General features: G+C 67.4%; 50 protein-coding genes, 2 tRNA genes and 1 pseudogene (1 of these 53 running past the window's edge). 27 read left to right on the forward strand and 26 right to left on the reverse strand.

The features are described from left to right. Positions 1-171: pseudogene (locus FM069_RS18980) on the reverse strand (dioxygenase); the annotation flags it as partial. Positions 172-271: 100 nt separating this feature from the next. Here FM069_RS18980 and FM069_RS18985 point away from each other — a divergent pair. Beyond that, positions 272-940, forward strand: coding sequence for a thiopurine S-methyltransferase (locus tag FM069_RS18985; RefSeq protein ID WP_143489951.1), 669 nt, complete (start codon positions 272-274; stop codon positions 938-940). 48 nt (positions 941-988) lie between these two features. Here FM069_RS18985 and FM069_RS18990 read toward each other — a convergent pair whose 3' ends face one another. From FM069_RS18990 to FM069_RS19005, 4 genes are all read right to left on the reverse strand, one after another. After that, a complete protein-coding gene (locus FM069_RS18990) occupies positions 989-1,636 on the reverse strand; it encodes a DUF2959 domain-containing protein (RefSeq protein WP_143489952.1) in 648 nt (215 codons plus the stop codon). 93 nt (positions 1,637-1,729) lie between these two features. Beyond that, entirely contained in the window at positions 1,730-2,620 is an 891-nt protein-coding gene (gene htpX / locus FM069_RS18995; RefSeq protein WP_143489954.1) for a protease HtpX, read from the reverse strand. Between the two features lie 111 nt (positions 2,621-2,731). Beyond that, entirely contained in the window at positions 2,732-3,214 is a 483-nt protein-coding gene (locus tag FM069_RS19000) for a hypothetical protein (RefSeq protein ID WP_143489955.1), read from the reverse strand. Between the two features lie 97 nt (positions 3,215-3,311). Beyond that, positions 3,312-4,523 carry a pyridoxal phosphate-dependent aminotransferase gene (locus FM069_RS19005; RefSeq protein ID WP_143489957.1) on the reverse strand — a complete coding sequence of 404 codons (1,212 nt, stop codon included), beginning with the start codon at positions 4,521-4,523 and terminating at the stop codon, positions 3,312-3,314. 277 nt (positions 4,524-4,800) lie between these two features. Between FM069_RS19005 and msrB the strand changes: the two genes are divergently transcribed. From msrB to FM069_RS19020, 3 genes are all read left to right on the forward strand, one after another. After that, positions 4,801-5,208 (forward strand): peptide-methionine (R)-S-oxide reductase MsrB, encoded by a 408-nt coding sequence (msrB, locus tag FM069_RS19010; RefSeq protein ID WP_143489958.1) that lies wholly within the window; start codon positions 4,801-4,803, stop codon positions 5,206-5,208. A 107-nt stretch (positions 5,209-5,315) separates the two neighbouring features. Next, positions 5,316-5,801, forward strand: a complete 486-nt coding sequence (locus FM069_RS19015; RefSeq protein WP_143489960.1) for a glutathione peroxidase — start codon at positions 5,316-5,318, stop codon at positions 5,799-5,801. Then, a complete protein-coding gene (locus tag FM069_RS19020; RefSeq protein ID WP_143489962.1) occupies positions 5,798-6,253 on the forward strand; it encodes a MarR family winged helix-turn-helix transcriptional regulator in 456 nt (151 codons plus the stop codon). The genes FM069_RS19015 and FM069_RS19020 overlap by 4 nt, the downstream gene beginning before the upstream one ends. Here FM069_RS19020 and FM069_RS19025 read toward each other — a convergent pair. After that, a complete protein-coding gene (locus FM069_RS19025) occupies positions 6,237-8,561 on the reverse strand; it encodes an ATP-binding protein (RefSeq protein WP_143489963.1) in 2,325 nt (774 codons plus the stop codon). The genes FM069_RS19020 and FM069_RS19025 overlap by 17 nt on opposite strands. Before the next feature lie 118 nt (positions 8,562-8,679). Between FM069_RS19025 and FM069_RS19030 the strand changes: the two genes are divergently transcribed. Further along, positions 8,680-9,570, forward strand: a complete 891-nt coding sequence (locus FM069_RS19030) for an ATP-binding protein (RefSeq protein WP_143489964.1) — start codon at positions 8,680-8,682, stop codon at positions 9,568-9,570. After that, positions 9,567-10,049, forward strand: coding sequence for a GAF domain-containing protein (locus FM069_RS19035; protein WP_143489965.1), 483 nt, complete (start codon positions 9,567-9,569; stop codon positions 10,047-10,049). Before FM069_RS19030 ends, FM069_RS19035 begins: the two co-directional genes overlap by 4 nt. Positions 10,050-10,086: 37 nt before the next feature. Here FM069_RS19035 and FM069_RS19040 read toward each other — a convergent pair whose 3' ends face one another. Further along, on the reverse strand, positions 10,087-10,749 hold the full coding sequence (locus FM069_RS19040) for a glutathione S-transferase family protein (protein WP_143489967.1): 663 nt from the start codon (positions 10,747-10,749) through the stop codon (positions 10,087-10,089). Positions 10,750-10,807: 58 nt separating this feature from the next. Then, entirely contained in the window at positions 10,808-11,584 is a 777-nt protein-coding gene (locus FM069_RS19045; protein ID WP_143489969.1) for a hypothetical protein, read from the reverse strand. 217 nt (positions 11,585-11,801) lie between these two features. Between FM069_RS19045 and FM069_RS19050 the strand changes: the two genes are divergently transcribed. Both FM069_RS19050 and FM069_RS19055 read left to right on the forward strand, forming a co-directional pair. Continuing rightward, positions 11,802-11,877, forward strand: a tRNA-Glu gene (locus FM069_RS19050). Between the two features lie 2 nt (positions 11,878-11,879). Continuing rightward, positions 11,880-11,955 (forward strand) — tRNA-Gly (locus FM069_RS19055). 156 nt (positions 11,956-12,111) lie between these two features. Here FM069_RS19055 and guaD read toward each other — a convergent pair. The 12 genes from guaD to FM069_RS19115 all read right to left on the reverse strand — a co-directional run bounded on the left by guaD (position 12,112) and on the right by FM069_RS19115 (position 29,116). After that, on the reverse strand, positions 12,112-13,413 hold the full coding sequence (guaD, locus tag FM069_RS19060) for a guanine deaminase (protein WP_143489970.1): 1,302 nt from the start codon (positions 13,411-13,413) through the stop codon (positions 12,112-12,114). 51 nt (positions 13,414-13,464) lie between these two features. Further along, the gene (gene xdhC / locus FM069_RS19065; protein ID WP_143489972.1) at positions 13,465-14,310 is read right to left on the reverse strand and encodes a xanthine dehydrogenase accessory protein XdhC; all 846 of its coding nucleotides are present in this window, start codon (positions 14,308-14,310) and stop codon (positions 13,465-13,467) included. 37 nt (positions 14,311-14,347) lie between these two features. Then, positions 14,348-16,738 carry a xanthine dehydrogenase molybdopterin binding subunit gene (gene xdhB, locus FM069_RS19070; RefSeq protein ID WP_143489973.1) on the reverse strand — a complete coding sequence of 797 codons (2,391 nt, stop codon included), beginning with the start codon at positions 16,736-16,738 and terminating at the stop codon, positions 14,348-14,350. Then, a complete protein-coding gene (gene xdhA, locus FM069_RS19075) occupies positions 16,731-18,173 on the reverse strand; it encodes a xanthine dehydrogenase small subunit (RefSeq protein WP_143489975.1) in 1,443 nt (480 codons plus the stop codon). Before xdhA ends, xdhB begins: the two co-directional genes overlap by 8 nt. Positions 18,174-18,406: 233 nt before the next feature. After that, positions 18,407-18,943, reverse strand: coding sequence for an ankyrin repeat domain-containing protein (locus tag FM069_RS19080; protein WP_233282086.1), 537 nt, complete (start codon positions 18,941-18,943; stop codon positions 18,407-18,409). A gap of 166 nt (positions 18,944-19,109) precedes the next feature. Further along, positions 19,110-20,084, reverse strand: a complete 975-nt coding sequence (lipA, locus tag FM069_RS19085; RefSeq protein ID WP_143489976.1) for a lipoyl synthase — start codon at positions 20,082-20,084, stop codon at positions 19,110-19,112. 52 nt (positions 20,085-20,136) lie between these two features. After that, positions 20,137-21,255 carry a glycine cleavage system aminomethyltransferase GcvT gene (gene gcvT / locus FM069_RS19090; protein ID WP_143489978.1) on the reverse strand — a complete coding sequence of 373 codons (1,119 nt, stop codon included), beginning with the start codon at positions 21,253-21,255 and terminating at the stop codon, positions 20,137-20,139. Positions 21,256-21,333: 78 nt separating this feature from the next. Beyond that, complete coding sequence (locus FM069_RS19095; protein WP_143489980.1) at positions 21,334-22,710, reverse strand: L-serine ammonia-lyase; 1,377 nt, start codon at positions 22,708-22,710, stop codon at positions 21,334-21,336. 46 nt (positions 22,711-22,756) lie between these two features. Beyond that, on the reverse strand, positions 22,757-24,010 hold the full coding sequence (gene glyA / locus FM069_RS19100; RefSeq protein WP_143489982.1) for a serine hydroxymethyltransferase: 1,254 nt from the start codon (positions 24,008-24,010) through the stop codon (positions 22,757-22,759). A gap of 103 nt (positions 24,011-24,113) precedes the next feature. Further along, positions 24,114-26,975, reverse strand: a complete 2,862-nt coding sequence (gcvP, locus tag FM069_RS19105; RefSeq protein WP_143489984.1) for an aminomethyl-transferring glycine dehydrogenase — start codon at positions 26,973-26,975, stop codon at positions 24,114-24,116. A gap of 10 nt (positions 26,976-26,985) precedes the next feature. Next, complete coding sequence (gcvH, locus tag FM069_RS19110; protein WP_143489986.1) at positions 26,986-27,369, reverse strand: glycine cleavage system protein GcvH; 384 nt, start codon at positions 27,367-27,369, stop codon at positions 26,986-26,988. A gap of 358 nt (positions 27,370-27,727) precedes the next feature. Continuing rightward, positions 27,728-29,116: a NorM family multidrug efflux MATE transporter gene (locus tag FM069_RS19115; RefSeq protein ID WP_178106854.1), complete on the reverse strand. Its 1,389-nt coding sequence runs from the start codon at positions 29,114-29,116 to the stop codon at positions 27,728-27,730. Positions 29,117-29,714: 598 nt separating this feature from the next. On the opposite strand from FM069_RS19115, the gene FM069_RS19120 reads away from it, so the two are divergent. From FM069_RS19120 to FM069_RS19150, 7 genes are read left to right on the forward strand one after another with little or no spacing between them, the layout of a single operon-like run. Further along, positions 29,715-30,404 carry a 7-carboxy-7-deazaguanine synthase QueE gene (locus FM069_RS19120; protein ID WP_143489990.1) on the forward strand — a complete coding sequence of 230 codons (690 nt, stop codon included), beginning with the start codon at positions 29,715-29,717 and terminating at the stop codon, positions 30,402-30,404. A 10-nt stretch (positions 30,405-30,414) separates the two neighbouring features. Next, positions 30,415-31,023, forward strand: a complete 609-nt coding sequence (gene folE / locus FM069_RS19125) for a GTP cyclohydrolase I FolE (protein WP_143489991.1) — start codon at positions 30,415-30,417, stop codon at positions 31,021-31,023. A 12-nt stretch (positions 31,024-31,035) separates the two neighbouring features. Next, complete coding sequence (locus FM069_RS19130) at positions 31,036-31,563, forward strand: 6-pyruvoyl trahydropterin synthase family protein (protein WP_143489993.1); 528 nt, start codon at positions 31,036-31,038, stop codon at positions 31,561-31,563. Beyond that, the gene (gene guaB, locus FM069_RS19135) at positions 31,556-32,701 is read left to right on the forward strand and encodes an IMP dehydrogenase (RefSeq protein ID WP_143489994.1); all 1,146 of its coding nucleotides are present in this window, start codon (positions 31,556-31,558) and stop codon (positions 32,699-32,701) included. Before FM069_RS19130 ends, guaB begins: the two co-directional genes overlap by 8 nt. Next, positions 32,694-33,167, forward strand: coding sequence for a phosphoribosyltransferase (locus FM069_RS19140; RefSeq protein WP_143489996.1), 474 nt, complete (start codon positions 32,694-32,696; stop codon positions 33,165-33,167). The genes guaB and FM069_RS19140 overlap by 8 nt, the downstream gene beginning before the upstream one ends. Beyond that, positions 33,167-34,366 carry a UbiD family decarboxylase gene (locus FM069_RS19145; protein ID WP_143489998.1) on the forward strand — a complete coding sequence of 400 codons (1,200 nt, stop codon included), beginning with the start codon at positions 33,167-33,169 and terminating at the stop codon, positions 34,364-34,366. Before FM069_RS19140 ends, FM069_RS19145 begins: the two co-directional genes overlap by 1 nt. Further along, positions 34,366-34,866 carry an NUDIX domain-containing protein gene (locus tag FM069_RS19150; RefSeq protein ID WP_143489999.1) on the forward strand — a complete coding sequence of 167 codons (501 nt, stop codon included), beginning with the start codon at positions 34,366-34,368 and terminating at the stop codon, positions 34,864-34,866. The genes FM069_RS19145 and FM069_RS19150 overlap by 1 nt, the downstream gene beginning before the upstream one ends. Positions 34,867-34,955: 89 nt before the next feature. Here FM069_RS19150 and FM069_RS19155 read toward each other — a convergent pair whose 3' ends face one another. Next, positions 34,956-36,491, reverse strand: a complete 1,536-nt coding sequence (locus FM069_RS19155; RefSeq protein ID WP_143490001.1) for a sigma-54-dependent transcriptional regulator — start codon at positions 36,489-36,491, stop codon at positions 34,956-34,958. Between the two features lie 200 nt (positions 36,492-36,691). Here FM069_RS19155 and FM069_RS19160 point away from each other — a divergent pair, with 200 nt between their 5' ends. The 4 genes from FM069_RS19160 (at position 36,692) to ligA (ending at position 44,352) form a co-directional block, all read left to right on the forward strand. After that, on the forward strand, positions 36,692-37,351 hold the full coding sequence (locus FM069_RS19160; protein ID WP_143490003.1) for a GntR family transcriptional regulator: 660 nt from the start codon (positions 36,692-36,694) through the stop codon (positions 37,349-37,351). Positions 37,352-37,362: 11 nt separating this feature from the next. Further along, the gene (gene smc, locus FM069_RS19165; RefSeq protein WP_143490005.1) at positions 37,363-40,851 is read left to right on the forward strand and encodes a chromosome segregation protein SMC; all 3,489 of its coding nucleotides are present in this window, start codon (positions 37,363-37,365) and stop codon (positions 40,849-40,851) included. A gap of 215 nt (positions 40,852-41,066) precedes the next feature. Beyond that, positions 41,067-41,885 carry a cell division protein ZipA gene (gene zipA / locus FM069_RS19170; RefSeq protein ID WP_143490007.1) on the forward strand — a complete coding sequence of 273 codons (819 nt, stop codon included), beginning with the start codon at positions 41,067-41,069 and terminating at the stop codon, positions 41,883-41,885. 76 nt (positions 41,886-41,961) lie between these two features. Next, a complete protein-coding gene (ligA, locus tag FM069_RS19175) occupies positions 41,962-44,352 on the forward strand; it encodes an NAD-dependent DNA ligase LigA (RefSeq protein WP_143490009.1) in 2,391 nt (796 codons plus the stop codon). Here ligA and FM069_RS19180 read toward each other — a convergent pair. Then, on the reverse strand, positions 44,325-46,418 hold the full coding sequence (locus tag FM069_RS19180) for a S9 family peptidase (RefSeq protein WP_143490011.1): 2,094 nt from the start codon (positions 46,416-46,418) through the stop codon (positions 44,325-44,327). The genes ligA and FM069_RS19180 overlap by 28 nt on opposite strands. Before the next feature lie 199 nt (positions 46,419-46,617). Between FM069_RS19180 and FM069_RS19185 the strand changes: the two genes are divergently transcribed. The 4 genes from FM069_RS19185 (at position 46,618) to FM069_RS19200 (ending at position 49,030) form a co-directional block, all read left to right on the forward strand. After that, positions 46,618-47,100, forward strand: a complete 483-nt coding sequence (locus tag FM069_RS19185; protein WP_143490012.1) for an MFS transporter — start codon at positions 46,618-46,620, stop codon at positions 47,098-47,100. 41 nt (positions 47,101-47,141) lie between these two features. Then, positions 47,142-47,915 (forward strand): class II glutamine amidotransferase, encoded by a 774-nt coding sequence (locus tag FM069_RS19190; protein ID WP_143490014.1) that lies wholly within the window; start codon positions 47,142-47,144, stop codon positions 47,913-47,915. A gap of 36 nt (positions 47,916-47,951) precedes the next feature. After that, positions 47,952-48,473, forward strand: a complete 522-nt coding sequence (locus FM069_RS19195) for a DUF2937 family protein (protein ID WP_143490015.1) — start codon at positions 47,952-47,954, stop codon at positions 48,471-48,473. Between the two features lie 155 nt (positions 48,474-48,628). Then, positions 48,629-49,030 carry a RidA family protein gene (locus FM069_RS19200; RefSeq protein WP_143490017.1) on the forward strand — a complete coding sequence of 134 codons (402 nt, stop codon included), beginning with the start codon at positions 48,629-48,631 and terminating at the stop codon, positions 49,028-49,030. 365 nt (positions 49,031-49,395) lie between these two features. Here the strand turns inward: FM069_RS19200 and FM069_RS19205 are convergent, their stop codons facing one another. Genes FM069_RS19205 through FM069_RS19215 form a run of 3 tightly spaced genes read right to left on the reverse strand, consistent with a single transcriptional unit; the run spans position 49,396 to position 51,872 of the window. After that, positions 49,396-50,574: a vWA domain-containing protein gene (locus FM069_RS19205; protein ID WP_143490019.1), complete on the reverse strand. Its 1,179-nt coding sequence runs from the start codon at positions 50,572-50,574 to the stop codon at positions 49,396-49,398. Between the two features lie 15 nt (positions 50,575-50,589). Next, positions 50,590-50,979 (reverse strand): GFA family protein, encoded by a 390-nt coding sequence (locus FM069_RS19210; RefSeq protein ID WP_143490021.1) that lies wholly within the window; start codon positions 50,977-50,979, stop codon positions 50,590-50,592. Positions 50,980-51,026: 47 nt separating this feature from the next. Next, on the reverse strand, positions 51,027-51,872 hold the full coding sequence (locus tag FM069_RS19215; protein WP_143490023.1) for an AAA family ATPase: 846 nt from the start codon (positions 51,870-51,872) through the stop codon (positions 51,027-51,029). Between the two features lie 227 nt (positions 51,873-52,099). On the opposite strand from FM069_RS19215, the gene FM069_RS19220 reads away from it, so the two are divergent. Then, the gene (locus FM069_RS19220; protein WP_143490025.1) at positions 52,100-52,498 is read left to right on the forward strand and encodes a hypothetical protein; all 399 of its coding nucleotides are present in this window, start codon (positions 52,100-52,102) and stop codon (positions 52,496-52,498) included. A gap of 9 nt (positions 52,499-52,507) precedes the next feature. Continuing rightward, positions 52,508-52,708 (forward strand): helix-turn-helix transcriptional regulator, encoded by a 201-nt coding sequence (locus tag FM069_RS19225; protein WP_143490026.1) that lies wholly within the window; start codon positions 52,508-52,510, stop codon positions 52,706-52,708. Here the strand turns inward: FM069_RS19225 and FM069_RS19230 are convergent, their stop codons facing one another. Continuing rightward, the gene (locus tag FM069_RS19230; RefSeq protein WP_143490028.1) at positions 52,709-53,776 is read right to left on the reverse strand and encodes a DUF748 domain-containing protein; all 1,068 of its coding nucleotides are present in this window, start codon (positions 53,774-53,776) and stop codon (positions 52,709-52,711) included. Between the two features lie 170 nt (positions 53,777-53,946). Here FM069_RS19230 and cysK point away from each other — a divergent pair, with 170 nt between their 5' ends. Together cysK and FM069_RS19240 are read left to right on the forward strand one after the other, a co-directional pair. Continuing rightward, a complete protein-coding gene (gene cysK, locus FM069_RS19235; RefSeq protein WP_143490030.1) occupies positions 53,947-54,921 on the forward strand; it encodes a cysteine synthase A in 975 nt (324 codons plus the stop codon). Next, positions 54,918-55,472, forward strand: partial view of a tetratricopeptide repeat protein gene (locus FM069_RS19240; protein ID WP_143490032.1) — the 5' portion only. It continues 18 nt past the right edge of the window; only the first 555 of its 573 coding nucleotides appear in the window; its start codon is at positions 54,918-54,920; its stop codon lies beyond the right edge, outside the window. The genes cysK and FM069_RS19240 overlap by 4 nt, the downstream gene beginning before the upstream one ends.

A 55,472-nucleotide genomic window follows, 5' to 3' on the forward strand; every position in this document is an offset into this window, starting at 1 on the left:
GTGCGGGTGGGCGCTGACCTGCAGGCGGCCGCTTTCCCAGTGGGCCGACACCACCAGGAGCGCCCGCGGGCGCGGTAGCTCGGCCGCGAGGTGGGCCAGGGCGGGACCGCTGTCCCCGGGCTGCAGGGCGAGCAGGGGGGAGCCGTGGGAGATGAACAGGCTGGGAAGCATGACGACGGACCTCGGCGGAAGACGACCGCCATCTTCCCCAGCCATCGGCGGCCAAACCAGTATAAATTCCTGTGTGTTTTCATCGAAACGGTGGTACGGAATGGACCCGGAATTCTGGCAGAAGCGGTGGGACCGCGATCAGATCGGCTTTCACCTGGACCAGGTGAACCCCTACCTGGTGGACTACTGGCCCGGCCTCGGCCTGCCGGACGGGGCGCGGGTGCTGGTGCCGCTGTGCGGCAAGACCCTCGACCTGGTCTGGCTGGCGCGGCAGGGGCACGCGGTACTGGGGGTGGAAAAGGTGGAGAAAGCGGTGAAGGACTTCTTCGCCGAGCAGGACCTGCAGCCAGAGGTAGACACCCTGGGCCGCTTCGCCCGCTACCGGGCGGCTGGCATCGAGTTGCTGTGCGGCGACATATTCGACCTGCGTCCGGAGGACGTGGCCGGGTGCCAGGGGCTGTACGACCGGGCTGCGCTGATCGCCCTGCCGGAAGACTTGCGCGGGCGCTACGTCGAGCACCTGGCGACGATTCTCCCGACCCGCCTCGACGGCTTGCTGATCACCCTCGACTACGACCCAGGCACCCTGCAGGGCCCGCCCTTTGCGGTGGGCGACGGCGAAGTCCGCGCGCGCTTCGCCGCTCCCTTTACCGTGGAACTGCTGGCCAGCCCCGATGTGCTGGCGGACAACTGGAAGTTCCTCGAACGCGGGGTGAAGCGGCTGGACGAGCGGGTCTATCGGCTGAAACGCCAAGCGGCCCCTGCATAGGAGGGTTGCCGCAAGCCGCGTCGCCTGGCCAGGCGCTCGACTATGCGGCTAGTTGCGCGTGGCCTGCAGGCGACGGACGAAGGCATCCGCCTCGTCGATGGAACGCTGCATGTCGCGCACCAGTTGGTCCACGTTGCCCTGCAGGCTGACGTATTCCCCCTGCAGCGCACCGATGGCCCGGGCGTTGAGGTTGTGCTTGAGGAACAGCACCTGGTCGTGGAGCGCCCCCAGCACGGGGTCGATACGTTTTTCCGCGGCCTTCATCCGTTGCAGCAGGGCCTTGTAGGCCTGGCGGGTGCGGGTCAGCTCCTCGGCGCTGATGGCGCGCAGCCGGGTGTCGTGGTACTGGTCCAGCTCATCGTCCCATTCGTCGAACAGCGCGCCCGCCACGTCTTCCACCGCAGCGATTCGGCCGCGCACTTCCCGGGCGCTGGCTTCGCTGGCCTTGTAGTCGGCATCCAGGGCGTCGTAGCGCTTCTCCAGTTCGCCGCCGTTCACCTGGACCACGCTGCGGTAGCGCTCCAGGGCGCTCTGGAACTGCTGCTTGGCGTCGCGCTGGGCATCCCGGGCGTGCTCCACGCGATCGACGAGGATGTCGCGCTTGTGCACGCCCGTCTTTTCCATGGCCGCGTAGTAGGCGCTCTGGCAACCGGTGAGGCCGAGCAGGGCGGTGAGGGCGAGGGCGAATAGGCGCATGGTGGGGCTCTTGAGGGATTGAGGCGCCCACCTTACCCGGATGGTCGCCCATGAAAAAGGCGGCCCGAGGGCCGCCTTCGGTGACGCGTGCGATCAGCCGCGACGACGCATCAGGGTCTCGATGCGCTCTTCCAGCGGCGGGTGGCTCATGAACAGCCCGGCCAGGCCATGCTTGAGGGTGCCGTTGATGCCGAACGCCGCGAGGCTGTCGGGCATCTGCACCGGCACGCCCTGCTCGGCGCGCAGGCGCTGCAGGGCGCCGACCATGGCCGAGGTGCCGGCCAGGCGGGCACCGGCCTCGTCGGCGCGGAATTCGCGGCGGCGGGAGAACCACATGACGATGATGGTGGCGAGGATACCCAGTACCAGCTCGGCGACGATGGTCGCCACGTAGTAGGCGATGCCGTGGCCTTCCTCGTTCTTGAAGATCACCCGGTCGACGAAGTTGCCGAAGATCCGTGCGAAGAACATCACGAAGGTGTTCACCACCCCCTGAATCAGCGCCAGGGTCACCATGTCGCCGTTGGCGACGTGGCCGATCTCGTGGGCCAGCACCGCCTTCACTTCATCCGGGGAGAAACGCTCCAGCAGGCCTTGGCTCACCGCCACCAGGGCGTCGTTCTTGTTCCAGCCGGTGGCGAAGGCGTTGGCTTCGTAGGCGGGGAAGATACCCACCTCGGGCATCTTGATCCCGGCATCCCGGGCCAGTTGCTCGACGGTGTGCAGCAGCCACTGCTCGTGGCGGGTACGCGGCTGGCTGATGATTTCGGTGCCGGTGGTCATCTTCGCCATCCACTTGGAGATGAACAGCGAGAACAGCGACCCGGCGAAGCCGAAGACCGCGCAGAAGATCAGCAGGCTGTTCAGGTTCAGGTCGACCCCGTTGGCCGCCATGATCCCGTTGAAGCCCAACAGGCTCAGGGTGATGCTGGCGATCAGCAGCACCGCCAGGTTGGTGCCCAGGAACAGCAGGATGCGCATCATGGTGGGAACGGTCCTCACGGCAAAAAAGCGAATGTGCGGGTTATATAAGGGGCGCCTGTACGCGATTCAACTTGCAGCTATTTCAAACTGTGTCGTTTCGCCGCGGCCGGGTCACGGCGTGGGCGAAGTGCCACTGTAGCGTTCTTCGCGGGCGTCGCGGCCCTGCAGGGGGCTTTCGAACAGGTGGCGGACCAGCCGCGCGAGGCGCTCGCTGTGGCTGGCCATCAACGCTTCCCGCAACTGGTAGGCCAGCGTCTCGTGGACCCGCCGCACGCTCGGCGGCAGGCTGTCATCGGCCGCCTCGCCACGGGGCAGGGCGCAGGACAGGCGCAGGAAACCCTTCTCGGTGAGCACCGCCTGGTCCAGGGCCTCGTAGCGGATGGTGGTCTCGAAGCGGATGTAGCCTTCTTCGGCCAGCCACAGCAGGGCGCCCAGGCAGCCCTGGTGGCGCTTGCTCGGCAGGCCGAACTCGTCCGGCTCCTCCAGCCCGATCAGGTCCTCGACGTAGAGGGCCGCCTTGCGCGGGAAGACCTGGTACAGGTGCAGCAGGCCGCTGGCGCAGTCCTTGTAGAAATCGTCGATGTGCAGGTCCATGGCGAAGGTCCGGCCTTGAGAGGGGCGAATGGCACCCCGGTTGCCGCCAGTGTCCTCCTGTGGGGAGGGCGACGGAAGGGGGCGCCCGTGCGTCGGCTTACTGGCGGTAGGTGCGGAGGAACTGGCCGATCCGCCCGATGGCCTGCTCCAGGTCGTCTACCCGGGGCAGCGTCACCACCCGGAAATGGTCGGGCCAGGGCCAGTTGAACGCGGTTCCCTGGACGATCAGCAGCTTCTCCGACAGCAGCAGGTCGAGGACGAACTTTTCGTCGTTGTGGATCGGGCAGACCTTCGGGTCGATCCGCGGGAAGGCGTACAGTGCGCCCATGGGTTTGACGCAGCTGACCCCGGGAATGTCGTTGAGCAGTTCCCAGGTGCGGTTGCGCTGCTCCAGCAGCCGGCCGGCGGGCAGCACCAGGTCGTTGATGCTCTGGTAGCCGCCCAGGGCGGTCTGGATCGCGTGCTGGGCCGGCACGTTGGCGCACAGGCGCATGTTGGCGAGGATGTCGAGGCCCTCGATGTAGCTCTTCGCCTGATGCTTCGGGCCGGAGATGGCCACCCAGCCGGAGCGGAAGCCGGCGACCCGGTAGGATTTCGACAGCCCGTTGAACGTCAGGCAGAGCACGTCCGGCGCCAGGGAGGCGGTGGAGATGTGGGTGGCGCCGTCGTAGAGGATCTTGTCGTAGATCTCGTCGGAGAACAGCACCAGGCCGTGCTGCCGTGCCAGCTCGACGATGCCTTCCAGCACCGCCTTGGAGTACACCGCGCCGGTGGGGTTGTTCGGGTTGATCAGCACCAGGGCCTTGGTGTTCGGGGTGATCTTCGCCGCCATGTCGGCGAGGTCGGGGAACCAGTCGGACTGCTCGTCGCACAGGTAGTGCACCGGCTTGCCGCCCGCCAGGCTGACGGCCGCGGTCCACAGGGGGTAGTCCGGCGCCGGGATCAGCACTTCGTCGCCGTTGTTCAGCAACGCCTGCATGGCCATCACGATCAGCTCGGAGACGCCGTTGCCCAGGTAGATGTCCTCGATGCCGACGCCTTCCACCTGCTTCTGCTGGTAGTACTGCATCACCGCCTTGCGGGCGCTGAACAGGCCCTTGGAGTCGCTGTAGCCCTGGGCGGTGGGCAGGTTGCGGATGACGTCCTGGAGGATCTCGTCCGGAGCTTCGAAGCCGAACGGCGCCGGGTTGCCGATGTTCAGCTTGAGGATGCGCTGGCCTTCTTCTTCCAGTCGCTTGGCGTGCTTGAGCACCGGACCGCGGATGTCGTAGCAGACATTGGCGAGCTTGTTCGATTTGCTGACCTGCATGATCCTGATGTCCCCGGACGTGGCGTGGCGGATCGCGGACGGGCGGCGAGGCGGAAACGGGGCGCGGCGAGGCCCGCCTGGTGGCGGACGGCGCGGCCGCTTCGCGGCTCCCGGCGGGCGAGGAACGATCCGGCTGGAATGGCGGCGAATGTCGTTGATCCTTCCGTCCTGCGCGGGCAACCCCGCCGCCTGGCCGAAGGTCCAAGAGCCACGCATCATACGTGCGCCCCCGGGTACCGGAAAGGGTGGCCGGGGCACTTTTATCGTGAGGTGATACATGGAAAAGACGGATAAACCCCTCGAGGCCTGGCGCGAAGAGCTGTCCGAGGCCCAGTACCACGTCTGCCGCCTGGGCGGCACCGAACGCGCCTTCACCGGCGAATACCACGACACCAAGACCCCCGGCATTTACCACTGCGTCTGCTGCGGCACGGCGTTGTTCGATTCCGACGCCAAGTACGACTCCGGCAGCGGCTGGCCCAGCTACTTCCAGCCGGTCTCCGCCGAAGCGGTGAAGGAAAAGGAAGACTTCAGCCATGGCATGCATCGCATCGAAGTCCGCTGCGCCCAGTGCGACGCCCACCTGGGGCACGTATTCCCCGATGGGCCGCGTCCCACCGGCATGCGCTACTGCATCAACTCCGTGGCCCTGAAACTGGTTCCCAAGGACGCCGCTTCTTCATAAGCAACGCGTCAGCGGGCAAATTGGCCCGGCTGATGGAGTGTGAATTGAGTTGTGTGCAATTCAATAGCGCGCTAGCTTTGCGGCTTTTCTCACGAATGGAGGCCGTCATGGCCGATTCGCTGCTGACGATTCCCTGCACCACCGTGACCGGCTCGCGTGCCACCCTCGCGGATTTCCGGGCCCGTGCCCTGCTGGTAGTGAACACCGCCAGCCGCTGCGGATTCACGCCCCAGTACCAGGGCCTGGAATCGCTCTGGCAACGTTATCGGGCGCGCGGGCTGGTGGTCCTGGGGTTCCCGTGCAACCAGTTCGGCCACCAGGAACCGGGGGACGAGGGGGAGATCGCCCAGTTCTGCGAACTGAATTACGGGGTGAGCTTCCCGCTGTTCGCCAAGGTGGAGGTGAACGGGGCGGAGGCCCATCCGCTGTTCGCCGCCCTGAAGCGTCGCGCTCCGGGCCTGCTGGGCAGCCAGGCCATCAAGTGGAATTTCACCAAGTTCCTGCTGGATGGCGACGCCCGCCAGGTCCGCCGTTTCGCCCCCACGACCCGCCCGGAGGCCATGGATGCCTCGGTGGAGGCACTGCTGCGATGAGCGAGGACGCCGCGCTGCGGCTGGACGAGCAGCTGTGCTTCAAGCTGTACGCCGCGTCCCGGGCGGTGATCCGCGGCTACCGACCGATGCTGGAGTCCCTCGGTCTGACCTATCCGCAGTACCTGGCGATGCTGGTGCTCTGGGAATGGCGCGACGCACCGCCTGCGCACCCTACGGTGAAGGCCCTGGGTGAGCGTCTGGCCCTGGATTCCGGCACCCTGACGCCGCTGCTCAAGCGCCTGGAGCACTTGGGGCTGGTGCAGCGGCAGCGGGGGCGCCCTGACGAGCGGGAAGTGCACCTCGCGCTCACCGAGGCCGGGGCAGCCTTGCGCGATCGGGTCGGCCCGTTGCGGGACGCCTTGATGTGCCGGGCGGGGCTGGAGCGGGGCGGGCTGGGTGCGTTGCGTGAACAACTGGACGGGCTGCTGGCGCAGCTCACGGGGTCTGGGTAGCGGGCAGCCAGATGTCCAGCAGGCTGATCAGGTCCTCGCGACGGAACGGCTTGGCCAGGTAATCGTTCATGCCCGCCGCCCGGCAGCGTTCGCGCTCGTCCGGCAGGGCGTTAGCGGTGAGGGCGATGATCGGCAGGTCCGGCCAGCGCCCGCTCTGGCGGATGCGTCGGCTTGCCTCGTAGCCGTCCATCACCGGCATGTTGCAGTCCATCAGGACCAGGTCCACCGACGCCTGCTCCAGGTAGCTCAGGGCCTCGCCGCCATGGCCGGCCACGGTCACCTCGCAGCCCAGCTTGCTCAGCATGCCTTTGGCCACCAGCTGGTTCACCGGGTTGTCTTCCACCAGCAGGATATGGGCGTGGCGCTGGAACGACGTCGAGCGATCCAGCGGCTGCGCGGTGGGCGCCGCCTCCTGGTGCAGGGCGCGGCGCAGGGCCTGGTAAAGGGCCGCCCGCGACAAGGGCCGGGCCAGTTGCTCCAGGGGCGCCAGCGCGCTGCTCTGGGCACTGGGCATGAAGCTGCCATAGGCGGTCACCAGCAGGAACGGGGTGTCCAGCGCCGGGCGCAGGCCCAGCAGCCGGGAGGGATCGTCGCTGAGCACCACGTCGGCGGCCAGGGCGGCGGCGTCCTCATCGTCCTCCTCCAGCAGCCGGTGGGTCATGCCCCAGACCGGCAGCCAGGTCCTCAGCAATTCGGCCAGGCCACTGTTGCCGGCGCACAGCAGCACCAGGCGCCCGGGCAGGGCCGGCCAGCGCGGGGGCGGGGTATGGGCCGGCAGCGGAAGCTCGGCGACGAACTGGCTGCCCACACCCTCGGTGGAGCTGACGTGCAGTTCGCCGTGCATGGCCTCGCAGAGCTTGCGGGTCAGCGCCAGCCCCAGGCCGGTGCCGCCGTACTGGCGGGTGATGCCGACGCCGGCCTGGGCGAACGGCTGGAACAGCCGCGGCAGGCTGTCCGCGGCGATGCCGATGCCGGTATCGCGCACCGTCACCAGGATGCCGTCGGGGCTCTGCGCCACCCGGATGTCCACCCGGCCGAAGCGGGTGAACTTGAGGGCGTTGGACAGCAGGTTGCTGACGACCTGGCGGATGCGCGTGGGGTCGCCGTAGACCATGGCGGGCACGCTCGGGTCTACCAGGCAGATGAGCTCCACCCCTGGCGAGGCGTTCTGCGAGAGCAGGTTGCCGGTGTCCTCCACCAGCGCGCCCAGGTCCATGGGGATGCTTTCCAGCTCCAGTTGCCCGGCCTCGAACTTGGACAGGTCGAGGATATCGTTGAGCAGTTCCACCAGCACCACGCCGGAGTCGTGGGCGATGTTCAGCTGCTGGCGCTGCTCGCCCTCCAGGGGGCCGTCCAGGGCCAGGGCGAGCATGCCCAGCAGGCCGTTGAGCGGGGTGCGGATCTCGTGGCTCATGTTGGCGACGAAGGCCGCCCGTGCCTGGGCCATGTCCAGGGCGTGGCTCCTGGCCACCTCCAGCTCGCGGTTGGACTGGCTCAGGCGGCTGTTGGTGGCCTTGAGCTCGGCGGTGCGCTCCGACACGATGTCTTCCAGCTCGGCGAGGTAGCGGGTCAGGCGGTCCTCGGCCTCGCGGCGCTGCTGGTTTTCCCTGGCGATGCGCGCCAGGTGCTGGTTGGTAGCCTGCACCAGCACGCCGATCTCATCCTGTTCGTGGCCGGGCGGGCAGGGGATGGGGTCGCGGTCGGTGGCGGGGGCGTCGCGGTCGCTGACCGAGCGAATCAGCTCCACCAGCGGCTTGGTCAGCATGAAATAGAACATCACCAGCAGGATCAGCGCCAGCAGCAGGCTGCGGAGGAACCCCATGAACAGGGTCAGCAGCGCACGGTGCAGGAAACTGCTGCCGAAGGCGTAGGTGTCCACCTCCAGGCTCAGTACCCCGAGGTTCTCCAGCGGGGCGTGGGTGATGAACAGGGGATCATTGAACTGGCGGCGCTCGCCGAACAGGAAATCGCTGAACATCCGATCGCCGCTTTCCGCCCGCGGCCTTTCCACCTGAGCCAGAACCATTCCGCTGTTGTCGACTATTTCTGCGCGGATCACCGCCGGCGAACGCAGCAGCCCCTGGACCAGTTCCCGGGCCAGCTCGGCGTCGATGTTGTAGGCGATGCGCGCTGCAGGGTTATGGCTGATTTCCAGTAAGGTATGGATTTCCCGATCGATGGATGCATCTTCGGAAATAAAATCGATGCCTACCTGAAGCAGGCTGAGCAGCATGCCCAACACGAACGCCACCGCTACCGTCAGACTGGCTTGTTTGAACGACAGACGTTGCGTGAGCGAGATATCCATGGGCTGCGAACTTGGCCTTGTTCCCTGCGCAGGCCAAGCATAGCCTATCGCCATTGCGTGAACGCTGTCCCACGTCGGGCGACCTGGTGCCAATTGCGTCGAACTTTAGGAGTATTGCGTGGATTCACGACTTAATGTCTTTCTTGACCGGGCCGACCACATCCTGGCCCGACTCGACCCTCTCCTGCCGGCGATTCCCGTGCCGGTGGACTGGTCCGCCACCCTGGCGGCCCGCTGGCAGCGGGAGGGGCGCAACGGCCACCTGCAGCCGTTGAAAGTGTCCCTCGACCTGAACCTGGACGACCTGATCGGCGTGGACAACCAGCGCGAGCAGCTGGCGCGCAACACCCGCCAGTTCGTCAACGGCCTGCCGGCCAACCATGTCCTGCTGTGGGGCGCCCGGGGGACCGGCAAGTCCTCGATGATCCGCGCGCTGCTGGCCGCCCACGCGGAGCAGGGGCTGCGGCTGATCGAGATCGAGCGCGACCACCTCGCCGACCTGCCGCGGGTGGTGGAGTGCATCGTCGGGCTGCCGCAGCGTTTCGTGGTGTTCTGCGACGACCTTTCCTTCGAATCCGGCGAGGGTGACTACCGGGTGCTGAAGAGCGTGCTGGACGGTTCCCTGGAGCGGGCGCCGGACAACGTGCTGCTGTACGCCACCTCCAACCGCCGGCACCTGGTGCCGGAGCGCGAGAGCGACAACGAGAACTGGAGCCGGGTGGACGGCGAGCTGCACCCCAGCGAGGCGGTGGAGGACAAGATCGCGCTGTCCGACCGCTTCGGCCTGTGGCTGTCCTTCTACCCCTTCACCCAGGACCACTACCTGGCCGTGGTGCGCCACTGGATCGAGGTGCTGGCGCGGGACGCCGGCCTGGAGTGGGAGTGGTCCGACGAGCTGGCCATCCTGGCAGTCCGCTGGGCATCCGGACGCGGCAACCGCAACGGCCGCTGTGCCTACCAGTTCGCCCGGCAGTGGGTCGGCAAGGCGTTGCTGGAGACCGCACCATGATCGACCTGAACCAGGCGGGCGCCGGCCTGCAAGGCTATGCGCTGCTGGCGGCGCAACTGGAAGCGTTGCTGGCCGACGAGCGCGATTTCATCGCCAACGCCTCGCAGTTCGCCGCCTTCCTGTTCCACGAGCTACCGGACCTGAACTGGGCCGGCTTCTACCTCAATCGCGAGGAACAGCTGGTCCTGGGCCCGTTCCAGGGCAAGGTGGCCTGCGTGCGGATTCCGTTCGGAAGGGGCGTCTGCGGCGCGGCGGCCAGCAGCCGGCAGACCCAGCGGGTGGAGGATGTGCATGCGTTTCCCGGTCACATCGCCTGCGACAGCGCCTCCAACAGCGAGCTGGTGGTGCCGTTGGTGAAGCGGGATCGGCTGATCGGTGTGCTGGATCTGGACAGCCCGAAACAGGGGCGTTTCAGCGAGGCGGACCAGGCGGGCATCGAAAGCCTGGCGGCAATCTTCCTGGCCGCCAGCGACTGCTGAGGTGAGTCGTCGCCCGGCCGCTGGCCGGGCGAGCCCATCAGGCGGTGCGGCCCAGCTTGGCGAGCACGTCCCGCTCGCCGGCCAGGACGTGCTGCACCGAAGCGCGCGCCAGCATCCGCTGGTGGTGGGCATCCAGCCGAGGCCAGCGGCCGGCGTCCAGGCGTTCGCCGCCATGCCCCAGGTTGATGAGTTGGCAGGTCACGGCCAGATCGGCCATGGTCAGTCGACCCTCGACGAAGTAGTCGGCGTCGCCCAGGGTCTTCTCCAGGTAGTCGAACAGCGGCGGAAGCTTGTCGTCGAGGATCGCCTGCACCGCCGCCTCGTCGCTGGCCTTGCCCATGATGGGCCGCAGCACCCGGTTGCGGAACACGCCGAAGGTGGTGTGGGGCGCCAGTTCGTAGTCCGCGTATTTCTCCAGCCAGCGCACCCGGGCGCGGCCTTCGGCCGTGGCGCCGTACAGCGGCTGGGCATCGGCATGCTTGTCCTGCAGGTACTGGCAGATCACGCTGGAGTCGGCGAGGGTGAGGTCGCCGTCGCGCAGGGCGGGGATGCGCCCCAGGGGGTTGAGTTCGCGATACCAGTCCGGCACGCCAAAGGGCATCACCACTTCCAGCTGGTACTCGAGGGCCTGTTCGGCAAGGTACAGCCGTACCTTGCGCACGAACGGGGAGAGCGGTGCGCCATACAGGGTCAGGCTCATCGGCGAATCCTTCTAGGGATGATGACGGGGGACGGATGCAGGAGCGCCGTCGCGGCGCTCACTCGTAGAAATTCTTCTTGCGCCAGATATCGTCTTCGTCTTCCAGTTCCTTGAGACCGCCCTGGAGCGGGGCGTCCTCGTCCGCCGGCTGCGCGGCGTCTTCCTCCATCACCAGGGCGGTGGCGCGTTCCAGGTGCGCCTCCAGCTGTTTCAGCTGCTTCTGGTAGAAGGCTGGCTCGGGCTGCTTGCGCAGGTACTGCACGCCCCGCTCGAAGGAGAGCCGGGCCTGGCGCGGCTGCTTCTGCAGCAGCATCTGCTGGCCGAGGTTGGTGAAGAACTCCACGTGCAGGTGCACCAGCATGTGGCGCAGTTCCTTGGCCCAGCTCTTGGCCTCGATGGGTTGCAGGAAGCCATCCTTCACCGCGCGGCCGAGCTGGCCGTGCAGGCTTTCCAGGAGGAAGCGGACTTCCTTGGCCTTGGCCTCGGTGAGGATCGGCTGGACAATGTTGCCCACGGTAATGGCGTCGCCCTTGGCGATCTCTTCCCGCATGGTCTGGGTGCGGCCCTGCAGCGCGGTGTTGCCCTTGTCCACCAGCAGCAGGCGTTCGCTGAGCTGCAGCAGCAGGCGGGTGAGCATCAGCTTGAGGGCGGGGGTCATGAGTTGGCCCGGCATGGACTCGGAAACCTCCGAGCAGCGCCGCAGCCGGTCGTTGAGGTCGGCCTTCTGCCGGGCCTTCTCCAGCTTGTTGGTTTCCAACGTGTGGTTGATGAAACCGATACCGAACAGGGTCGCGACGACTACGACGATCAGGATGGTAATCAGGAGTGGCGACACCTACATTCTCCCGTGAGCGTTTTTGCCCGAGTGTAGTGCCTAAGCCGCACGGCTGATAGATCGTCCGTGCGAATTGCCCCGAACTCGTTGATTTAAAAAATTTTTATCCGAGGGTTGACGAGTGCCCGGAGGCTCCATAAAATGCGCGCCACTTCCAGCGTAAAGCCGAAAGCCAAACGCGGGAAGCCGGAAAAAGCTGTTGTAAGTTCCGGGCCGCGTCCCCTTCGTCTAGTGGCCTAGGACACCGCCCTTTCACGGCGGTAACAGGGGTTCGAGTCCCCTAGGGGACGCCAATGCGGGAATAGCTCAGTTGGTAGAGCACGACCTTGCCAAGGTCGGGGTCGCGAGTTCGAGTCTCGTTTCCCGCTCCAAATTAACGAAAACGCCGCTCATCCGAGCGGCGTTTTCGTTTGCGCGTCATTCAGGCCGGCACGACCGTGCGGCCTCGCTTCTCCTTTCTCTTCATGGCGCTCCTTCCCGGGCGTGGCGCGCCGGGACCCCGTGGTATCCCGGCGCGGGCCATTCCCTCAGGCGCGGCGGTGTACCGAGCGGCCGGCGGCGAAGGTTTCCTTCACCGCGCGGTCGTCGCCCAGCATCATCAGGGCGAACAGCCGTTCCGCCAGGTCCTTGGCCTGGTCCAGGCGGTAGCCCAGCAGCGGTGTGGCGCGGTAGTCCAGCACCACGAAGTCGGCGTCCTTGCCGCTGGCGAAGTTGCCGATGCGGTCGTCCAGGTACAGTGCGCGGGCGCCGCCCAGGGTGGCCAGGTACAGCGACTTGAACGGGTCGAGCTTCTCTCCTTGCAGCTGCATCACCTTGTAGGCCTCGTTGAGGGTCTGCAGCTGCGAGAAGCTGGTGCCGGCGCCGACATCCGTGCCCAGCCCCACCCGTACGCCGTGGCGCTCCAGCTTCGCCAAGTCGAACAGCCCGCTGCCGAGGAACAGGTTCGACGTGGGACAGAAGGCCACCGCCGAGCCGGTTTCCCCCAGCCGGGCGCATTCTTCGTCGCAGACGTGCACGCCGTGGGCGAACACGGAGCGGGGGCCGATCAGCCGGTAATGGTCGTAGACGTCCAGGTAGCCGGTGCGCTCGGGGAACAGCGCCTTCACCCACTCGATCTCCTTGAGGTTCTCCGAGAGGTGGGTGTGCATGTAGAGGCCGGGGTACTCGTGGAACAGCTGGCCGGCCAGGGCCAGTTGCTCCGGGGTGCTGGTGGGGGCGAAGCGCGGGGTCACCGCATAGTGCAGGCGCCCCTTGCCGTGCCAGCGCTCGATCAGCGCCTTGCTGTCGGCATAGCCGCTCTCCGGCGTATCGGTCAGGCCCTCCGGCGCGTTGCGATCCATCAGCACCTTGCCGGCGATCATCCGCAGGTCGAGGGTTTGGGCCGCTTCGAAGAAGGCATCCACCGAGGCCTTGTGCACGCTGCCGAAGACCAGCGCGGTGGTGGTGCCGTTGCGCAGCAGCTCGGCGAGGAAGAATTCCGCCACCTGGCGGGCATGGGCGGGGTCGCCGAAGCGCTGCTCGGTGGGAAAGGTGTAGGTGTTCAGCCAATCCAGCAGTTGCTCACCGTAGGAGGCGATCATGCCGGTCTGCGGGTAATGGATGTGGGTATCGATGAAGCCCGGCACGATCAGGGCGTCCGGGTACTCGGTCACCGGGACGTCGCCCAGGCCGGGCAGCAGCTCGGCGGCGGGACCGACGCGGGCCACCCGGCCGTCCTCGATCACCAGCAGGCCGTCTTCGAAGTATTCATGGGCCTGCCCGGCAGCCGCGTCAGCGGGGTCGGCGAGGCAGTGCAGGATGGCGGCACGGTAGGCGTTCACGGTCGTCATGGCGAGAGTCGTCTGGTTCGGATGAAAGGAAAGCGGAGGCGCGCGCGGGTATCAGCCGGCGCGTTCCGGAGGCGTGCGGCGGGACGCGGGCAGCAGGCGGGCCACCGGCCCGGCGCTGCGTTCCTGCTCGCCGAAGGTGGCGTTATAGGTGGCGATCACTTCGCCGGCAATGGAAATGGCGATCTCCGCCGGCAGTTTGCCCTTCACCTCGGGCAGGCCCATGGGGCAGCGCATGCGCTGGACCACGTCGGCGGCGAAGCCGCGTTCCCGCAGGCGGTGTTCGAACTTGACCCGCTTGGTGCGCGAGCCGATCAGGCCGTAGTAGGCGAAGTCGTTGCGCTGGAGGATCGCCATGCTCAGTTGCAGGTCCAAGGCATGGTCATGGGTCATGACGATGAAGTAGCTGCCCGGCGGCATCCGGTCCACCTCTTCCAGCACGTCGTCGTTGACCACCTTTTCCACACCCTCGGGCAGGGCCGCGGGGAATTCCTCGTCGCGGGAGTCGATCCAGCGGACCTGGCAGGGCAGGCTGGCCAGCAGCGGCGCCAGGGCCCGCCCGACGTGGCCGGCGCCGAACAGCGCGATGCGCGCCTGGGGCAGGCCCATGGGCTCGAACAGCAGCACGGTGGCGCCGCCGCAGCACTGGCCCAGGCTGGCGCCGAGGCTGAAGCGTTCCAGGCGCGTGGCGCGGGCACCGCTGCCCAGCATCTCCCGGGCGATGGCCAGGGCCTTGTACTCAAGATGGCCGCCGCCGATGGTGGCGTAGGCGCGCTCGGCGGCCACCACCATCTTCGAGCCGGCGTCCCGGGGCGTGGAGCCCTGGTCTTCGATGATGGTGACCAGCACGCACGGCTCGCCCCGGGCCTGCAGGTCGGCGAGGGCACTGATCCAGCTCATGGGCGTGCCTTCCGTGGGGTGGTCATGTCCGTCGTCCTCAGGCCGGTTGCGCCGCATCCGCCGGCTCGGCCGTACGCTCGCGGCAGGCGGCTTTCATCTGCTCGATGCCCCAGAGGACCCGTTCCGGCGTCGCCGGTGCGTCGATCCGCGGCTGCAGCCGGTAGTCCGCCAGGCTCGCCACGGCATCCTTGAGGGCGCACCAGACGGCGATGCCCAGCATGAACGGCGGCTCGCCGACGGCCTTGGAGTGAAACACCGTGTCCTCGGGGTTCTTGCGGTTCTCCACCAGCTTGACCCGCAGGTCCGTCGGCACGTCGGCGATGGCTGGGATCTTGTAGCTGGCCGGGCCGCCGGTCATCAGCTTGCCCTTGGCGTTCCACACCAGCTCCTCGGTGGTCAGCCAGCCCATGCCCTGGACGAATCCGCCTTCCACCTGGCCGATGTCGATGGCCGGGTTCAGCGAGGCGCCGACGTCGTGGAGGATGTCGGCGCGCAGCAGACGGTATTCGCCGGTCAGGGTGTCCACCAGCACCTCGGCGCAGGCGGCGCCGAAGGCGAAGTAGTAGAAGGGCCGGCCGCGGGCCTTGTCGCGGTCGTAGTAAATCTTCGGCGTGCGGTAGAAGCCGGTGCTGGACAGCGACACCTGGTTGAAATACGCCTGCTGTACGGTTTCCTCGAAGGACTGGTAGTGCTCGCGGATGCGTACCTGGCCATTGCGGAACTCCACGTCTTCCGGGGTGACCTTGTGCTCCCGAACCAGGAATTCCACCAGCCGGCCCTTGAGGATCTCCGCCGCGTTCTGCGCCGCCTTGCCGTTGAGGTCGGCGCCCGAGGAGGCCGCCGTGGGCGAGGTGTTGGGCACCTTGTCGGTGTTGGTGGCGGTGATGCGGATGCGCGAAATGTCCACCTGGAACACCTCAGCCACCACCTGGGCGACCTTGGTGTTGAGGCCCTGGCCCATTTCCGTGCCGCCGTGGTTCAGGTGGATGCTGCCGTCGGTGTAGATGTGGATCAGTGCGCCGGCCTGGTTGAGGAAGCTGGCGGTGAAGCTGATGCCGAACTTCACCGGCGTCAGGGCCAGGCCTTTCTTCAGCACCGGGTTGGCCGCGTTGAACGCGCGGATGTCCTCGCGCCGGCGGGCGTACTCACTGCTGGCCTCCAGGTCGGCGGTCATCTCGTCCAGCAGGTTGTGCTCGACGGTCTGGTAGTAGTGGGTGACGTTGCGGGTGTCCTTGCCGTAGTAGTTGAGCTTGCGCACCGCCAGCGGGTCCTTGCCCAGGTGGCGGGCCACCGCGTCCATGATCTCCTCGATGGCCACCATGCCCTGGGGGCCGCCGAAGCCGCGGTAGGCGGTGTTGGAGGCGGTGTGGGTCTTGCAGCGATGGCCGTTGATGGTGACGTCCGCCAGGAAGTAGGCGTTGTCGGCGTGGAACATGGCGCGGTCGACGATGGAGCCGGAGAGGTCGGGAGAATAGCCGCAGTTGCCGGCCAGCTCGATCTCGATGCCCTGCAGCAGGCCGTCGTCGTCGAACCCCACGTCGTACTCGACGTAGAACGGGTGGCGCTTGCCGGTGACTTGCATGTCTTCGGCCCGGGGCAGGCGCATCTTGGTGGGGCGGCCGGTGAGGTGGGCGATCACCGCACACAGGCAGGCCGGGCCGGCGGCCTGGGTCTCCTTGCCACCGAAGCCGCCGCCCATGCGGCGCATGTCGATCACCACCTTGTGCATAGGCACCCCGAGCACCTCTGCCACCAGTTTCTGCACCTCGGTGGGGTTCTGGGTGGAGGTGTACACCAGCATGCCGCCATCCTCGGTGGGCATGACCGAGGACACCTGGGTCTCCAGGTAGAAGTGCTCCTGGCCGCCGATGTGCAAGGTCCCCTGCACCCGGTTCGGCGCGCCCGCCAGGGCGGCGCGGGAGTCGCCACGCTTGTGCTGATGGCTGTCGAGGACGAAGTGGCGCTTGCGCAGGGCGTCCTCCACCTCCAGCACCGGCTCCAGGTCCTCGTACTCGATAACGGCGGCCATGGCTGCGCGACGCGCCGTCTCCAGGCTGTCGGCGGCCACCGCCAGCACCACCTGGCCGACGTACTCCACCTTGCCGTCCGCCAGCAGCGGGTCGCCGGCCACCACCGGGCCGATGTCCAGTTGCCCGGGCACGTCGTCCTTGGTGATGACGATGGCCACCCCGGGAACCGCGTAGCAGGGCGTGGTATCGATGCGCAGGATGCGCGCGTGGGCGCGCTCCGAGAGCCGCGCGTAGACGTGCAGCTGGTTGGGGAATTCCAGGCGGTCGTCCACGTAGACCGCCTCACCGGAGACGTGCTTGGCGGCGCTCTCGTGCTCGACGCTGCGACCGACGCCGGTGGTGAGTTCGGCGCGGAATCGCGCGGCCAGTTCGGCCTGGTTCAGGGTCGGCTTATGCATGGGCGGTCACCCGGGTCTCGGCCTGCGGCCGTTGCAGTTCGAGGAAGCATTTGCGCAGCAGGTTCTGCGCCACCAGCAGGCGGTACTCCTTGCTGGCGCGGAAGTCGCTGAGAGGCGCGAAGTCCTGGGCCAGGGCCTCGCAGGCCCGTTCCAGGGTCTGGACGTCGGCGGATGCGCCGTTCAGCACGGCTTCGCAGGCGGCGGCGCGCTTGGGAATCGCCGCCATGCCGCCGTAGGCGATCCGCGCCTCGCGGATCGCGCCATCCACCAGGTCCAGGCTGAACGCCGCGCAGACCGCCGAGATGTCGTCGTCCAGGCGTTTGGAGACCTTGTAGGCCCGGAACGTGCGCTGCGGGGGGCAGCGCGGCACGACGATCTTCTCGATGAATTCGCCTTCCTGGCGGGCGGTCACCTTGTAGTCGATGAAATAGTCTTCCAGGGGCAGGCTGCGGCGCTCGGCGCCGCGACGCAGCACCAGGCGGGCACCGAGGGCGATCAGCAGCGGTGGCGAGTCGCCGATGGGCGAGGCGTTGCCGATGTTGCCGCCCAGGGTCCCCTGGTTGCGAATCTGCAGGGAGGCGAAGCGGTTGAGTAGTTCGCCGAAGTCCGGGTATTCCGCCGCCAGGGCCGCGTAGCAGTCCGACAGCGGGGTGGCGGCGCCGATCTCCAGGCGATCGTCGAAGGCCTCGATGCGCTTCATGTCGGCGACGTGGCCCACGTAGATCATCGCGGGCAGGGTGCGGTGGAACTGGGTGACCTCCAGCGCCAGGTCGGTGCCGCCGGCCAGCAGGCGCGCCTGGGGGTTGGCGGCGTACAGCTCGGCCAGGTCGGCCACGGTGAGGGGCACCTGGCAGCGCTTGTCGTCGCGCTGCAGCTCGGCGGTTTCCCGCGGGGCGATGGCCTTGAGGCGGGCCAGGGTCTCGGCTTCTGCGGCGTCGAACTGGTCGGGCGCGGCGTCCCGGCAGGCCTGCTCGGCGGCGGCCAGGATCGGTCGGTAGCCGGTACAGCGGCAGAGGTTGCCGGCCAGGGCCTCCAGGGTTTCGTGGTGGTCATAGCCGCCGACCCGGTTCTTCTGCAGGGCGAACAGCGACATGACGAAGCCGGGGGTGCAGAAGCCGCACTGGGAGCCGTGGCAGTCCACCATGGTCTGCTGCACGGTGTGCAGGCGACCGCGGTGCTTGAGGTCCTCGATGCTGATCAGCTGGCGGCCATGGAGGGCGGAGACGAAGGTCAGGCAGGCATTGACGGTGCGGTAGCGGATGCGCTCGCCATCGACCTCGCCGAGCACCACGGTGCAGGCGCCGCAGTCACCGGAGGCGCAGCCTTCCTTGGTGCCGGGCCGGCCCAGGGGGCCGCGCAGGTAGTTGAGCACGGTGAGGTTGGGATCGAGAGCGTACTCGGTGCGCAATTCCCGATTGAGTAAGAACTGGATCACGGACCACCTTCAGGCTTTTCTCGTTATTGTTCCGCGCGGGGGTCCCGCACATGGCGGCCAATCTAGTGAGAGCTGACTTTCAGGTCAATTTTATTTTTGACCCAAAAGTCAGGATCGGCCATGCCAGCGGATGGACGGTTCATGCGGGAAAAGCGGGTTTCGTGCCAGGAACGGCGGCGCCGCGACGGGCCGCGCGACGGCGGCCCGGGGCACAGGAACGGGGTGGGATGGGCTCAGGCGGGCGTGCCGCCCAGCCTGGCGACGCTCTCCAGGGCGCCCATGGCCTGGGCCGAGGCGAGGGCGTCGAGGCCGCGGCTGTCCCGGGCAGCGGGGTCGGCGCCGTTCGCCAGCAGCAGGTCGATGATCGCCAGGCGGTTGAACATGGCCGCCATCATCAGCGCGGTCTTGCCGTCCGGGCCGGCGCCGTTGACGTGGGCGCCGTTGTCCAGCAGGAGCCGGGCCATCTCCAGGTCGCCCTTGAAGGCTGCCCCGGCAAGGGGCATCTGGCTACTGTCGTTGCACAGGTTCGGGTCCGCGCCGTGGTCCAGCAGCACCCGGGCAGCGGCCTGGTGGCCGTGGTAGCTGGCCAGCATCAGCAGGCTGTCGCCCTTGTGGTTGCGCAGGTTCGGCGGCAGGCCTTTCTCCAGCAGGCGGCCGAGCATGTCGGCGTCGCCCTCGCGGGCCACCTGGAACACCTGGTTGGCGAATTCGATGGATTCTTCTTCGGTCATCGGGGTGGCGGACGATCCATCCGGCGTGGCGATGCTCATGGGGGCTCCTTGGGCGAATGGCGCGCCTCCCGCGGCGCACCAATGGCTATGTGACCGCGGCGAGCCGGGAACGCTCCGGCGCCCGCGCCGATGGCGCCATCCTCCCGGTACGAAGAAAAAGGCCCGACCGGATCGCTCCGGTCGGGCCTTTTCGTGCAGGACGGGTTCAGCCCTTGCGAGCGCCGTGGGCTTGTTGGTCAGCGTGGTAGGACGAGCGCACCAGGGGGCCGGAGGCGACGTTCTTGAAGCCCATCGCCTCACCCTGCTCGGCGAACCAGGCGAAGGTGTCCGGGTGGACGAAGCGCTGCACTGGCAGGTGGTTGCGAGACGGCTGCAGGTACTGGCCGAGGGTGAGCATGTCGATGTCGTGCTCGCGCATGCGCTGCATCACCTCGATCACTTCCTCGTCGGTTTCTCCCAGGCCCAGCATCAGCCCGGACTTGGTGGGCACGTGGGGCACCAGGTGCTTGAACTTCTCCAGCAGGTCCAGGGACCACTCGAAGTCCGAGCCCGGCCGCGAGGAGCGGTATAGCCGCGGCACGGTTTCCAAGTTGTGGTTGAACACGTCAGGCGGCTCGGCGGCGGTGATCTCCAGGGCCACGTCCATGCGCCCGCGGTAGTCCGGCACCAGGGTCTCCAGCTGCACGCCCGGGGACAGGGCGCGGATTTCCCGCAGGCAATCGGCGAAGTGCTGGGCGCCGCCATCGCGCAGGTCGTCGCGGTCCACCGAAGTGATCACCACGTACTTCAGCCGCAGGTCGGCGATGGCCACCGCCAGATTCTTCGGCTCGTCGGTGTCCAGGGGTTTCGGCCGGCCGTGGCCGACGTCGCAGAACGGGCAGCGGCGGGTGCAGATGTCGCCCATGATCATGAAGGTGGCAGTGCCGCCGGAGAAGCACTCGCCCAGGTTGGGGCAGGAGGCTTCCTCGCAGACGCTGTGCAGCTTGTGCTTGCGCAGCAGCTGCTTGATCCGCTCCACCTCCGGCGATACCGGCAGGCGCACGCGGATCCAGTCGGGCTTCTTCGGCAGTTCCTCGGTGGGGATGATCTTCACCGGGATGCGCGCGACCTTCTCGGCGCCGCGCAGCTTGACGCCGGCCTCGACCTTGGGCCGCGCGGCGGGGCGCTCGGTGGCATTCATGGCGGTACTCCTGAAGAGGGGGAGCGCGCGACCCGAGGCCGCGCGCCGTGGCTCAGCCGCGGTAGTAGCGTTGCGGCACGAAGGGGGTCTTGGCCACCTTCATGGGCACGCGCTTGCCGCGCACCAGGGCCCACACTTCGCTGTCCAGGGCGGCGTGCTCGGCCTTCAGGTAGCCCATGGCCACCGGGGCGCCGAGGCTCGGGCCGAAGCCGCCGCTGCTCACCGAGCCCACCACCTGGCCGCCGGCGTCGACGATTTCCGCGCCTTCGCGCACCGGGGTGCGTTCCTGGGGCAGCAGGCCGACGCGCTTGCTGGCCACGCCGTCGCGCTGCTGGGCAAACAGGCGCTCGGCACCGGGGAAGCCGCCGGCCCGGGCGCCGTCGGTGCGGCGCACCTTGGACACGGCCCAGAGCAGGCTGGCCTCGGCCGGGGTGGTGCGCTCGCTCATGTCGTGGCCGTACAGGCACAGGCCGGCTTCCAGGCGCAGGGAGTCCCGGGCGCCGAGGCCGATGGGCTCCACTTCCGGCTCGGCCAGCAGGCTGCGGGCCAGGGTTTCCGCGTGTTCCACCGGTACCGAGATCTCGAAGCCGTCCTCGCCGGTGTAGCCGGAGCGGCTGACGTAGCAGTCCACCCCCAGCAGGCGCACCGCGGCGAATTGCATGAAGGTCATCTTCGCCACTTCCGGCGCCAGGCGCGCCAGCACGCTGGCCGCGGCCGGGCCCTGCAGGGCCAGCAGCGCCCGGCTGTCGAACAGGCTGACGATTTCGCAGCGCTCGCCGATGTGCCGGCGCAGGTGTGCCAGGTCGGCGTCCTTGCAGGCGGCGTTGACCACCAGGAACAGGGCGTCGCCGGTGTTGGCCACCATCAGGTCGTCGAGGATGCCGCCCTGCTCGTCGGTGAACAGCGCGTAGCGCTGCATGCCCACCGGCAGGTCGAGGATGTCCACCGGCACCAGGGTCTCCAGGGCCGCGGCGGCGTCCGGGCCGCGCAGCAGCAGCTGGCCCATGTGGGAGACGTCAAACAGGCCGGCCTTCTCGCGGGTGTGCAGGTGTTCCTTCATCACGCCCAGCGGGTACTGCACCGGCATGTCGTAGCCGGCGAACGGCACCATGCGCGCGCCGAGTTCCAGGTGCAGAGCGTGCAGCGGGGTTTTTGCCAGGGTCTCGCTCATGGGAATCTCCTTGGAGGGCGCCGCCTGGGGCGGGCCCGGGTTGAGTTGGAGTAGCGACCGCGCCCGGGGCGCGGCCGGTCAGCATTCGATGATGTTCACGGCGAGGCCGCCGCGGGCGGTTTCCTTGTACTTGCTCTTCATGTCGGCGCCGGTCTGGCGCATGGTGCGGATCACCTTGTCCAGGGACACGAAGTGCTGGCCATCGCCCCGCAGCGCCATGCGCGCGGCGTTGATGGCCTTCACCGAGCCCATGGCGTTGCGCTCGATGCAGGGCACCTGCACCAGCCCGCCGATGGGGTCGCAGGTCAGGCCGAGGTTGTGCTCCATGCCGATCTCGGCGGCGTTCTCCACCTGCTGCGGGGTGCCTCCCAGCACCTCGCAGAGGGCGCCGGCGGCCATGGAGCAGGCGACCCCCACCTCGCCCTGGCAGCCCACCTCGGCACCGGAGATGGAGGCGTTCTCCTTGTAGAGGATGCCGATGGCGGCGGCGGTGAGCAGGAAACGCACCACGCCGTCGTCGTCGGCTCCGGCGATGAAGCGGTTGTAGTAGTGCAGCACCGCCGGGACGATGCCGGCGGCGCCGTTGGTGGGGGCGGTGACGACCCGCCCGCCGCTGGCGTTCTCCTCGTTCACCGCCAGGGCGTAGAGGTTGACCCAGTCCAGCACCGAGAGAGTGTCGCGCAGGGCGGCCTCGGGGTGCGCGCTCAATTGGCGATGCAGCGCCGGGGCGCGGCGCTTGACCTTGAGCCCGCCGGGCATGATGCCCTCGTTGCGGTAGCCGGCCTGCACGCAGTCCTGCATCACCTGCCAGATGCGCAGCAGCCCGGCGCGGGTCTCCGCCTCGGGCCGCCAGGCGGCTTCGTTGGCCAGCATCACCTGGCTGATGGACAGCCGCTGCGCGGTGCAATGGCCGAGCAGCTCGCGGGCGGTCTTGAACGGGTAGGGCAGCGGCGTGCTGTCCTCGACGATGCGGTCGGCGCCGGCGGCGTCCTCGTCCACCACGAAGCCGCCGCCCACCGAGTAGTACTCGCGGCTGCGGGTCTGCAGGCCGGCGGCATCGAAGGCGCGGAAGATCATGCCGTTGGGGTGGTAAGGCAGCGGCTTGCGGATCATCGCCAGGTGTTCCTTCTCGACGAAGCGCAAGGGTTTCTCGCCCAGCAGGCGCAGCTCGCCCTGGCTGCGGATGCGCTCCAGGCGGGCGGGAATCCCGGCGGTGTCCACGGTGTCCGGGTGGTCGCCCTCCAGGCCGAGCAGCACCGCCTTGTCGCTGCCGTGGCCCTTGCCGGTGGCGCCCAGGGAACCGTACAGCTCCACCTTGACCCCCGCGACCGCCTCTAGCAGGCCGTCGCGGCGCAGGCCTTCGACGAAGCGCGCGGCGGCGCGCATCGGGCCGACGGTGTGGGAACTGGACGGACCGATGCCGATCTTGAACAGGTCGAAAACGCTGAGAGACATAGGGCCTCGTTGGCCGGCGGCGGAGCGCACCGCCGGCTCGGGTGGGTCAGTCGGCGTAGACCGGGTAGGTCCGGCAGAGATCGGCGACCTGGCCGCGGACCCGTTCGATGACCGCCGGGTTGCCCAGGTCGTCGAGGATGTCGCAGATCCAGCCGGCCAGTTCGCGGCATTCGCGCTCGCGGAAGCCGCGGGTGGTCACCGCCGGGGTGCCGATGCGGATGCCGGAGGTGACGAAGGGCGACTGCGGGTCGTTGGGCACGGCGTTCTTGTTCACCGTGATATGGGCGCGGCCGAGGGCGGCGTCGGCGTCCTTCCCGGTCAGGCCCTGGCGGATCAGGCTGAGCAGGAACAGGTGGTTGTCGGTGCCGCCGGAGACCACCTCGTAGCCCCGCTCGACGAACACCTCGGCCATGGCTCGGGCGTTGTCGATCACCTGCTTCTGGTAAGCCTTGAAGCCGGGCTCCTGGGCTTCCTTGAAGCACACTGCCTTGGCGGCGATCACGTGCATCAGCGGGCCGCCCTGGGCACCGGGGAAGACTGCGGAGTTGAGCTTCTTCTCCAGCTCCTCGTTCTTCTTCGCCAGGATCAGGCCGCCGCGGGGGCCGCGCAGGGTCTTGTGGGTGGTGGTGGTGACCACGTCGGCGTAGGGCACCGGGTTCGGATACAGCCCGGCGGCCACCAGGCCGGCGACGTGGGCCATGTCGACGAACAGGTAGGCGCCCACCTTGTCGGCGATGGCACGGAAGCGCGGGAAGTCCAGCACCCGGGAATAGGCGGAGAAGCCGGCGACGATCATCTTCGGCTTGTGCTCCACGGCCAGGCGTTCCACCTCGTCGTAGTCGATCAGGCCGTTCTCGTCGATGCCGTACTGCACCGCGTTGTACAGCTTGCCCGAGGCGCTGACCTTGGCGCCGTGGGTCAGGTGACCGCCGTGGGCCAGGCTCATGCCGAGCAGGGTGTCGCCGGCATTCAGCAGCGCCAGGTAGACCTCGGCGTTGGCCGACGATCCGGAATGGGGCTGGACGTTGGCGTAGTCGGCGCCGAACAGCTGCTTGGCGCGGTCGATGGCCAGTTGCTCCACCTTGTCCACGTGCTCGCAGCCGCCGTAGTAGCGCTTGCCCGGGTAGCCTTCGGCGTACTTGTTGGTCAGGCCGGTGCCCTGGGCCTGCATCACCCGGGGGCTGGCGTAGTTTTCCGAAGCGATCAGCTCGATGTGGTCTTCCTGGCGGTGGTCTTCGGCCTGGATCGCGGCCAGCAGGGCGTCGTCGTATCCGGCGAGTCGGTCTTGTTTACTGAACATGGCAAGGCTCCGGCCATTCTTCTTGTGGTTCGCCGGGCGGGCCCGGCGATCGGGGAAACGCGACGGCTCGGGCCCGCGCATCCGGCGCGGGCCCGATACCGGGTCAGGCGTCCTGGTAGGCCTCGATGGGCGGGCAGGCGCAGACCAGGTTGCGGTCGCCGTAGACGTTGTCGACGCGGCCCACCGGCGGCCAGTACTTGGCTTCCAGCAGGGACGCGGTCGGGTACACCGCCTGCTCGCGGCCGTAGCCGTGGCGCCACTCGCCCACCAGTTCGGCGGCGGTGTGCGGCGCGTTCTTCAGCGGGTTGTCCTGCTTGTCCAGCTCGCCGCTCTCCACCGCGCGGATTTCCTCGCGGATGCGGATCATCGCGTCGACGAAGCGATCCAGCTCTTCGCGGGACTCGCTCTCGGTGGGCTCGATCATCAGCGTGCCGGCCACCGGGAAGGACATGGTGGGGGCATGGAAGCCGAAGTCGATCAGGCGCTTGGCCACGTCGTCCACGGTGATGCCGCTGCTGTCCTTGAGGGGCCGCAGGTCGAGGATGCACTCGTGGGCCACCAGGCCGTTGCCGCCGGTGTAAAGGATCGGGTAATGCTCCTCCAGGCGACGGGCGATGTAGTTGGCGTTGAGGATCGCCAGCTGCGAGGCACGCTTGAGGCCTTCGCCACCCATCATGCGGATGTACATCCAGGTGATCGGCAGGATGCTGGCGCTGCCGTAGGGCGCCGCGCACACCGCGCCGTCCTTGCGCTCCAGGCCGGCGTGGCCGGGCAGGAAGGGCGCCAGGTGGGCCTTGACGCCGATCGGGCCGACGCCCGGGCCGCCGCCACCGTGGGGGATGCAGAAGGTCTTGTGCAGGTTCAGGTGGGACACGTCGCCGCCGAACTTGCCCGGGGCGCAGAGGCCCACCATGGCGTTCATGTTGGCGCCGTCGATATACACCTGGCCGCCGTTGTCGTGGACGATGGCGCAGATCTCGCGGATGCCTTCCTCGAACACGCCATGGGTCGACGGGTAGGTGATCATCAGCGCGGCGAGGCGCTCCTTGTGCTCCTCGGCCTTGGCGCGCAGGTCGTCGATGTCGACGTTGCCGCGGCTGTCGCAGGCGGTCACCACCACGCGCATGCCGGCCATGCTGGCGGTGGCCGGGTTGGTGCCGTGGGCGGAGGCGGGGATCAGGCAGATGTCGCGCTGGGTGTCGCCGCGGCTGTGGTGGTAGGCGCGGATCGCCAGCAGGCCGGCGTATTCGCCTTGAGAACCGGCGTTGGGCTGCAGGGACACCGCGTCGTAGCCGGTGCAGGCGCAGAGCAGCGCTTCCAGTTCCTCGGTGAGCTGGGCGTAGCCCTGGCTCTGCTCGGCCGGCACGAACGGGTGCAGCGCGCCGAATTCGCGCCAGGTGATGGGGATCATCTCGCTGGCGGCATTGAGCTTCATGGTGCACGAGCCCAGGGGGATCATGCTGCGGTCCAGCGCCAGGTCCTTGTCCGCCAGCTTGCGCAGGTAGCGCATCAGCTCGGTCTCGGAGTGATAGCGGTTGAACACCGGGTGGGTGAGGAACGCGCTCTCGCGGCTCAGCGCGGCCGGCAGGCGCGACTCGGCGCTGGCGGCCAGGGCATCGAACGCCGGGGCCGCCTGGCCGTCGGCGAACAGCGCCCAGAGGGCCTCGACCTGGGCCGGGGTGGTGGTCTCGTCCAGGGAGATGCCAAGGCGCTCGCCATCGATTTCCCGCAGGTTGATGCGCTGCGCGCGGGCACGCTCGTGCAGCGTCGCGGTACGTGCGCCGGTGGCCAGGGTCAGGGTGTCGAAGAAGTGCGCCTGCTCGGCCTTCAGACCCAGCTGCGCGAGGCCGGCGGCGAGGATCGCGGTGAGCCGGTGGATGCGCTCGGCGATGCGCACGAGGCCCGCCGGGCCGTGGTAGACGGCAAACATGCTGGCAATGTTGGCCAGCAGCACCTGGGCGGTGCAGATGTTGCTGGTGGCCTTCTCGCGGCGGATGTGCTGCTCGCGGGTCTGCATGGCCAGGCGCAGCGCCGGTTTGCCGTGACGGTCGATGGACAGGCCCACCAGGCGTCCGGGCATGTCGCGCTTGTAGGCGTCGCGGGTGGCGAAGTAGGCGGCGTGGGGGCCACCGAAGCCCAGCGGCACGCCGAAGCGCTGGGCGGTGCCCAGGGCCACGTCGGCGTCGAACTCGCCGGGCGGGGTGAGCAGGGTCAGGGCCAGCAGGTCGGCGGCCACCGCCACCAGGGCGCCGGCCTCGTGGAGCCGCGCGATCAGCGCGCGATGGTCCTGGATATCGCCATCGGTGGCCGGGTACTGCAGCAGCGCGCCGAAGTAGCGGGAGGCGTCGTCCAGGGCGGACTCGTCGCCCACCACCACCTCGATGCCCAGGGGCTCGGCACGGGTGCGCAGCACCGCCAGGGTCTGGGCATGGCAATGGCGGGACGCGAAGAAGGCGTTGCTGGCCTTGTTCTTCGCCAGCCGCTTGCAGAAGGTCATGGCCTCGGCGGCGGCGGTGGCCTCGTCCAGCAGGGAGGCGTTGGCCACCGGCAGGCCGGTGAGGTCGCTGATCAGGGTCTGGAAGTTCAGCAGCGCTTCCAGGCGGCCCTGGGAGATTTCCGGCTGGTAGGGGGTGTAGGCGGTGTACCAGGCCGGGTTCTCCAGCAGGTTGCGCAGGATCGGCGACGGCGTGTGGCAGCCGTAGTAGCCCTGGCCGATGTAGCTGGTGAACGGCTGGTTGCGCGCGGCGATGGCCTTGAGGGTGTCCAGGGCTTCTGCCTCGCCGAGGCCGGCGGGCAGGTCCAGCACACTGGTGCCCTTGATGCTGGCGGGGATCACGCTGTCGCTGAGGGCGTCCAGGGAATCGAAGCCCAGGCGCTCCAGCATGCGGGCGATGTCCGCCTCGCGGGGACCGATGTGGCGACCGATGAATTCGTTGGCGGTGCCGAGCGGGATGGAACGGGTCATGGCGAAGTCCTCAGGCGTCGGCGGTGGCCTTGAGCAGGCGGTCGTAGGCGTCCTGGTCCAGCAGCGTCGCCAGCTCGTTCGTGTCCGCCGGGATGAAGCGGAAGAACCAGCCTTCACCCAGGGGGTCCTCATTGACCCGCTCGGGGCTGTCGTTGAGGCCTTCGTTGATCGCGATCACCTCGCCGGTGAGCGGCATGTACACGCTGCTGGCGGCCTTTACCGATTCGACGGTGGAGGCGTCGGAGCCTTTCTCGTAGCGCTGCAGGTCCGGCAGTTGCACATAGACCACGTCACCCAGTGCGTCCTGGGCATAGGCGGTGATACCTACGGTGATGCTGCCGTCGGCTTCAACGCGCAGCCATTCGTGATCTTCAGTGAAACGCAACTCGCTCATGGACTTTCCTCGGGAGCAGGGGACATGTAGGCGCAGTGGAGATCGCGCGCTAAGGGCAGGAATCTCTTAGCAATAATGTGGCCAAATAAAAAATCCATTAAAAATCAAACACATATCGAAATATCAGAGTGACTTCTTCTTCATTTGGAATGAAATCAATACAGGCGACGTGAGCCGGAGCGAAGAGATATGAGGCGAACCTGCGAAAAGAGGCCGCTTAGATAGGTTCGTAGCGAATTCGATACGATGTATCGATATCGAAACGGCCTGCATGCGTTCGCGCGTTCTTCACTTCCATCCCAACTCTGTGCGGAGCGCTATCTGACCGAGGAACGCCTGCTTTCTAGGCCAGGTGCTTTCATCCCGGAACGTCTTCGATGCCGACCCGACTGACCGTCCCTGGTCGATCCGGATGGGTCAGCCGATTGACGATCATCTGGAGACTCAGGTACATCGCGAAGGTGGCCGCTGCCAGGCCGATGGCCAGGCCGGCCCAGATGTAGCGTGGCCCCAGCGCCAGATGGATGCCGAGGATATAAGCGGCTGGAATCGCGATGAGCCAGTAGAAGACGGCGACCAGCGTCAACGAGGTTTTCAGTGCCTTGAGGCCCCTTAAGGCGCCCAGCAGGATGTTCTGCGCCCCGTCGAACAGCAGGAACCACACCGCGACGGCCAGCAGGCTGGCCACGGTGCTCTTGAGCAATACGCTGTCGGCCGTGCCGGACCTGACGAACAGACTGGCGATTTCGGTGGGGAAGAGCAGAAACAGGGGGGCGAAGAATAAGGACGCGACCGCGCCACAGCTCAGGCCGATCAGCACCACCTGCTTGACGTCCGCAATGCGTCCGGCTCCCACCAGGTGGCCGACCCGGTAAGAGGTGGCGCTCGACAGGCTGATGGGCGCGACGAAGGCGATCAGCACCGCCTGCATGGCCACATGGTGCGCGGCCTGCACCACGACCCCGAAGTGCCCCATCATCAGCGCCGCGCAGGTGAACAGGCTCAGTTCGATGGCGAATGACAGGCCTACTGGAATCCCGAATTTGATCGCCTGGCGCAGGATGTCCCAGTCGATGTCGAGGATACCCTCGAATATCCGATAGCTGCGGTAGCGCGGGGCGGTGGCGATGTATCCGGCCAATGACAGCGCCATCAGCAGAGAAACGCTGGCGGTGACCGCGCCGATGCCGCTCAGGCCCAGGTACGGAATGCCGAACCACTGGTTGATGATCACCAGGTTGAGGGCCAGGTTCAGCACCGCCGCGGCCATGCTGATGACCATGACCGGCTTGGTGTCACCCAAAGCGCTGACGAAATTGCGCAAGGCCATGAACACCAGGTAGCCCGGCAGTGCGAAGGCGACCGCGCGGGTGAAGGCGATGAAGGCATCAATGCTTTGCGGTGGCTGGCCGAGACTGCGCAGCAGCGGGGCGGCCAGCCATAGTGCCGATATGCCCAGTGCCGAGAGCGCCAGGGCTATGAGCATGCCGCTCTGGCATGAACGCCGGACCCGGGCGGTATCCCTGGAGCCATGGGCGATGGCGATCAGCGTGCCGATGCCCGAGATGACCCCGGAAAAGGAAAAGGTCAGGAACGAATAGATCGAGGCGCCCACGCCGCCGCCTGCCAGGGCTTCTGCGCCCAGCCGTCCCATCATGTAGGTGTCGGTGAAGACCATGACCACCTTGGACAGTTGGGCGGCCATCAGCGGTCCGGCCATGGCGAGCAGGATCATCAATTCGCCCATGACGCTGCTGTTCGAGCTTCTTTGTTCAAGCATGCAGTGGCCTCCAATGCCGGGTAACGCCGTCCATCGACGCTGCAATCGAATGTGGATCTGATGAGAGCGGGCCACTTTAACAGCTTTCGCGCGGACGCTTTTCTGTCCCAAAACTGGTAGTGGCGCGGCTCTTAATAAAATGATATTGCAAGGCGTTTTTATTTCTTATGGTTATAAAATGAATAGCAAGGCGCGTTAATTGATCTTTCGCAGCATTAAATGGTTGAACTAGGTTGTCGTGCCGAAAGAGTGTGGATGTCTCGCCGTAGAACACACGCGAATAAAGGCGATGCTTTTTAAGGAAGCGCTCTATTCACGGGAAACGTGTTGGGTTTCTTGTCCAGAAGTTGCCGTCAGATATGCGTGTTAGTCGCGAGGCAGTGATTAAGGTTTATTGAAGAATTTTCCGTCGAGGTGAGTGGATTCTTTCTCGGCGATTATCGATTGATGTGTAGTTCCCCTGGACGTTCCATGGCAGACAGTTCGTAGAAGTTTGCCTGCAAAATTATATCGGTATACATCGCTTCAATTGGCAGGACGCCCCGTGTGACGAGAGGGAGTTGATATGTTTGGTGAAAACCCCATACGAAAGAAGGCACCTGACATCGAGGCGCTTTGGGTCGAGGAAGTATTCAGGACATTGCAGGGAGAGGGGCCCTTCTCGGGCGTGCCTTCCACCTTCGTCAGGTTGTCGGGATGCAACCTGCGTTGCTATTGGTGCGATACGCAATTCGAGTCGTTTCGCTGGTCACTGACGCCGCAGGCGATCGTCGAGAAGGTGCGCAGCCTCGAAACCCCGGTTCCAGAGCTGATCGTGCTGACCGGTGGCGAACCCTTTCGCCAGAACATCGCGCCCCTGATACGGCTGTTCATCGCCGAAGGGTTCAAGGTTCAGGTCGAAACCAACGGCACGATCTATCAGGCCATCCCCACGGGGCAGGACGTCACCGTGGTGTGCAGCCCGAAGACGCCAGTACTGGACCTGCGCATGATCGAGATCATCACGCATTACAAATATGTACTGGCACATGACGAAGTCGATCCGCGCGACGGCCTGCCGGGTTGCTCGACGCAGCGGGCCGGGAAGAAAGCCCGTCTGTTCCGTCCTCCCCCGGGCAAGCCTGTCTATGTGATGCCGCGCGATGATTATGACGAGCAACGCAACCAGGACAATCTCAAGGCCTGTGTCGAAGTGGCAACTCAGCAGGGTTATACGTTGAACCTGCAGTTGCACAAACTTCTGAATCTTCCATAAGGATATGACTATGCAGAATGATCAAGAACATTCCCATGCCAAAGCACGGCAAGCGGTGATCGATATTCTCGACTATCTGGGTGAGGACACCAGCCGGCAGGGACTTCAGGAAACGCCGGAGCGCTTCCTGAAGTCCATGGTCGCGCAGACGGTGGGATATTCCCAGGACCCTTACCGCGTGCTGGAGAAGTTCTTCGAAGAGGTGGCGGGTTATAAGAACCTGATCATGTTGCAGAACATCCACTTCGAGTCGATGTGCGAGCACCATCTGGCGCCGATCGTGGGCAACGCGACCGTCGGCTATATCCCCAATGGCCGGGTCGTGGGCCTGTCCAAGCTGGCGCGGGTGGTGGACATCTTCGCCAAGCGCCTGCAGATCCAGGAGCGGCTGACCTCGCAGATCGGCCTGGCCCTCGATGAAGTGCTGCTGCCCAAGGGGGTGGGGGTGATCATTCGCGCCAAGCACAACTGCCTGTGCACCCGCGGCGCCTACAAGCCCAACGCCAACATGACCACGACCTACTTCTCAGGCGTGCTGGATACCGATTCGGTCAAGCGGGGCGAGTTCTACACCGCAGCTGCATTGCCGTGGGGCAATGGTGTCCACCACTCTCAGTAAGGGAAGACTGTCATGTTCAAGATCGACCGGAAGATTGAAATCGACGCGGGTCACCGGATCCGCTCCCATGGCTCCAAGTGCCGCAACCTCCACGGTCATCGCTATACAGTGCACATGACCCTCAGCGCTGACGAACTCGCCACCCAGGGTTCCGAGACGGGCATGGTGCTGGACTTCAGCTTTGCCAAGGAGGCGATGGTGCAATGCATCGATGAGCTGTGCGATCACGCCCTGATCGTCGATGCCGAAGACGAGTACCTGTTGCAGGTCCTGGATATCCGCGGTTCTGCCCGCGATGTGCTGATCTCAGGCGTTGCGCTTCCGTTGACCAACGCCGAAGGGATGAAAATCTACCTGGTGCCGTTCTCGCCCACCGCGGAAGCGCTGGCCAAGCACTGGTACGAACTGCTCAGCGAGAAGGTCGCCACCCTGGGGCATGGGGCCGCGCAGGTCCGCGTGGATGCGATTCGCGTGTATGAAACGCCCAATTGCTGGGCCGAGTATCCCGCCGGCAACGTGAGGGGCGTGCAGCATGTTTAGAAAAGGCTACGTGTTCGATGACGTGCTGCTGGTGCCCAAGAAGACCCACCTGGGCAGTCGCAAGGAAGCCGATATCGGCGTCGAGCTCAAGGGCATCGGCCGCCTGAGCGTACCGATCATCTCGGCCAACACCCAATGGTGCACCGAGGATCGCATGGCCCTGGAGATGGCCCGGATGGGCGGGCTGGGGATCGTCCACCGCATGTGCAGCGTGGAAGACCAGGCAGCCTTCGTCCATGCGGTCAAGAGCGCGCCTGTCACCCAGCGCGAAGCCGATTTCGCGCCGACCCTGGATGCTCAAGGCCGGCTCAAGGTCGGAGGCTCGATCGGCATCGTCGATGACTACCTGCAGCGAGCCGCCGGGTTGGCCGCCTGCGATGTGGACTTCCTGACCGTGGATATCGCCCATGGTCATTCCACTCACGCCATTGCGGCGATCGCCCGCGTCAAGGAGCGCCTGGGCGACATCCCGATCGTCGCGGGCAACGTGGCCACGCCCGAGGGCGTACTGGACCTGGCGGAGGCCGGCGCCAGCGTGATCAAGGTGGGTATCGGCCCCGGCAGTGTCTGTACCACGCGCTCGGTCACCGGCGCGGGCGTGCCGCAGCTCACCGCCATCCTCGAATGCGCCGAGGCGGCCAGGGAAGCCGGCGTGAGTCTGATCGCCGACGGCGGCATTCGCAGCTCCGGGGATATCGTCAAGGCCCTGGCCGCTGGCGCCCATGCGGTGATGCTCGGACGCATGCTGGCCGGCACCGACGAGAGCGCCGCCCAGTTGCTGGAAGTGTCCGGCAAGCACTACAAGCTGACCCGGGGCTTCGTCACCTTCGGGACCGGCCTCGAACTCAAGCGCTTGCAGGGCCAGAAGATCACCGAGGAGCAATTGCTGCGCTACGTGCCCGAGGGCATCGAGGCCTGCTTCGAACATGTCGGCCCCTTGCGTGCCTACCTGTATCAACTGATCGGTGGCATTCAGTCGGGTTTCAGCTATTGCGGCGCGAGCGATTACCCGCAGCTGCTGGAGCGGCATGAGTTCATCGAGGTGTCGGTGCAGACCAGCCAGGAAAGCCGTCCGCACGCATTGGACATAGGCAGGCACCCCATCGACTACAAGGCCGAGGCGCTCAGCCATGATTAACCTGAGCTGGGAGGACGTGGAGGCCCTGTCGGTGTCCATCGCCGAGGCCGTCCGCGCGGCCGACTACGACTTCGACTGCATCGTCGGCGTGGCTCGCTCTGGCTGGGTGCCGGCGGTGATCGTGGCTCATCAGCTGGGGGTGCGCGAGGTGGGCACGCTGTCCATCGTCCGGAACCTGTCCGAGGGCGTCGACTCACGCAAGGCGGAACCGCGCCTGGTGGATATCAGCCCGCTGGCGCAGGCGGGCAAGAAGTGGCTGGTCATCGAGGACATCGTCGGCAGTGGTGAAACCGTCCGTTTCATCCGCGAGCGATTCGGCGGCGACGGTCGCGAGATCTACGTCGCGAGCCTGGTCTTCAATGCCGCCAATGGCGACCGTGCCCAAGTGGGGGAAATGGTGGAGTTCCATGGCCGGGAAGTCAGGGAGTGGGTTCGTTTTCCCTGGGAAAAGAGGATCGAGTCCTGATGAGGAATCTGCTCAGCGAAGCCCGTGTCGAGGACATTGCCGACCCCATGGGGGTCGACCTCGATATTTCCCGCTACCTGCACCAGCACTACGACCTCAACGACTACCCGGTGGTGATGTTCAGCAATGTCGCCTGCGGGTCCCGGGTGCCTTATGTGGACAACGCCTTCAAGCGTGAAGCGATGTTGCGCGGGCTGGGCCTGACCGAGGCGAACGTGCAGCCGGAGTTCGCCCGGCGCGCGCGCGGAGCGCACGCCGACCAGCGGGCTCCGGTGCAGGCCCCCTGGGCATTCCGGCAGAGGGAATGGTCATTGCTGGACTTGCCGTTTCTCAAGTACCAGCCGGGTGATGGCGGCCGTTATCTGACTTCCTTCGTGTTCTGCATAGAGGACACGGCCGGGCGCTACAACCTGGGTTTCTACCGGGGGGAGATCAAGGATGGGCGCACCATCGCGATATTCATCGATCCCCGAACCGATGCCCACGCGATCATCCAGGAACGTCTGCGCGAGGAGCGCGAAATCAAGGTCAGCCTGTTCAACGGCGGGCCGATCTCGGCGTATATCGGCGCGGCGAGCAAGATCCCGGCGGACGTGGACAGCTTCGTGTTTTCCTCGGCCATTGCCGATGAGCCCATCGACCTCTGTCGCCAGGGCGACTACCCGGCGGTTCCGGCGGCCAGCGAGCTCGTCCTGCAGGCGAGCCTGAGTGGCAGGATGATCGATGAAGGGCCGTTCTGCGAGTTCAAGGGCTACTACAGCGAGAAGACGGTGGGCTTCGAACTGACCGTCAACGCGATCCATGCCCGGGACAATCCGCTGTTCTTTGGCATTTTCTGCGGCAAGGAGTCGGGGCTGAACCTGATGCGCCTGCAGAACGAGACGTTCATGTTCGGCTTTCTCACGAGCAAGGGGATTCCCGTGCGGCGCGTGGTCTACCCGACGGCTTACTTCGGCGAGTTCGGGGTCATCGTCGAGTGCGACTCGGTGACCGAGGACGTCCTCCGGCTGATCATGGGATACGACCTGCGCAGCAAACTGTTCTTCCTGGTCAGGAATGCCGAGACCCTGTTCGCCGATCTGTCGACGTTCGCCTTCGAGTCCGTGTCCGATGACTATCGCAAGCGCGGCGTGCGCATGGGCGGTCGTCTCGGGGTGCTGTGCGACAATGCCAATGACTTCGACTGGAAGACGTTCTGATGGATCGATCGATGAGCCCCAGGCTCACTACCCTCGTGTACTGCACCCATGAACAGCAGGTGCTGTTGCTGGACAGGCAAACGGCGCCGTATCGGGGATTTCTGCTGCCGCCGGGCGGCAAGTGCGAGTTCGGCGAAATCCCTATCGAATGTGCGCGCCGCGAGTTCGCCGAAGAGACGGGCTACGTGATCACCGAGCCGTTGCGCCCCCGTGGGCTGGTGTACGACTACTCCGGATCGCCGGACTGGAACTGGCTGATCTTCGTCTACAGCTTCGAGGCTTCGAGAAGGCCCGCACTGGTGGAGGAAAAGCACCCGCTGGTCTGGGCCGATCTGGACAAGCTCGATGCCTACCGGATTCCGGAATCGGACCGCTTCCTGATGGCGCGCTTATTCGCCGAAGGGTGCAGTTACCTGGAACTGGCCATGGAGTATCGCCAGGCGGAGGCGTTCGTGGGCTGCAGCGCGCACTTCGAAGGCCGCGCCGAGCTGTTCACCTGAATCCTCGACCGATCCGCCGGTAGCGCGGACCGGTTGTCTCTTGCAGAGGCGCAGGCGTCACCGGTCCCGTTGCAAGGGGGCCGCTCGGATCAGCTCTTGCCTGGGATGCCGTACTTGCGCAGCCGCTGGGCGATCGCGGTGTGCGACGTCTGCAGCCTGCCGGCCAGCTGCCGTGTGGAGGGGTAGCTGGCGTACAGCCGTTGCAGCAGCTCGCGCTCGAAGTCGCCCACCGCCTGCTCCAGGCTGGCGACCTCGCCGTCCTGGCCCTGCGCCACCGAGGTGCCCGCGATGTCCAGGTCGTCGATGTCCACTACGCTGCTCTCGCAGATGGCCGCGGCGCGGAAGATCACGTTCTGCAATTGCCGCACGTTGCCCGGCCAGCGGTTGCCCAGCAGCGCCGGGTGCGTGCCCGGCGCCAGGCGGCAGGGCTTGCGCTGGATTTGCGTGCAGGCCTGCTCCATGAAATGCCGGGCCAGCAGCAGGATGTCCTGGCCGCGCTCCCGCAGCGGTGGCACTTCCAGGTTCAGCACGTTGAGCCGGTAGAACAGGTCCTCGCGAAAGGCCCCGGCCTCCACCATGCGCTCCAGGTCGCGGTGGGTGGCGCTGAGGATGCGTACGTTGACCTTCACCTCGCGGTCACCGCCGACCCGGCGGAAGGTCCCGTCGCTGAGAAAGCGCAGCAGCTTGGCCTGCAGGTAGGGGGACATCTCGCCGATCTCGTCGAGGAACACCGTGCCCTGGTGGGCCAGCTCCAGCAGCCCCGGCTTGCCGCCGCGCTGGGCGCCGGTGAAGGCGCCGGGGGCATAGCCGAACAGTTCGCTCTCCGCCAGGTTCTCCGGCAACGCCGCGCAGTTCAGGGCGAGGAACGGCGCGCTGCGGCGCGCGCTGAGGGCGTGGCAGGCGCGGGCCACCAGCTCCTTGCCGGTGCCGGTCTCGCCGTGGATCAGCAGCGGCGCGTCGAGGCTGGCGACGCGCTGGGCGCGGCTCTTCAGGGTGCGGATCGGCGCGGAGTCGCCCAGCAGGGCGTCGAACCCCTCGGCGTGGTCGTGGTGCAGCGCCGCCAGGCGCTCGCCGATGCGGTTCGGCCGGTACAGGGTCAGCAGGCCGCCCGCTGCCTGGCCGGTGCCGCCGGGAGCGGCCTCGGCGATGGGCATGGCGTCCACCAGCAGCGCCTGGCCCTTGAGGGTCACTTCCCGCAGGGGCAGGCGGAAGCCCTGCTGCAGCAGCGCCCGTTGCAGGGGCTCGTCGTCGAACAGCTGTGCCAGGCGCTGGCCTTCCGGCTCGCCGCCGCAGAGGGCGATCAGCGCCGGGTTGGCCAGCAGGATGCGCCCCTCGCCATCCACCGCCAGCACCGGGTCGGCCATGGCCGCCAGCAGCGCGTCCAGCTGCAGGCGCCGGCGCTGCCCGGGGAGGATGTCCACCACCGTCACCGCCTGCACCCCGCGCACCTTGAACAGGGCGTCGCGCAGTTCCTCCAGCACCTCGGCGCTGAGGGTCGGCGCGTCGATGTAGACGTTGGGCGGGACCATCTCCACGGCGTCCAGGTTGAGGTTGCGCCCACCCAGCAGGGCCAGCACTTCCTGGGTGATGCCGACGCGGTCGATGAAACTGACGTGGATACGCATGGACGAATAGAACGGCGCGGAGGGAAAGGGCCGATTATGCCCGCTCGGGTCGTCCCGCGGACAGCCGCGAACGGTCGTCCGGCGACCGCTCGTCTCGCCCGTCCCGCGCACCGTCGCGGGCGCTTTGCGCCGCCGTTCGAGGCATGGCCCTGTGCTACACTCGCCGCCTGCGTGTCGCCCCCCATTTCCGAAGGAAAATCATGACGTTCACGGCACCAGACAGCCTCGCCGAACAGATTGCCCACCACCTCGCCGAGCGCATCGTCCGAGGTGAACTGAAGGCGCGCGAGCGCATCCAGGAAATCAAGGTCACCCAGGCCCTGAACGTCAGCCGCGGCCCCGTCCGCGAGGCGCTGCTGATCCTCGAGCGGCGCCACCTGGTGCGCATCCTGCCGCGCCGCGGCGCCCAGGTCGCCGAACTGACCGCCCATAAGGTCACCAGCCTGTACGCCCTGATGGCCTCGCTGTACGTGATGCTGGGCCGCGCCGTGGCGTTGAACTGGAAGGACGAGCGCGAGCTCGATCCGTTCCTGCACATCCGCCGGCGCCTGGTGGAGAATCGCGAGCGGGACGACATCGGCTCCTTCGCCGAAGTCAGCTTCGGCATCCTGCGGGAGGCCTTTCCCTTCGCCGACAACCCGTACCTGCAGGAAACCCTGGAGAACCTGATCCCGGTCATCAGCCGCACCTACTACCTGGCGCTGGAGCGCCGGCGCGGCGAGATGAGCCAGACCCTGGCCGCCCTGGACACCCTGCTGCAGGCCATCGTCGAGCACGACGCCGACCGCGTGGAGCGGGTGGTGCTGGCCTACGTGAAGCACAACCGCGACCTGGTGCTCGCCGCGCTGATCGAGCGCTGAGCGGAGATGGCATGCGGCTGAAGAGCATCAGGCTGGCGGGCTTCAAGTCCTTCGTCGACCCCACCACGGTGAACTTCCCCAGCAACATGGCGGCGGTGGTGGGGCCCAACGGCTGCGGCAAGTCCAACATCATCGACGCGGTGCGCTGGGTGATGGGCGAAAGCTCGGCGAAGAACCTGCGCGGCGAATCGATGACCGACGTGATCTTCAACGGCTCCAACACCCGCAAGCCGGTGACCCAGGCCAGCATCGAGCTGATCTTCGACAACACCCACACCACCCTGGTGGGCGAATACGCCGGCTACGCCGAGATATCCATCCGTCGGCGCGTCACTCGCGACGGACAGAACACCTACTTCCTCAACGGCACCAAGTGCCGCCGGCGCGACATCACCGACATCTTCCTCGGTACCGGCCTGGGGCCGCGCAGCTACTCGATCATCGAGCAGGGAATGATCTCTAAGCTGATCGAGGCGCGCCCTGAAGACCTGCGCTCCTTCATCGAGGAAGCCGCCGGCATCTCCAAGTACAAGGAGCGCCGCCGGGAGACCGAGAACCGCATCCGGCGCACACAGGAGAACCTGGCGCGCCTGACCGACCTGCGGGAAGAGTTGGAGCGCCAGCTGGAACGCCTGCACCGCCAGGCCCAGTCGGCGGAGAAGTACCAGGAATACAAGGCCGAGGAGCGCCAGCTGAAGGCCCAGCTGGGCGCCCTGCGCTGGCAGGACCTGAACCAGCAGGTGGGCCGCCGCGAAGCGGTGATCGGTGAGCAGGACGTGGCCCTGGAAGCCCTGGTGGCCGAGCAGCGCAATGCCGATGCCAGCATCGAGCGCCTGCGGGACGGCCACCATGAGCTGTCGGAGCGGTTCAACCAGGTACAGGGGCGCTTCTATTCCGTCGGCGGCGACATCGCCCGGGTCGAGCAGAGCATCCAGCACGGCCAGCAGCGCCTGCGCCAGTTACAGGACGACCTGCGCGAAGCCGAGCGCAGCCGCCAGGAGACCGAATCGCACCTGGGCCATGACCGCACCCTGCTGGCCACCCTCGGCGAAGAGCTGGAGATGCTCCTGCCGGAACTGGAGACCGGCAGCGCCAGCGCCGAGGAAAGCGCGGCGGAACTGGAAGAGGCCGAGGCCACCATGCATGCATGGCAGGAACAGTGGGACGCCTTCAACCAGCGCTCTGCCGAACCCCGGCGCCGGGCCGAGGTGCAGCAGGCGCACATCCAGCAACTGGAGCAGAGCCTGGAGCGCCTGCACGAACGGGCCCGCCGCCTGGGCGACGAGCGCACCCAACTGGCCGCCGACCCGGAAGAGGCGGCGATCCTCGACCTGGCCGAGCACCTGGCGGCAGGCGAGCTGCGCCTGGAACAGGCCCAGGCCGACGAAGCGGAGCGGGCGCAGCGCGTCGAGGGCCTGCGGGGCGACCTGCAGCAGGCGACCCGCGCCCAGCAGGATGCCAGTGGCCAGTTGCAGCGCCTGAACGGCCGCCTCGCGTCCCTGGAGGCGCTGCAGCAGGCCGCCCTCAACCCTGGCACCGGTGCGGCGGAATGGCTGCGGCAGCAGGGCCTGGCCGAGCGCCCGCGCCTCGCCCAGGGGCTGCGGGTGGAACCGGGCTGGGAGCTGGCGGTGGAGACCGTCCTGGGGGCCGACCTCCAGGCGGTGCTGCTGGACGACTTCGGCGGGTTGCCCCTGGCGGACTTCGCCCAGGGCGACCTGCGCCTGGCGAACCCGGGGCGCGGCGGTGCGCGCGTCGCCGGCAGCCTGCTGGACAAGGTGGAGAGCGCCTACGACCTGGCGCCCTGGCTGGCCCGGGTGCGGCCGGTGGATGACCTGGAACAGGCCCTGGCGGCCCGCGTCACCCTGGGCGAGGGCGAGAGCCTGGTCAGCCGTGACGGCTATTGGGTCGGCCGGCATTTCCTGCGGGTGCGCCGCGCCGACGAGCATGACAGCGGGGTACTGGCCCGCGGCCAGGAAATGGAGCGCCTACAGGGCGAGCGCGAGCAACACGAAGCCGCCCTGGCCGCCCTGGAGGAGCGCCTGGCGCACCTGCGGGACGCCCAGCGCGACGAGGAACAGGCCCGCGAGCAGCTGCGACGCCAGGTGCAGGACGAGTCGCGGCAATTGGCCGAGCTGAAGGCGCGGCTGTCCGCCGTCCAGGCCAGGGCCGAGCAGTTGAGCCTGCGCCGGCGCCGCCTGGACGAGGAACTGGACGACAACGCCGCCCGGCGTGCCCTGGAGCAGGAGCAACTGGGCGAGGCGCGCCTGCACCTGCAGGACGCCCTCGACGAGATGGCGGCCGACACCGAGCGGCGGGAAACCCTGCTGGCTTCCCGAGACGGCCTGCGGGAACGCCTCGACCGGGTCCGCCAGGAGGCCCGCCAGCACAAGGACCGCACCCACCAGTTGGCGGTGCGGGTCGGCGCCTTGCGGGCCCAGCACGACTCCACCCGCCAGGCGCTGGAGCGCCTGGAGCAGCAGTTCGAGCGGGTCAACGAGCGGCGCGAACAGCTCAGCCTGAACCTGGAGGAGGGCGCCGCGCCCCTGGAAGAGCTGCGCATGCGCCTGGAGGAGCTGCTGGAGCGGCGCATGGGCGTCGAGGAAGAACTCAAGCAGGCGCGCCTGGCCCTGGACGATGCCGACCGCGAGCTGCGCGACGCCGAAAAGCGCCGCAGCCAGGCGGAGCAGCAGGCCCAACTGCTGCGTGGCCAGCTGGAGCAGCAGCGCCTGGACGCGCAGACCCTGACGGTGCGGCGCAAGGCCCTGCAGGAGCAATTACAGGAAGACGGCTACGACCTGCACGGGGTGATCGCCACGCTGCCGGCGGACGCCAGCGAACCCGGCTGGGAAGAGGAACTGGAGCGCCTCGCCGGGCGCATCCAGCGCCTGGGGCCGATCAACCTCGCGGCCATCGACGAGTACCAGCAGCAGTCGGAGCGCAAGCGCTACCTGGATGCGCAGAACGACGACCTGGTGGAGGCGCTGGAGACCCTGGAGAACGTCATCCGCAAGATCGACCGGGAGACCCGCAACCGCTTCAAGGACACCTTCGATCAGATCAACGCCGGTCTGCAGGCGCTTTTCCCCAAGGTCTTCGGCGGCGGGCACGCCTATCTGGAACTCACCGGCGAAGATTTACTCGATACAGGGGTGGCGATCATGGCGCGGCCGCCGGGCAAGAAGAACAGCACCATCCACCTGCTCTCCGGCGGGGAGAAGGCGCTGACGGCCCTGGCCCTGGTGTTCGCCATCTTCCAGCTGAACCCGGCACCGTTCTGCATGCTCGACGAAGTGGACGCGCCCCTGGACGACGCCAACGTCGGCCGCTATGCGCGGCTGGTGAAGGAAATGTCGGAAAAGGTGCAGTTCATCTACATCACCCACAACAAGATCGCCATGGAGATGGCCGACCAGTTGATGGGGGTGACCATGCATGAACCGGGTTGTTCGCGGCTGGTGACGGTCAATGTGGAAGAGGCGGTGGCGCTGGTGGAAGCCTGAGCCGCCGGGAGCGCAACAGAACGAGAAAAGGGCGACTGGCCATGGCGTTTGCTCGATGCCGGGGAGGTTCCGCTGGATGCCCGGCCGTGCTAGCTTAGGGCGCACTTTCGTCACCCGTGGAAAACGCCAGAAAGAACAGGGAGTTGGGCGCCACGTTCAGAGGAAGGGATGTCCTTTTATTCATTACTCCAATTCATCAGGGGACACAGAATTACATGGAAATCGGTCTGCGCGATTGGCTGATCGTCATCGGTTTCATCGTCATTGCCGGCATTCTCTTCGATGGCTGGCGGCGCATGAGCGGTGGCAAGGGAAAACTCAAGTTCAAGCTGGACCGCAGCTTTTCCAACCTGCCGGACGATGAGGAACAGGACCCGAACCTGCTGGGCCCGGCCCGGGTGCTGGACAAGCAGGGCCGCGAGCCGTCCCTAGACGAGGAAGACCTGCCGTCCATGAGCGCCAAGGAGCTGAACCGCCGGCGTGGCGTCGAGCCGCACCAGGGCGACCTCAACCTCGAACCGGTGCCCACCCTGCTCGACCCGGTGCTGGACGAGAGCCTGGACGACGACTCCCCGCGTTCCGACGGCGCTGGCCAGATGCCGGTGGACGAAGTGCTGGTGATCAACGTGGTGTCCCGCGACAGCGAGGGCTTCAAGGGCCCGGCGCTGCTGCAGAACATCCTGGAAAGCGGCCTGCGCTTCGGCGAGATGGACATCTTCCATCGCCACGAGAGCATGGCCGGCAACGGCGAGGTGCTGTTCTCCATGGCCAATGGCGTCAAGCCGGGCACCTTCGACCTGGACGACATGGACCACTTCAAGACCCGCGCCGTGAGCTTCTTCCTCGGCCTGCCGGGGCCGCGCCACCCGAAGCAGGCGTTCGACGTGATGGTCGCCGCCGCGCGCAAGCTGTCCCAGGAACTGAACGGCGAGCTCAAGGACGACCAGCGCAGCGTGCTGACCGCCCAGACCATCGAGCACTATCGCCAGCGCATCGTCGAGTTCGAGCGCCGCAACCTGACCCATAAACGCTGACCGCGCGCGTCGCTTCCCGACGCCGCCCGTATCGCAAAGAGCAGCTCGCGCTGCTCTTTGCGTTTCCGAGACCGCCATGACCGACGCCCAGACCGCCGCCGAACGCATCGCCCAGTTGCGCAGCGACCTCGATGCGCACAACTACCGCTACTACGTGCTGGACGAGCCCAGCGTGCCGGACGCCGAGTACGACCGGCTGTTCCGCAGCCTGCAGGCGCTGGAAGCGGAGCACCCCGAGCTGGTGACTCCCGATTCGCCCACCCAGCGGGTCGGCGGTGCGGCTTCCAGCGCCTTCGGCGTGGTGCGCCACGAAATTCCCATGCTCAGCCTGGGCAACGCCTTCGAGGAAGACGACCTGCGGGAATTCGACCGTCGCGTACGCGAAGGCCTGGACCTGCCCGCCGGCAGCGAGGCGGCGTACAGCTGCGAACCCAAGCTGGACGGCCTGGCGGTGAGCCTGCTCTACGAGAACGGCCACCTGGTGCGCGGCGCCACCCGGGGCGACGGCAGCACCGGCGAGGACATCAGCGCCAACGTGCGGACCATCCGCAACGTGCCGCTGAAGCTGCGCAGCGAGGGCTGGCCGGAGGTGCTGGAGGTCCGCGGCGAGGTGTACATGTCCAAGGCCGGCTTCGAGCGGCTCAACGCCGCCCAGGCCGAGGCGGGCGGCAAGACTTTCGCCAACCCGCGCAACGCCGCCGCCGGCAGCCTGCGCCAGCTGGACCCGAAGATCACCGCCGGGCGGCCCCTGGAGTTCTGCTGCTACGGCATCGGCCGGGTACCGGCGCCCCTGGCGGCCACCCACACCGCCAGCCTGGAGCGCCTGAAGGACTGGGGCCTGCCCATCAGCCGCGAGCTGCGGCGCGTGCAGGGCGCCGAGGCCTGCCTGGACTATTACCGCGACATCGGTGCCCGGCGCGCCTCCCTGGCCTACGAGATCGATGGCGTGGTGTTCAAGGTCAACGACATCGGCCAGCAGCGCGAACTGGGCTTCCGGGCCCGGGAGCCACGCTGGGCGATCGCCCACAAGTTCCCCGCCAGCGAGGAACTCACCGAACTGCTGGACGTGGAGTTCCAGGTCGGGCGCACCGGCGCGGTGACGCCGGTGGCACGCCTCAAGCCGGTGCAGGTGGCCGGGGTGACGGTCTCCAACGCCACCCTGCACAACATGGACGAGGTGGCGCGGCTGGGGGTGATGATCGGCGACACGGTGATCATCCGCCGGGCCGGCGACGTGATCCCTCAGGTGATGCAGGTGGTCACCGAGCGCCGGCCCGCCGACGCGCGCCCGGTGCAGGTGCCGACCCATTGCCCGGTGTGCGGCTCGGACGTGGAGCGCACCCAGCTGGTGAAGCGCAGCAAGGGCCGCGAGTCGTTCAGCGAGGGGGCGGTGTACCGCTGCGTCGGCCGCCTGGCCTGCCAGGCGCAGCTCAAGCAGGCGATCATCCATTTTGTCTCGCGCCGGGCCATGGACATCGAGGGCCTGGGGGACAAGATCGTCGAGCAACTGGTGGACAAGGGGCTGGTGAAATCGCCGGCCGACCTCTACACCCTTACCTACGACGACGTGTTCGCACTGGAAGGCTTTGCCGAGGTGTCCAGCAACAACCTGCTGGCCTCCATCGCGTCCAGCAAGCGGCCGACCCTGGCGCGCTTCATCTTCGCCCTGGGCATCCCCGACGTGGGCGAGGAGACCGCCAAGCTGCTGGCGCGCACCCTCGGTAGCCTGGAGCGGATCGAACGGGCCCTGCCGGAGGTGCTCACCTACCTGCCGGACGTCGGTGCCGAGGTGGCCTACGAAATCCACAATTTCTTCGAGGCCGAGCACAACCGCGAGGTCATCGCGCAGCTGCGGGCCAACGGTGTCGAGTTGCAGGACGAGGGCGAGCTGCACGCGGAGTTCGCCGCCTGCGCCAGCCTGGCGGCGCTCATCGACAAGCTGAACATCCCCTTCGTCGCCGCCACCGGGGCGAAGAAGCTGGCCGAGAAGGCCGCCGGCCGCGCCACGGGCGCGGCCGGCATCGCCGAGGTGAAGGCCCTGGCCGGCGACTGGCTGGACCTGTCCACCACCAAGGGCCTCAACGAACGCGCCCGGCAGTCCATCCGCGACTGGTTCGCGGTGGCCGACCACGCCCGCCGCGCCGAGGCCATCGAGGCCCAGCTACGGGACTTCGGCATGCACTGGCAGAGCGAGCGGAAGACCGCCGAGGGCTTGCCCCTGGCCGGGCAGACCTGGGTCCTCACCGGCACCCTGGAGGCCATGAGCCGCGACGTGGCCAAGGACAGGCTGGAGGCCCTGGGGGCCAAGGTGGCCGGCTCGGTGTCGGCGCGCACCACCTGCGTGGTGGCCGGCCCCGGCGCCGGCTCCAAGCTGGCCAAGGCCGAGGAGCTGGGCCTCCGGGTGCTGGACGAAGCGGCCTTCCTCGACGCCCTGCGTGGTTACGGGGTGACGGTCGACCCGGCCTGACCGCCAGGCTCCTGCAGGGCCGCCTCGCGGAAGGCGGTCCCCAGCAGGAAGGCCGATTCCAGGGCGGCGTCCCGCAGCACCTGGTAGCGGCCGCTCATACCGCCATGGCCGGCGTCGAAGTCCACCTTGAGCAGCACCGGCCACGTGCCGGTGCCAGTGGCCCGCAGGCGCGCCACCCATTTCGCCGCTTCCCAGTACTGCACCCGGCTGTCGTGATAGCCGGCGATGGCGAGGATCGCCGGGTAGGGCTGGGCCGTGACGTTCTCGTAGGGGGCGTAGGCGCGGATGCGCGCATGGGCCGCCGGGTCGGCCGGGTCGCCCCATTCATCGTACTCGGTCACCGTCAGCGGCAGGTCGGGGTTCTGCATGGTGTTGAGCACGTCCACGAAGGGCACGTCGGCGATGGCCGCGGCGAACAGTGCCGGCCGCTGGTTGAGCACCGCGCCGATCAGCAGGCCGCCGGCACTGCCGCCGCTGATGGCCAGCCGGTCCGGGCGGGTGAAACCGGCGTCCACCAAATGCTCGGCACAGGCGATGAAGTCATCGAAGGTAGTCTGCTTGTGGGCCAGCTTGCCGGCCCGGTACCAGGCCTCGCCCAGTTCGCCGCCGCCCCGCACGTGAGCGATGGCGAACAGGCAGCCGCGCTCCAGCAGGCTCAGGCGAGCATGGGAGAACCAGGGGTCGATGCAGGCGCCGTAGGCCCCGTAGCCGTACAGGTAGAGCGGTGCCGGCGCTTTGGGCCGATCGCCGTCGAACAGGTCGCGGCGCCCCACCAGGCTGATGGGCACCGCCGTGCCGTCGGCGGCCCGCGCCCAGAGGCGCAGGCTGAGGTAGTCCTCGGGGTCGAACGGGCCTTCCACCGGGGTTTGCTTGAGCACCGTCTGCGCGCCGCTGGCCAGGTCCAGCCGGCGGATCTGCGCCGGCCGGTTCAACGCCTCGTAGCGCAGGCGAATGGCCGGGCTGTCGAATTCCAGGCTGTCGGACACGTGCAGGCCATAGGCGGCGTCGGGCAGCCGCACGCGGTAGCTCGGCTGCGCCTCGGGCTGCACCTGCAGCACCGGCAGGCCTTCCACCCGCAGGCTGAGCACGTAGGCGCTGGCGTTCATGCAGAAACCGTCGATCATCACCTGGGGATCGTGGGCGAGGCGTTCGCGCCAGGTGCTGCGGGGCGGGGCGTCGCCGGTGGCGCTGTAGAGGGCGAAATTGAGGCCGCTCTGGTTGCTGCGGATCAGCCAGCCCCAGTCACCGTCGATGCGGCCATGGTCCACCTCGTACTCGTGGCCTTCTTCCCGGGGCGCCAGGCAGGCGAAGTCACCGTCGGGCCGACCGGCGTCCAGCACCCAGGCCTCGCGGGTGGTCTTGCTGCCCAGCTCCAGGATCAGCTGGCGCTCGGAACTGGAGCGGTAGCAACTGAGGAAGAAGCGGGGGGCGGCCTCCTCGAACACCCGCTGGGCGCCCGGCTCCCCCAGGCGGTGGCGGTACAGGCACCAGGGCCGCTGGGTGTCGTCCAGCTCGATGAAGAACAGGGTGCGGTTGTCGTTGGCCCAGACCAGGCTGCCGTCGCAGCGCTCGAAGGGCAGGGCGGTCACCTCGCCGCTGGCCAGGTCCTTGACGTACAGCGCGTAGCTCTCGTCGCCGCTGCGGTCCAGGCTGTAGGCCAGCAGGCGCTGGTCGGGGCTGATGCTGAGGTCGCCGACGTCGAGGAAGCCGTCGCCGGCCAGGGCGTTGGGGTCCAGCAGCAGTTCCTCGCGGGCTTCGTCCACCGCCAGCGACTCCCCGGCCGGGCGCGGGCAGCGGTAGTGGCGCGGGTACTCGTCGCCGGCGGTGGTGCGTTGGTAGTAGAGGTACGGCCCCCAGGGGGAGGGCAGCGACAGGTCGGTCTCGCGGATGCGCCCCTTGATCTCCTGGAACAGCCGCTCGCGCAGGTCCGCCTGCTCTGCCAGGCTGGCCTCCAGGTAGGCGTTCTCGGCGCGCAGGTGGGCGACCACCTCGGGATCGTCGCGCCGTTCCAGCCAGCGGTAGGGGTCGGCGCCGGCATCGCGGCGGGCAATCGGGGCATCGGGCATCGGGGGACTCCAGCAGCGCGGCGGCGACGGCAGGGACGCCGCGGCGGCAAAAAGCCGTTATCATAAGCGCCCTTTCGTCGGCCCCGCCACGGCGCGGCCGGTTTCCGCAGAGGTCGCCGCCGGCCGGAGCCGTCGCGGTACGAGGAGAACAGCGTGAATCCCCCATCAGCCGCCGCCCGGCCGGGCGCGAGGCGCACCCATGACTGAACAGGATTATCTGCTGGCCTGGGCCATCTACGGCATCGCCGCCCTGGGCTGCCTGCTGGTGGTGTTCCGCATGACCGGCTGGATGTGGCGCTGGGTGCGTGAGCCGCTGCGGCTGCTGGCCGCGGTGCTGCTGCTGACCCCCACCGCCACCGACGCCAGCCGCGACCTCTACGCCCCGGCCCTGGCCATCACCGCCCTGGACATCGCCTTCAAGGTGGGCACCAATGTCTGGAAGGCGGTCCCGGACCTGGCCCTCTACGGCGCCATCGCCTTCATCGTCTACCTGCTGTTCGCCCTGCTGCGCTGGCCCCTCGAGCGCGCCGCCGCCCGCCGCCGCGCCGAGCGCGAGGCGCCGGTGGAAGAAGAGGACGAACCGACCCTGCGGGAACTGCTGGAGCGGGAGAACGCCCCCGAGGTGGATACCCGCGTCGACCGCAACGGCGACCGCCGGATGCGCATCGAACCCCGTCTCTGAGCCCTCCGCCGGCGCTGACCGCCTCATCGGGAGCGAGAACCATGTGTGAATTGCTCGGCATGAGCGCCAACGTGCCCACCGACATCGTGTTCAGCTTCACCGGGCTGATGCAGCGCGGCGGCGGCACCGGCCCGCACCGCGACGGCTGGGGCATCGGCTTCTACGAGGGGCGCGGCCTGCGGCTGTTCCAGGACCCGGAGGCCAGCGTCAACTCCGAGGTGGCCAAGCTGGTGCAGCGCTACCCCATCAAGAGCGAGACGGTGATCGGCCATATCCGCCAGGCCAACGTCGGCCAGGTGGCCCTGGCCAACACCCATCCGTTCGTCCGCGAACTCTGGGGGCGCAACTGGTGCTTCGCCCACAACGGCCAACTGGCGGACTTCACCCCGCCATCGCGCTTCTACCGGCCGGTGGGCGACACGGACAGCGAGGCGGCGTTCTGCGACCTGCTCAACCGCGTCCGCTCCGCCTTCCCCGAACCGGTGCCGGTGGACGTGCTGCTGCCGGTGCTGGTGGCCGCCTGCGGCCATTACCGCGGCAAGGGCGTCTTCAACTGCCTGCTGAGCAATGGCGACTGGCTGTTCACCTTCTGCTCGACCAAACTGGCGCAGATCACCCGCCGCGCGCCGTTCGGGCCGGCGCAGCTGAAGGATGCCGAGGTGACCGTGGATTTCCATGCGGAAACCACCCCCGACGACGTCGTCACGGTGATCGCCACCGAACCGCTCACTGCCAACGAGACCTGGCATCGGCACGAACCCGGCGACTGGACCCTCTGGCGGCGCGGGGAATGCCTGGCCAGCGGGCGGATCTAGCCGACCCGGCCCACCACGCAACGAGGGAGACGCGCGATGTTCAGGAGTTACCTGCGGCTGGTGCTGTTCGCCCTGGGCCTGTTGCTGGGCGTGCAGGTGCCGGGCTTCATCGACGACTATGCCAAGCGCGTCGATGCCCATCGGATCGAGGCCCGGCAGGCGCTCCAGGGGTTTCGCGACACCGCCCGGCGGTTCTTCGACGGCGACCTGGACGCCCTGGTGGCCCACTATCGCGCCAGCCCCGACCCGGTGATGCGCAGCGATGCCGACAGCGTCGCCACCCTGGTGGCGCGCGACGCCCTGCTGGAACGGGAATGGCAGGCCATGCAGGGGCCGTGGTACTGGCGCGCCTGGCACCTGGCGAGCGCCGCCGACCCGGCCCTGTTGGCAGAGACCCGCGCCGCCTACCGCTACCAGGTGCTGCTGGCACCGGAGGCCATCGCCTGGGCCCTGGCCTGCGGCCTGTTCCTCGCCCTGGTGGTGGAGAGCGTGGTGAGCCTCATCGGCCTGGTGCTGGGCGGCGGGCGCCGTCGACCGGCCAGGCAGGCGTGGCGATAGGCGTGATAGCCCGCTACCGGATGCTGTCCGGGGAGCGCTCGGCGCCTGGAGCGGCTGCAGGTCGCGAGAGCGTTGCATCCCACCCTGTTTGATCGGCGTCCTCGACGAGGCCCACCGGGCCTTCCGCTTCCCATTCGTGTTCCCTGGAGCCCCGCATGCCGACCCGCGAACCCATCATTCCCGCCTCGATGCAGACCCTGGTGGCGCGGGCGGGCTACTTGCCGGCGGTGAAGGTGGGGCAGACGGTCCATTGCGCCGGGCAGGTGGGCCGTACCACCGAGCTGGCGGTCATCGCCGACCCGGAACAGCAATTCGTCGCCGCCTGGGACAACCTGCGCATCGTACTGGCGGAGGCGGGATGCCGCTTCGAGGACGTGGTGGACCTGACCACCTACCACGTGGACATGGCTCGCCACCTGCCGGTGTTCCGGGCGGTGAAGGACCGCTTGTTCCCCCGGGGCCTGTGCGCCTGGACCTGCATCGGCGTGGCCGAGCTGGCGCAACCCGGCCTGCTGGTGGAGATCAAGTGCGTGGCGGTGCAGGGCCTGGTCGGCTGACCCAGGTACGTCGCCCCAGGTCGCGGGACGCAGGGAAAGGGCGCGGGTCGCTCAACGCGCGTTGGGTCGTTTGCCGCGGGGGCAGGGGAGGCGCGGACGGACGCTCTCTTGAGCAGCCCAGAAGCGCTCCAGCCCGCCCTCCAAGGCCGTACTGGAGTCGCCGCTGGCATCGTTGCGCGACAGGAAGGCTCTGCTCCGGTGACAGGGAGCCGACCGATCTCATCCAGGCGCCCTGGATATCCAAGGGCCTGGCGCGGCAGGCTTCCAGCGGAGCGTCCTGACGGGCCGCAGGCTGTCGGGTGAGAAATCCTCGTGGGGGCGCCCGTTCCCCTGCGCGGCCGTCCCGCGTACCCCGGGCCCGGCCGTTATTTCGCCAGGAAGCGCATGCCTTCTTCCAGGCCGCGCAGGGTCAGGGGAAACATCCGGTCTTCCACCAAGTCACGCACCAGGCCGGTGGAGGCGGTGTAGTCCCAGGCTGGCTTGGGGTAGGGGTTGATCCAGATGAGCTTGCGGTAGGTCTCCATGAACCGCTTCATCCAGACGTAGCCGGCTTCCTCGTTCCAGTGCTCGACGCTGCCGCCGGGCTGGGTGATCTCGTAGGGCGCCATGGCGGCGTCGCCGACGAACACCACTTTGTAGTCGGCGCCGTACTTGTGCAGCAGGTCGTGGGTGGAGAAGCGCTCCGAGGTGCGGCGCAGGTTGTTCTTCCACACCGACTCGTAGATGAAGTTGTGGAAGTAGAAATACTCCAGGTGCTTGAACTCGGTCTTGCAGGCGGAGAACAGTTCCTCGCAGACCTTCACATGGGCGTCCATGGAGCCGCCGATGTCCAGCAGCAGGAGCAGCTTCACGCTGTTGCGCCGCTCCGGGCGCATCTGGATGTTGAGCAGGCCGGCGTCCCGGGCGGTGTGGTCGATGGTGCCGTCGATGTCCAGCTCTTCCGCCGCGCCTTCTCGGGCGAACTTGCGCAGGCGGCGCAGGGCGATCTTGATGTTCCGGGTGCCCAGCTCCACCTGGTCGTCGAGGTTCTTGTACTCCCGCTGGTCCCAGACCTTCACCGCCTTGTTCTGGCGCTTGCCGGCGTCGCCGACGCGGATACCCTCGGGGTTGAAGCCACCGGAGCCGAACGGGCTGGTGCCGCCGGTGCCGATCCACTTGTTGCCGCCGGCGTGGCGTTCCTTCTGTTCTTCCAGGCGTTTCTTGAATTCCTCGATCAGCTTGTCCAGGCCGCCCAGGCTCTGGATCTGCGCCCGTTCCTCGTCGGTCAGCAGGCGCTCGAATTCCTTGCGCAGCCAGTCCTCCGGGATCAGCGCCTCGATGTGCTGGTCGAGGTTCTGCAGGCCGTTGAAGTAGGCGCCGAAGGCCCGGTCGAATTTGTCGAAATGCCGCTCATCCTTGACCATCACGGTGCGCGCCAGGAAATAGAACGCGTCCATGTCGGCGAACACCACGTTGTGCTTGAGGGCGTCGATCAGGTCCAGCAGCTCCCGCAGGGACACCGGCACCTTGGCCGCGCGCATTTCGTTGAACAGGTTGAGCAGCATCGCTGCGTCCTCGTATCAGGAATGGGGTTCCACCGGCAGGCCGTCCGTGAGGGCGTACCAGTCGGCTTTCCATTCCGTGTAGATGTGGGTCTGCGCCACCTCGCCCAGGGGCGAATCCAGGGTCCCGGGCGTCATGCAGGTGGTGTCGCTGTCCACCTTCATCCATTGCAGCGTGCTGCCGCAGTGGGGGCAGAAGGTGCGGGCGATCCCCGGCGAGGAGCCGTAGGTGCGCACCTGGTCGGCGCCCTGGACGAAGCGCAGGGCCTGCTTGGGCACCGAGAAATAGGAGCCGAACGGAGCGCCGTGGGCCTTGCGGCACTGGCCGCAATGGCAGTGGCTGATGGCGTTCACGGGGGCGTCGATCTCATAGCGGATCGCGCCGCACAGGCAACTTCCCTTGAGCATGCAGACCTCCTTCGGGCGGGGCCGGGCCCCGCGTCGTGGCGCGTCGATCAGCGCGAGGCGCGCCGGCTCATGAAGGCCAGGCGCTCCAGCAGTTGCACGTCCTGCTCGTTCTTCACCAGGGCGCCGGCCAGGGGCGGGATGGCCTTGGTGGGGTCGCGCTCGCGCAGCACCGCTTCGCCGATGTCATCGGCCATCAGCAGCTTGAGCCAGTCCACAAGTTCCGAGGTGGAGGGCTTCTTCTTCAGGCCCGGCACCTTGCGCACGTCGAAGAACACGTCCAGCGCCTCGCTGACCAGGGACTGCTTGATGCCCGGGTAGTGCACGTCGACGATCTTCTGCAGCGTCTGGCGGTCGGGGAAGGCGATGTAATGGAAGAAGCAGCGGCGCAGGAAGGCGTCCGGCAGTTCCTTCTCGTTGTTGGAGGTGATGATGATGATCGGCCGCTGCTTGGCCTTGATGGTCTCGTCCGTCTCGTAGACGTAGAACTCCATCTTGTCGAGTTCCTGCAGCAGGTCGTTGGGGAATTCGATGTCCGCCTTGTCGATCTCGTCGATCAGCAGGATCACCCGCTCCTCGGACTCGAAGGCTTCCCAGAGCTTGCCCTTCTTCAGGTAGTTGCGCACGTCGTGCACCTTGTCGACCCCCAGCTGGGAGTCCCGCAGGCGGCTTACCGCGTCGTACTCGTACAACCCCTGGTGGGCCTTGGTGGTGGACTTGATGTGCCAGGTGATCAGCCGGGCGCCGAAGGACTCGGCGAGTTGCTCGGCCAGCAGGGTCTTGCCGGTGCCGGGCTCGCCCTTCACCAGCAACGGCCGCTGCAGGGTGATGGCGGCGTTCACCGCGAGCTTCAGGTCGTCGGTGGCGACATAGGACGGAGTGCCTTCGAACTTCATCGGGGGAATCCTCGAACAGGGGCCGGGCGCGAGGGACGACGCGCCGGGGAAAGCCGGACTATAGCCTGCCGGTCGACCGACTGTGAACGCAGACGGGGCATTCAGTCATTGAATGGCGGGTCACGCCGAAGACGCGCGCAGCGCCATAGTGAATGACAAGCACGCTTTACATTACGACAGGTAAAAGTTAAGTTTGCTTGACACAACCCATCAGGAGTTCCGTTTCCATGTCCGTCGCTCGAAATGCCCGTCGTCGCTATGTGCTGGCCTGCACCGGCTTCATGACCCTCTATGCCCTGCTGGTGGTGCTGATCAGTTGGGTCGTGGATCTGGCACAGCTGCCGCCGACCCTGCGGCTGCTGGCCGCCCTGTCCCCGGCACTACCCCTGGCGGGGATGCTGATGGCCTTCGACCGCTACCTGCGGCAGGAGCCCGACGAATTCATGGGCATGCTGCTGGCCCGCGCCGCGGCCCTGGCCGGCGGCCTGCTGATCGTGGCGTTGACCGCCTGGGGTTTCCTGGAGCAATACGCCGGTGTGCCGCGCTTCCCGCTGCTGCTGACCTTCGCGGTGTTCTGGCTGCTGTTCCTGCCCAGCGTTTATTACGTCAAGCACGTCTACCGCTGAGGGGGCACCATGGACAATCGTCTGCGTGAACTGCGCGCCGAGCGGGGCTGGAGCCAGGCCGAGCTGGCCCGGCTGCTGGACGTCTCCCGGCAGAGCGTCAATGCCATCGAGACCGGCAAGTACGACCCCAGCCTGCCCCTGGCCTTTCGCATCGCCCGCCTGTTCGGCGTGCCCATCGAGGCGATCTTCGACGACGCGGCGGACGCCTGATCACTCGTCCGGCGCGTTCTCGAAGCGGGTGTTGAAGGCCTGGATGAAGGCATTGCGCAGGATGTTGAAGAACGCCTGCAGGCCGCTGATGTCCTGCTGGTGGACGCTGCCGCTGAGGTCGATGCGGGTGGCGAACTGGTCCTTCTTCTGGTTCTTCAGGGCGGTCTCGGTGCCGCCTACCAGGGCTTCCCAGATGGAGCGGAAGAAGCCCTTGTCCTTGTTCTCCACGTCCTGGTGCCAGTTGAACACGTCCACGTCCCGCAGCAGCGGCTTGATGTAGCCGCTGAGCGTACCGTCGTCGGCGGTGGCCTCGATCACCAGATCGCCGTGCCCGGCGTTGAAGTCGAACTTGCCGTAGGCACTGGCGAAGTCGTTGAGGCGCTTGAGTTCGATGCCGGTGGCCCGCAGGCGGAAGTCGAAGTCCTCGAAGTTGCTCAGGGGTTCGAAATGGGCGTCCACTTCCAGGGGCGCGTGGCCCAGCAACTGGGCCTTGCCCTCGAAGTGGGCGACCCGCTCGCCCTTGGCGTCGGCGACGTTGGTCAGGTTGTAGACGCTGGCGTTGATCTGGTCGGCGTTCAGGTGAACCTGGGGCTTGGAATTGAAGTTGTGGAAGGTGATGCGGCCGTCCACCACCCGCACCTCGTTGAGGGTGATGGGCAGCAGTTTCTCCAGTTGCTGGCGCCAGTCGGTGCCGGTACCGGTCTGGGAGGCCTCGCGGCTGCCGCCGTCGACGAAGTTCAGCTCCGGCCGGTAGAAGTCCACTTCCGCCACCACACCGTGGTCGTACCACAGGGCGTGCCAGCTCACCGAAAGGTCGATGACCGGGGCGTTCAGCAGCGGCACCGGCACCTTGCCGTCGTCCTTGACGATGTTCAGCCCGTTGATCTTGTAGGCGCCGCGCCACCAGGCCAGGTCGACGTCCTCGACGTGCCCGCGGTACTCGCCCATGTCCGCCAGCTTGTCGTTGAGGTAGTCGCGGATCAGCCAGGGCAGCGCCAGGTGGAGCACCAGGATCAGCACGGCGAGAATCAGCAGGATCAGCAGCGGCATGCTGTAGCGTCGTTTCATCGCAGGGTTCCGTCGCGTACTTCGACCCGGACGTCGGGGTCGCCATGTTCGATGGACAGCCGGTGCCCGGCGGGGTTCGGCCGGCGTCCGCTGGACGCTGGCCGCGGGCGGGCATAGGCTGACGGGCTTGTGTCGACGACCGTCCATCCACCGCTACGAGGAGCGCTTGCATGAGCCGTATCTATGCAGACAATGCACAGGCCATCGGCAACACGCCGCTGGTGATGATCAACCGCCTGGGGCCCAAGGGCGTGACCCTCCTGGCCAAGATCGAGGGGCGAAACCCGGCCTATTCAGTGAAGTGCCGGATCGGCGCCAGCATGATCTGGGACGCCGAGGCCAGCGGGCGGCTCAAGCCGGGCATGACCCTGGTGGAACCCACCTCCGGCAACACCGGCATCGGTCTGGCCTTCGTCGCCGCCGCCCGCGGCTACCGGCTGATCCTCACCATGCCGGCGTCCATGAGCCTGGAGCGGCGCAAGGTGCTCAAGGCCCTGGGGGCCGAGCTGGTGCTCACCGAGGCGGCCAAGGGCATGAAGGGCGCGATCGAGAAGGCCGGCGAGATCGTCGCCGGCAACCCGGACGATTACCTGCTCCTGCAGCAGTTCGAGAACCCGGCCAACCCGGCGATCCACGAGAAAACCACCGGCCCGGAGATCTGGAACGACACCGACGGCGCGGTGGACGTGCTGGTGGCCGGGATCGGCACCGGCGGCACCCTCACCGGCATCTCTCGCTACATCAAGCACACCCAGGGCAAGGCGATCCTCTCGGTGGCGGTGGAGCCCCTGGGCTCCCCGGTGATCAGCCAGACCCTGGCCGGCGAAGAAGTGAAGCCCAGCCCCCACAAGATCCAGGGCATCGGCGCCGGCTTCGTGCCGAAGAACCTGGACCTGTCCCTGGTGGACCGGGTCGAGCAGGTGGGCGACGAGGAAGCCAAGGCCATGGCCCTGCGGCTGATGCGCGAGGAAGGCATCCTCTGCGGGATTTCCGGGGGCGCCGCCATGGCCGCCGCGGTGCGCCTGGCCGAGCTGCCGGAGATGCAGGGCAAGAACCTAGTGGTGATCCTGCCGGACTCCGGCGAGCGCTACCTGTCCACCATGCTGTTCGAAGGCCTGTTCGGCGAGCAGGAAGAGCACGCGTGAGGCTCGCCCCGCTGGCCCTGCTGCTGGTGGCGACCGAGGGCCACGCCGCGGCCACCGACGACTACCTGGACGGGCTGCGTGCCCTGGATCGCGGCGAGCGCCAGCGGGGCGCCTACCTGCTGGAGCAGGCGGCCGCCGCCGGGCTGATGGATGCCCAGCTGCGCCTGGGCGACCTGCTGCCCGGCCAGCCTGGCGAACGCTGGCTGCGGGCTGCGGTGCGCCAGGGCTCGCGGCCGGCGGCGGAGCGCCTGGCCCAGCGCTACTACGACGACAGCGCCTACCGTCGTGCCGCCCAGTGCTGGTTGCGGGCGGCGGAGCAGGGCAGCAGCGCCGCCCAGGCGCGGCTCGGTGCCCTGCAGGTGGTGGGCTATGGCCTGCCCAAGGACAAGGTGCAGGCCTTCGCCTGGCTGAACCTGGCGGCCAGCGCCGGCGATCCCGAGGTGACCGCCCTGCGGGACACCCTCGGCGGCCAGCTGCCGGCGGCGCAGCGGGAAGCGGGCGAAGCCCTCTCGCGGACCCTGGTGGACCATCCGCCGCGCCTGCCGGGAGAG

Source organism: Pseudomonas mangiferae, assembly GCF_007109405.1.
Lineage (GTDB): Bacteria > Pseudomonadota > Gammaproteobacteria > Pseudomonadales > Pseudomonadaceae > Pseudomonas_T > Pseudomonas_T mangiferae.

Excerpts from the sequence above, each read along its gene's own strand:
- FM069_RS19160 (WP_143490003.1), top strand. The coding sequence starts at position 36,692 with ATGACGTTCACGGCACCAGACAGCCTCGCCGAACAGATTGCCCACCAC.
- FM069_RS19035 (WP_143489965.1), top strand. The coding sequence starts at position 9,567 with ATGATCGACCTGAACCAGGCGGGCGCCGGCCTGCAAGGCTATGCGCTG.
- FM069_RS19080 (WP_233282086.1), bottom strand. The coding sequence starts at position 18,943 with ATGAGCATCGCCACGCCGGATGGATCGTCCGCCACCCCGATGACCGAA.
- FM069_RS19120 (WP_143489990.1), top strand. The coding sequence starts at position 29,715 with ATGTTTGGTGAAAACCCCATACGAAAGAAGGCACCTGACATCGAGGCG.
- FM069_RS19190 (WP_143490014.1), top strand. The coding sequence starts at position 47,142 with ATGTGTGAATTGCTCGGCATGAGCGCCAACGTGCCCACCGACATCGTG.
- cysK (WP_143490030.1), top strand. The coding sequence starts at position 53,947 with ATGAGCCGTATCTATGCAGACAATGCACAGGCCATCGGCAACACGCCG.
- htpX (WP_143489954.1), bottom strand. The coding sequence starts at position 2,620 with ATGATGCGCATCCTGCTGTTCCTGGGCACCAACCTGGCGGTGCTGCTG.
- xdhB (WP_143489973.1), bottom strand. The coding sequence starts at position 16,738 with ATGCATAAGCCGACCCTGAACCAGGCCGAACTGGCCGCGCGATTCCGC.
- FM069_RS19195 (WP_143490015.1), top strand. The coding sequence starts at position 47,952 with ATGTTCAGGAGTTACCTGCGGCTGGTGCTGTTCGCCCTGGGCCTGTTG.
- FM069_RS19140 (WP_143489996.1), top strand. The coding sequence starts at position 32,694 with ATGATTAACCTGAGCTGGGAGGACGTGGAGGCCCTGTCGGTGTCCATC.
- FM069_RS18985 (WP_143489951.1), top strand. The coding sequence starts at position 272 with ATGGACCCGGAATTCTGGCAGAAGCGGTGGGACCGCGATCAGATCGGC.
- guaB (WP_143489994.1), top strand. The coding sequence starts at position 31,556 with ATGTTTAGAAAAGGCTACGTGTTCGATGACGTGCTGCTGGTGCCCAAG.
- FM069_RS18990 (WP_143489952.1), bottom strand. The coding sequence starts at position 1,636 with ATGCGCCTATTCGCCCTCGCCCTCACCGCCCTGCTCGGCCTCACCGGT.
- FM069_RS19155 (WP_143490001.1), bottom strand. The coding sequence starts at position 36,491 with ATGCGTATCCACGTCAGTTTCATCGACCGCGTCGGCATCACCCAGGAA.
- msrB (WP_143489958.1), top strand. The coding sequence starts at position 4,801 with ATGGAAAAGACGGATAAACCCCTCGAGGCCTGGCGCGAAGAGCTGTCC.
- FM069_RS19040 (WP_143489967.1), bottom strand. The coding sequence starts at position 10,749 with ATGAGCCTGACCCTGTATGGCGCACCGCTCTCCCCGTTCGTGCGCAAG.
- gcvH (WP_143489986.1), bottom strand. The coding sequence starts at position 27,369 with ATGAGCGAGTTGCGTTTCACTGAAGATCACGAATGGCTGCGCGTTGAA.
- ligA (WP_143490009.1), top strand. The coding sequence starts at position 41,962 with ATGACCGACGCCCAGACCGCCGCCGAACGCATCGCCCAGTTGCGCAGC.
- FM069_RS19115 (WP_178106854.1), bottom strand. The coding sequence starts at position 29,116 with ATGGGCGAATTGATGATCCTGCTCGCCATGGCCGGACCGCTGATGGCC.
- guaD (WP_143489970.1), bottom strand. The coding sequence starts at position 13,413 with ATGACGACCGTGAACGCCTACCGTGCCGCCATCCTGCACTGCCTCGCC.
- FM069_RS19145 (WP_143489998.1), top strand. The coding sequence starts at position 33,167 with ATGAGGAATCTGCTCAGCGAAGCCCGTGTCGAGGACATTGCCGACCCC.
- xdhC (WP_143489972.1), bottom strand. The coding sequence starts at position 14,310 with ATGAGCTGGATCAGTGCCCTCGCCGACCTGCAGGCCCGGGGCGAGCCG.
- FM069_RS19220 (WP_143490025.1), top strand. The coding sequence starts at position 52,100 with ATGTCCGTCGCTCGAAATGCCCGTCGTCGCTATGTGCTGGCCTGCACC.
- FM069_RS19215 (WP_143490023.1), bottom strand. The coding sequence starts at position 51,872 with ATGAAGTTCGAAGGCACTCCGTCCTATGTCGCCACCGACGACCTGAAG.
- FM069_RS19095 (WP_143489980.1), bottom strand. The coding sequence starts at position 22,710 with ATGTCTCTCAGCGTTTTCGACCTGTTCAAGATCGGCATCGGTCCGTCC.
- FM069_RS19130 (WP_143489993.1), top strand. The coding sequence starts at position 31,036 with ATGTTCAAGATCGACCGGAAGATTGAAATCGACGCGGGTCACCGGATC.
- FM069_RS19150 (WP_143489999.1), top strand. The coding sequence starts at position 34,366 with ATGGATCGATCGATGAGCCCCAGGCTCACTACCCTCGTGTACTGCACC.
- FM069_RS19230 (WP_143490028.1), bottom strand. The coding sequence starts at position 53,776 with ATGAAACGACGCTACAGCATGCCGCTGCTGATCCTGCTGATTCTCGCC.
- FM069_RS19000 (WP_143489955.1), bottom strand. The coding sequence starts at position 3,214 with ATGGACCTGCACATCGACGATTTCTACAAGGACTGCGCCAGCGGCCTG.
- FM069_RS19205 (WP_143490019.1), bottom strand. The coding sequence starts at position 50,574 with ATGCTGCTCAACCTGTTCAACGAAATGCGCGCGGCCAAGGTGCCGGTG.
- gcvP (WP_143489984.1), bottom strand. The coding sequence starts at position 26,975 with ATGACCCGTTCCATCCCGCTCGGCACCGCCAACGAATTCATCGGTCGC.
- FM069_RS19210 (WP_143490021.1), bottom strand. The coding sequence starts at position 50,979 with ATGCTCAAGGGAAGTTGCCTGTGCGGCGCGATCCGCTATGAGATCGAC.
- FM069_RS19185 (WP_143490012.1), top strand. The coding sequence starts at position 46,618 with ATGACTGAACAGGATTATCTGCTGGCCTGGGCCATCTACGGCATCGCC.
- glyA (WP_143489982.1), bottom strand. The coding sequence starts at position 24,010 with ATGTTCAGTAAACAAGACCGACTCGCCGGATACGACGACGCCCTGCTG.
- folE (WP_143489991.1), top strand. The coding sequence starts at position 30,415 with ATGCAGAATGATCAAGAACATTCCCATGCCAAAGCACGGCAAGCGGTG.
- smc (WP_143490005.1), top strand. The coding sequence starts at position 37,363 with ATGCGGCTGAAGAGCATCAGGCTGGCGGGCTTCAAGTCCTTCGTCGAC.
- zipA (WP_143490007.1), top strand. The coding sequence starts at position 41,067 with ATGGAAATCGGTCTGCGCGATTGGCTGATCGTCATCGGTTTCATCGTC.
- FM069_RS19005 (WP_143489957.1), bottom strand. The coding sequence starts at position 4,523 with ATGCAGGTCAGCAAATCGAACAAGCTCGCCAATGTCTGCTACGACATC.
- gcvT (WP_143489978.1), bottom strand. The coding sequence starts at position 21,255 with ATGAGCGAGACCCTGGCAAAAACCCCGCTGCACGCTCTGCACCTGGAA.
- FM069_RS19015 (WP_143489960.1), top strand. The coding sequence starts at position 5,316 with ATGGCCGATTCGCTGCTGACGATTCCCTGCACCACCGTGACCGGCTCG.
- FM069_RS19225 (WP_143490026.1), top strand. The coding sequence starts at position 52,508 with ATGGACAATCGTCTGCGTGAACTGCGCGCCGAGCGGGGCTGGAGCCAG.
- FM069_RS19200 (WP_143490017.1), top strand. The coding sequence starts at position 48,629 with ATGCCGACCCGCGAACCCATCATTCCCGCCTCGATGCAGACCCTGGTG.
- FM069_RS19180 (WP_143490011.1), bottom strand. The coding sequence starts at position 46,418 with ATGCCCGATGCCCCGATTGCCCGCCGCGATGCCGGCGCCGACCCCTAC.
- lipA (WP_143489976.1), bottom strand. The coding sequence starts at position 20,084 with ATGAATGCCACCGAGCGCCCCGCCGCGCGGCCCAAGGTCGAGGCCGGC.
- FM069_RS19020 (WP_143489962.1), top strand. The coding sequence starts at position 5,798 with ATGAGCGAGGACGCCGCGCTGCGGCTGGACGAGCAGCTGTGCTTCAAG.
- FM069_RS19025 (WP_143489963.1), bottom strand. The coding sequence starts at position 8,561 with ATGGATATCTCGCTCACGCAACGTCTGTCGTTCAAACAAGCCAGTCTG.